Source organism: Streptomyces sp. NBC_00461 (genome assembly GCF_036013935.1).
GTDB lineage: Bacteria > Actinomycetota > Actinomycetes > Streptomycetales > Streptomycetaceae > Streptomyces.
Genome location: NZ_CP107902.1, coordinates 3,531,461 through 3,587,074 on the forward strand (window position 1 = coordinate 3,531,461; position 55,614 = coordinate 3,587,074).

Genomic DNA, 55,614 nt, shown 5'->3' on the forward strand with positions numbered 1-55,614 from the left:
CGTACGACCTCACGGCCGGCACTCTCGTCATCCTCCCTGAGGGAGGGCCGCACGCCGGGGCGGGCGTCGTGAACCGCATGGCCGAGATCGGCATCACCGTCGGACACGCCGTGGAGCAGCCGGAGCCGAGGCAGGCGACCGCCGAGGAGGCGTCGCTACTCGGCATCCAGAAAGCCGCGCTTGTCACGCACATCCGGCGGACCTACTACAGCGACGAGGGGCGGCCCGTGGAGACGGCGGACATCGTTGTGCCCGCCGCCCACTGCGAGATCGTCTATGAGATCCCGATCAACCGGTAGCCGACGCACGCATGACGACAGCTCGGCAGTTCGGCCAGCCGCCCCAGGGTCACGCAGCTGTCGCTCCGCTAGGGTCCGCCGCATGACCAACGACGCTCCCGCCTGTCCCGATTGCGGCCAGCCCACGGAGTTCGGTGGCCTCCTACTGTCCAGGCGGGAGGACGACGGCCGACGGGTCTGCCGGTCGCTGTGGAGATGTGCCGGTCCGCATGGCTGGTGGAACTGGGCCGACCGGCCGGAGGAACCATTGGAGGCCTGCCCAGTGCCGCAGCTGTTCCGCTGACATCCAAGTGCGCCCGGGATGCGTGGACGTAGCCGAAGCGCGTTCGTATCCTCGTCGGTCGAATGCGTGTCGAAGTCGCCGAACGTCCGGAGTCGATGCCCGGAAAGCGCCAGGTCAGACCCGCTCACCCAGTGGTCCGCTCAAGCGCCTTCTAAGCGCTTGGCCGCAGGTTCGAGTCCTGCCGGGGGCGCACGTCTCCGCCCTCCCGCCGGGAGGGCGTTCTTACTGTTCAGGTCCGCGCCGATCCAGACCAATCCAGCAGGGACTGTCCGGGGCCGCGCAGCGTGCCGTCAAGCTCCGATCCGTCCTCCGTCTCGTCCCGCAGACGCGATCACGGCCGAAACAACGGCGGTCGCGACGAAGCTCCCCATCATGACCAACCCCACGCCGACCACGAAGAGGCCGCTGGAGTCGTCCGACCAATCGGCATAGGCGGCAACGGTGAGGCCGGCCGTGGTGCCGAGCACAGCGCCCGCGATGTGGCGTCGGTATGCCGCCCAGCACACCGGTGCCAGCAGAGTCAGCACCAGCCCGATCACCTGCCACGCCTCGTACGGTCCGGTCGTCGAGCCATCGGGTTGCACGTCGCGATGCTGGTCCCAGCCCAGCCAGGCGGCCCAACCCGCCAGCGACACCCCGGCCAGCACGAGGATCGACAGCAGTTGGGGAACAGGTTTCAGTAGTCCTTGACGCATGACCCAAGCGTTGCCGCTCACCCCGTCACCGACCAGAGCGCACGTACTCAACTCGGCCCGAGTACATCAGTCCTGGGCGGAGTTGAGTACGACACGGCTGGGCCCGGCACAAGCCGGCTCCTACGGCGCCGAGTCCCTCTTCCCCGCTGCCGCCGCGTACGCCTGAGTCGGTGTCATTGCCACCCCGTTGATCTGGACCGTCTTGTAGGGGCTGACCTCCGCGCAGTTCTTGGCCTTGTCGGCGGTCTGGGCGTGGGCGTCGGCGACGGCGGCGTGGGTGTCGGCGGGGGCTGCGGAGCCGTACGACGTGCCGCTCGGCCAGTCGCTGCCGATGACGAGGACGATCCCGCTCGCGCTCCCCTGGGTGAGGTGCGAGGTGGGCAGTCCGAGGGCGGAGGCCGCCGTCCGGGCCTCGTCCTGCTGCCCGGGGCCGTAGGTGATCGTCGTCCTCGACGACTGCTCGGAGGCGTTGCCCGAGGTGGTGCCCGAGCCGAAGCCCTTGGCGAGGAGGCCGTCGGCGATCGCTGAGGCGCGTCCGCCGGTGGTGGTGCCGTTCTCGACCCGTACGGCCACCTGGGAGGCCGGGACGGTCGCCGACGCAGACGCAGACGCAGACGCGGACGGGGAGGCGGAGGCCTTCTTGTCGCCGCTCGCCTTCTTGCCGCTGCTCGACGTCAGCGACTGGTCGTCGGCGATGGTCGCGAACAGTGCCTTCGCGGCGGCCGCGGGCACGACGCGCTCCTTGTTGGTCGGGTCGGCCCCGGTCTGCATCGTGGTGAACGTCATCCGCTGCGAGGGCACCTTGTTCAGGTCCGTCGCCAGATCGACGAGCTTACCGACGCTGCCCAGACCGGTGTCCACGGTCAGCGCGTTGGTGGCCGCGTCGGCGAGCGAGTAGACCTTGGCCGGGTTCCCCAGCGTGCCCGCGCTCTTGAACTTGCGGATCATGGCGCCGAGGAAGAGATGTTGGGAGACCGTACGGCCCAGGTCGCTGCCGTCCCCGAAGCCGTGCCGGGAGCGGACGAACTCGAGCGCCGCCTCGCCCTGGAGGGTGTGCGTGCCCTTGGCGAGCTTCAGATGCGAGTAGGTGTCGTAGACGTTGTCGCTGACACACACCGACACGCCGCCCACCGCGTCGGACATCTTCACCACGCCGGAGAAGTCGAGCATCACGAAGTGGTCGATGGGGATGCCGGTGAGCTGGTGCACGGTCTTGACCTGGCAGGCCGCGCCGTACTGGAGGGCGCTGTTGATCTGCCCGTAGTAGCCGCCCGTCGACTGGCCGCTGCCGGGATCCTTGCAGGCGGGGACGTTGGTCATGGTGTCGCGCGGCACGCTCATCACGGTGGCGTTGGAGCGGTCGGCCGAGACGTGGACCACCATCTCCACGTCCGCGTTGTGCCCGGCGGTCGAACTCGCGGAGCCGCAGCCGCCGCCCAGTTTGCAGTCGGCCGCGTTGTTCCTGCCGTCCGAGCCGATCACCAGGAGGTTGATCGGGGTCCGGCCGAAGGCGTCCGCCTTCTCCTTGCCGTCGGCACCGTCGTCGATGGCGACGCTCTTGATGTTGCCGTTCAGATGCTCGTACAGCCAGGCGCCTGCTCCGGCGGTGACCAGGATCAGCACCGACACCGTGAACAGGGCTGTGCGGGCTATTCGTTTGCGCCGGGTGACGAGCTTGGCCCGGCGGCCCGAGCGGTGGCCCTTGGAGCGTGCCGCCTGCCGGGCGGCCGCCCGGCCGCCGTGCGACGGTCGAGGCGGTCCGTCGTCGGTCTCGCGCTGGCGGGGAACGCTCTTCGAGCGATCACGTGTGACGGAATGGCCGCGAGTTCTGCCCTCGCCCCAGGGATCGCTCAACTCCCACTCCCTACGCTGTGACCGACGCCGACGGATGCCAACCGACGGCGCTACGGCGCGCCCCTCGGATTGGATGATTGCGCAATATAGCAAGTGTTACTGCGGGCGCAGTTGCTGGGCCGCGCCCCGCCCCCGGGCTCCCGGCGACGCGTCGCGACCCTGGTCAAGGACCCCCTGGCCTCAGATCTCGGTCCGCCTCTGCGTCTGCGTCTACGTCTAGGCCCTCGACTGCATCGACTCCACCGACTCCACCGACTGCGTCTGCTGCGCCGGATCCTGCGAGCTGCCGCCCTCGTCCTTCATCGCCTTCGCCTCGCTCTTGAGGATGCGCATCGACTTGCCCAGCGCACGCGCCGTGTCCGGCAGCTTCTTCGATCCGAACAGCACGATGATGACGATCGCCACGATCAGCAGGTGCCAGGGTTCCAGTCCGTTGCGGAGCATCCCGCCCACCCCATTCTTCTTCGCATGACGGCCTGATGCGCGGGAGCGCGGGACACCGTCTTGATGGTCGCCACCTTGATGGTTGCTACATTGCGCAACTGTATAACCGAGAGCGCCCCCTGACGGCAAGCAACCCGATCGTGTACATGACGAGCACGGCGCCCAGCAGCAGGTAGTACAGAGGCGGCAACGGTGTGAAGCCAAGCAGCGAGCCGAACGGGGAGACCGGCAGCAGCAGTCCTACGGCGGCCAGCGCGCCCGCCGCCCAGCCGATCGGCCCCGGCCCGCGCCCGGCCGCAGCGCTCCCGGCGCGCAGCAACAGCATCACCAGGCCCTGGGTGAGCAGGTTCTCGGTGAACCAGCCGGAGTGGAACACGGCCGCGTCGTCGAGACCGTCGGACCCGTGCAGGGCGAGCGCCAGCACGCCGAAGGTGGCGAGGTCGGCGACCGCGTTGAGGAGGCCGAAGCCGGTGATGAAACGCAGCATGTCGCGCGGGCGCAGGACGATCGGGCGGCGCAGCACGGACGGATGCGGCCGGTCGTGGGCGAAGGCGAGCTGGGCGGCGTCGAAGCACAGGTTCTGCACCAGCACCTGGGCCGGGAGCATCGGCAGGAAGGGCAGCAGCAGGCCCGCGGCGAGCATCGCGATGACGTTGCCGACGTTCGAGGAGAGGCTGACGCGCAGATACGTGGCGATGTTGCCGCCCGAGTACCGTCCGGCCGCGATGCTGTGGTCGATCGCGGTGAGGTCCTTCTCGGCGAGGACCACGTCCGCGCTCTCCCGGGCGACGGCCACGGCGTCCCGGGGTGCGATACCGACGTCGGCGGCGCGCAGGGCGGGCAGGTCGTTGACCCCGTCGCCCAGGTAGCCGACGGTGTGCCCGCTCGTACGCAGGGCGGTGGCGATACGGGCCTTGTGCTCGGGGGCGCAGCGGGCGAAGACGACGGTGCGGGCGGCGGCCTCGGCGAGTTCGGGATCGGTGAGGCCGTCGATGCGGTCCGCGGTGAGGACGGCGTCCGCGGGCACGGGGACACCCAGGTCGCGGCAGGCGCGCACGGCGGTGCCCGGGTGGTCGCCGGTGAGGATCCGGACGGTGACGCCCCGCTCGGCGAGCGCCCTCAGCGCTTCGGCGGCGGTGGGGGCGAGGGCGTCCTTGAAGGTGACGAAACCCCGGAAGTCCAGGCCGCGTTCGTCGACGGGCGTGTAGTCGCGGGTGCGCGCGGGACGCTCGGCGGTGGCGACGGCCAGCACCCGCAGCCCCTCGTCCGCCTGTCGTGCCGCGAGCGCGAGCAGCTCCGCGCGCTCCTGGTCCGCCAGGACACAGCGTTCGAGTACGGCCTCGGCGGCTCCCTTGACGACCAGGGAGTGCGTGCCGAGCCGGCCCGGCGTGCGCACTACGGCGGTCGCGAGACGTCGTAGCGGATCGAACGGAAGGGCCGCCACCCCGTCGTACGCCATGACGTCGTCCTCGTCGGCCGCGTCCAGGACCGCGTCGTCGAGGGCGTCCGGGGCGGGCAGGTCGGCGAGCTGGAGGGTCCACCAGGCGTTGACCGCGGCCCAGCGCAGCACCTCGGGATCGTCGTGGCCGCCCGGGGCGAGGGCGCGGTCGAGGACCGGCCGGTCCTGGGTGAGGGTGCCGGTCTTGTCGAGGCACAGGACGTCGACGGCGCCGAGGTCGTGCAGCGAGGGCAGCCGCTTGACGATCACCCCGTGGCCGCGGGCCAGCAGCGAGGCGCCGCGCGCGAGGCACATGGTGACGATGACCGGCAGCATCTCCGGCGTCAGCCCGACCGCCACCGCCACGGCGAACGGCAGCGTCTCCAGGCCCCGGTCGCGCAGGGCGGCGCCCGCCATGAGGACCAGCGGCGGGGTCAGCAGCATGAACCGGATGAGGATCCAGGAGATGCCGTGCACGGACCGGTCGAAGGCGCTGGCCTCGGGCCGGGCGTCCTCCCCCGGCCCGTGCGCCGCCGCGAACCGCGTCCGCGCGCCGGTCGCCACGACGACCGCGGTGGCGCTGCCGGAGGCGACGCTGCTGCCCTGGAAGCACAGCTGGGACCGCTCGAAGTCTCCGCCGCCCGCCTCCGCCCCGTCAGCGGCGTCCTTGGCCACGGGCGCCGACTCGCCCGTGAGCACCGCCTGATGCACGGTCAGCCCCTGCGCCCGCAGCAGCCGTACGTCCGCCGCGACGAGATCGCCCGGCCCGAGCCGGATCACATCGCCCGGCACCAGCTCCTCCACCGGGATCTCCCGGACGTCCGGGGGCAGGTCCTCCTCGGGGCGGCGCAGGACGGTGGCCGTGCTGGCGACCAGGCCGCGCAGAGCGGCCATGGACCGGTTCGCCCGGTGCTCCCCCGACGTGCGCAGCACGCAGCTCACCACGACCAGCAGGAGGATCACGCAGGCGGTTCCCCAGGAGGCGACGGCCGCCGACACCAGCCCGAGGCAGAGCAGTACGGCGGTGAACGGGTCGCGCAGGCTGCGCAGCAGCGCCGTCGGCCAGGAGGCCTCCCGCCGGCTCGGCAGCGTGTTCGCCCCGAACCGCGCCTGGCGTTCCTCGGCCTCCGCCTCCGTCAGACCGCGAGGACCGCTGTCCAGGTGCCGCAGCGTCTGCAGCACGGTCAGCGCGTCGAGACCCGATCCGGACACGGGCACCGCTCCGGACTGCGCACCCACTCCGGACTCCGGATCCGCGCCGGGCTGCGTACCCGCGTCGGGGGGCCGTCCAGCGGCTGTTCCGGGGTCCGGTGCCGAGGCCGCGGCCCTGTCAGCCACCGGCCCCGCGCAGGCTGCGCACGGATACGGACGTCCCCTCGGCACGCGCGGCGAGCTGACCCACCATCACCCGGACCACGGTCACGACGTCGGGGTCGTCGACGAAGTAGATCTGGCGCCGCCCCTCCCGGCGGGACCGCACGAGCCCCGCGAGCTTCAGCTTCGCCAGATGCTGGCTGACCGCGGGCAGCGCCCCGCCGACCCGGTCCGCGAGGTGGGTGACGTCGCTCTCGCCCTGGGCCAGCGCCCACACGAGGTGCAGCCGGGCCGAGGACGCCAGCAGTCCGAAGGAGGCGGCCGCCTCCGCGAGCACCTCGGCGGACGGATCCTCGAAGCCACCGATGTCTGCCGCCACTGTCCTTCTCCTGTCCCACCCTGGTCCGCGCGCCGCACTCGCGCCGCCTCAGTCTAGGTGCCCGCCCGCGGCCGACTCCTCGTCCGGACCGGGCCGGTCGCGGGCCGCCAGGAGAAACCATCCGAGGTCCCCGACCGCCGCCCCCGCGGCCGCGGCCCCCGCGATCAGCCCCGCCGTGATCAGCCCCTGTCCGACGTAGGGCCGCCCGGCGTAGGCGCTCAGGCCGAAACCGAGGACCAGGAACAGGGCCGCGGCGACGGCCGGCACGCCCGTGAGGAGCAACGCCCGCGCGCACACGAACCCGCCGGCCCGGCGCGCACCTGCAGCCTGCTGAGGATCCGGCACGTGTCTCCCCCGATGGATGAAGCCGTCTGTGGATGAAGCCCGTATGGGGTGGCGAGTGTAATGGTTCTCGACTTGCGCAATCTTTAAAGGCTTGATGATCCGCCCTCATCCACCCTCATCCACACCAGAGGCTCACCTGATCTGCTCGGCCGCCCACTCGGCCCACTCCCGCCTCATGGCGTTGAACCGCAGCCCGTACTCCAACGCGATCCTTCCGTAGACCGACAGACTGCCGTCGTCCCAGTCGATGGACTCCGACAGCCGGCTCAGGCTCTCCACCCCTTGCTCGGACATCTCCATCAGCTCGGCCAGATAACCCCGCGCCTGCTCGGGCGTCAGCACTCCGAGGAAGAAGACCCGCAGCAGGATGTCGCTACGGGTGTTCCGCTGAGGCTTGGTCTCGGTCAGCCAGTGCCGCAGTTCGGCCAGCCCCTCGCCGGTGATGGCGTACTCCTTGCGGCCCCGTGGCCCCTCCGCGGCGACCGCGATGTGGCCGGAGTCCGCGAGCTTGGTCAGCTCGGTGTAGATCTGGCTCTGCGTCGCGGGCCAGACCGTGGCCAGCGACGTCTCGAAGAATTTCAGCAGGTCGTACCCGCTGGCGGTGCGTTCGGAGAGAAGCCCGAGCAGGGCGTGTCGAAGGCTCATGCCTCCCAGCCTACCTTCCACTATTGACATGTCACAGGGTGACCTTCTACTTTCGACATGTCAGAAGAGGAACTTAAAGAGCTCGAAGAGCTTGAAGACCCGGGGGTCCCCATGTCGTACCTGCGCACTTTCCTGCCGTGGATCGTCTTCGCCGTCATCCCCTCGGGTGACTGGCAGTGGGGAGCCCTGGCAGCCCTGGTGGTGGCGGTGGCGGTCATCATCGGGCAGAGGCGGTCTGGCGCCGGGTTCGACGCACTCATCATCGAAACGGGCTCGGCGGCCTTCTTCGCCGCACTGGCGGCCATCGCCTTCGCCGACCCGCACTCCGGCGTCCACGACTACTCGGCGGCGCTGTCCTCCGCAGTCCTCGCGGTCATCGCCGGGGCCTCGCTGGCCATCGGGCGGCCGTTCACACTGGGCATCGCCAAGCGCACCACGCCCCGTGAACTGTGGGAGCTCAAGCCGTTCATCCGCGTCAACGTCGTCATCACCGCCGTATGGACGGCCGCCTTCACCCTCACCGCCCTCGCACTCACCTACGAGGCCCACACCGGACACGGCCACTCCACCCCTGCCACTGTCATCCAGATCGCCGGTTTCGTGGTCCCGATGCTCTTCACGGTCCGCTACGTCGCCCACATGCAGGCCAAGGCAAGCCAGATCGCCTGATCGGTAGGGTGATCACGAGCGTCCTGACCGGACACGCCGAAGAAAGGGGACCGCCGTGCGGCTGCGCTGCGCTGTGCTCGACGACTTCCAGCAGGTGGCGACGGAAGTCGCCGACTGGTCACCCGTGGCCGACCGGGTGGAGACCGTCACCTTCTCCGAACACTTCGGCAGCGAGGACGAACTCGCCACGGCCCTCCTTGACTTCGACATCGTCGTCACCCTGCGCGAGCGCGTGCCCTTCCCGGGCTCCCTGCTCGCCCGCCTGCCCCGGCTGAAGCTGCTCGTCGCCTCCGGTATGCGCAACAGCGTCATCGACTACGCCGCCGCCGAGGCCCAGGGCGTCACCGTGTGCGGGACGGCGAGCACCTCGACGCCGCCCGTCGAACTGACCTGGGCCCTGCTGCTCGGCCTGGCCCGCGGCATCGTCGAGGAGAACAACTCCCTGCGTTCCGGCGGCCCTTGGCAGCAGACGGTCGGCGCCGACCTGCACGGCCGCCGCCTCGGACTGCTCGGCCTCGGCAAGATCGGCAGCCGGGTGGCACACGTGGGCCTCGCGTTCGGCCTGCACGTCAGCGCATGGAGCCAGAACCTCACCAAGGAGTACGCCGACGAGGTGGGCGTCGAACTCGCCGCATCCAAGGAGGAGTTGCTGTCCACCAGCGACTTCGTCTCCGTCCACCTGGCCCTCGGCGACCGCACCCGCGGACTGCTCGGCCCCGCCGAACTCGCCCTGCTCAAGCCCACCGCGTACCTGGTCAACACCTCCCGCGCCGCGATCGTCGACCAGGACGCCCTGCTCGCCGCGCTGCACGAGGGCCGCATCGCCGGCGCCGGCATCGACGTCTTCGACATCGAGCCCCTCCCTGCCGACCACCCGATGCGCACGGCTCCCCGCCTGCTCGCCACACCCCACCTCGGCTATGTGTCCCGGTCGAACTTCGAGACGTACTACCGGGAGGCCGTGGAGGACATCCGAGCGTTCCTGGACGGGACGCCCGTGCGGCGGCTGGGCTGAGGAGCCGTGCGTGAAGCCGGTCAGGCGTACCGGTAGATCCCGCTCACGTCGTCCATCTGCTCCGGCGTCACACCCCACGGCGGCATGGGCTCGTGCCGGGCGAGGATCCGCCCGCGCTGCTCGTTGCCGGGGCCGGGCGGGCTCGCCGGCAGATAGCGGGCGCCCTTCTTCTTGTGTCGGCGCTGCCATCGGGACCACTGCAGGTCGACGAAGGCGTGGTGCAGCCAGAAGACGGGGTCGTTGACGGAGGCGCCGCCGAGCATGGCGCCGCCGACCCAGCGGTGGACGCGGTTGTGATTGCGCCAGGCGACCTTGTCCTTCCCGGTCCCCCACCCCTCCAGTTTGTTGCGGAACCCCTTGGTGCAGGTGGAGTCCCAGGGCGAGGTGTCGTAGACCGGTTCGGCGAGCGCCGACTCCAGCTCCTTCTTCGTCGGCAGGGCGATGGGGTTCGAGGCGCGTCCGAGGTCACGGGTGAGGAACCCGCCGTCGGTGATGCCCTGCCTGATGGGCCAGTAGCCCTGCGCGTAGGCGAACGGCCCAGTGACGACCTGGCGGTCGGGGCTGCGCCCGTTGCCGCCCAGAAGGTCGTCGGTCCAGGGCACGGCCGTCGTCGAACGGTCCCGCGTCCAGTCCCAGTACGGCACCGTCACCGACGGGTCGACCCGTTGCAACGCCCACTCCAGGTCCAGCAGGAAGCGGCGGTGCCAGGGCAGGAAGGAGGGGCCCATGTGGGCCGCCCGCAGGCCGTTCTCGCCGTCGGAGGTGTAGTACGCGATGTGCAGCCGCACGAACTCGTCGTACACACCCCGCCATTTGATCTCCAGCAGCGCGTTGACGAACCGCCGCCGCTCGTCGCGCGTCAACTTGCTGACGTCCTTACGCACGTACACCATGCTGCTCCCCCATGTGCGCGTATCCCTCGCCGAGCGGGCCGGGTGCCAGGTCGCGCAGCCGCTGGCCGGGGCCGAGTTCGTCGACCGCCGCCCGGGTCGCCGCCAGCGAGGTCCGGTACGAGCTGTAGTGGTCGACCATGGTCAGCCAGGTGCCGTCGGCGCGGCGCATCAGATGCAGCGGGTGGCCGTCCACGGTGACCTGCCAGGCACAGCCGTCGTCGCCGCAGCCGTCGGCGCGGAGCAGGGTTCCCCGGATGCGGCGCCCGCGGTAGATCTCGTCGAAGGCCGGCTCCTTGGTGTCCGCGGGGCTCACGGCGTCGTCCCCGCTCCGCCGCGGGCGCGAGGCCCCGACCAGAGGGGTGAGCGCCAGACCCACGGCGGAGGCGAGCAGCCCGCGCCTTATCACCCACCAGGTCCGCCGCTCGGACCCGCTTCCCGCCCGGCCCTCGGCATTCGGCTCCGCGACCGTCGGCGCCCCGTCAGCACTGATCACCATGCTTCACTCCCTGGGGACAGACTCGTATGACCGCAGCGTCAACTCCGGTCGCGCCGTACGGTCACGACCGATTCGGCCGTACGGACCTGTGTTCCCACTCGGGAGAGTCAGCCCGGGAGAGCCGGCCCGGGAGTCAGTTGGTCCAGAAGTCCCACCAACGCGTCAGGACCAGCATGCCCACGACGCCGATGTGCAGCAGCGGCAGCACCCAGGTGAACTCCGCGAAGAAGGACTTCACCGGAGTCGGCACGGGCAGGAAGCCGCCCCGTACGTTGAAGGAGGTGACGTACCAGAACAGCAGGATCGTCGCGACCCAGGCCAGACAGCACCACAGGCACAGCGCGTTGATCCGGTACAGCGACTCGTACTGCAGCCAGGACACGAACCCGATCCCGAACAGACAGCCCGCCTCGAAGACGAGCCAGTACCAGCCGGGGAACGTCGCCCCGGCCAGCACGCTCATCCCGACGCAGACCACGACGCCGTAGGCCACCAGGCCCAGCATCGGGTTGGGGAAGCCGAAGACCGAGGCCTGGGCGCTCTTCATCACGCTGCCGCAGGACACCACCGGGTTCAGGCTGCTTCCCGGGACGAAGCCGGGGTCCTTGAGCAGCTTGAACTCGTCGATGGTGATGACCCAGGAGGCCAGCAGCCCGGCCGCGCCCGTGATCACCAGCAGCAGGGCGTAGGCGGGGCCGCCCCCGGCCCTGCGCATCAGCCGCGCGGGCGCTGGGCCGGCAGGACGACGTGCGCGGCGGCGCTGAGGGTCTTTTCGGCGCCCACGAAGGCGGCCAGCGCGCCCGGCTCGATCGGTTGCCCCGGCCTGCCCTCGGGCCACGGACGGGTGGTGAACACCAGGTAGGCGTAGCCGCGTTCGTCGACCGCCGTCAGCCAGGCAGGCGGCGCGGTGCACTGGGCGCCCAGCTGCGGCATGCCGACGACAGCCTGATCCGCCTCGACATGCAGGGTGAGAGCCAGGTCGGCCCCGGTGGTGCCGTCGACGAGATCCGCGCCGACCGTCAGCCCGTTGCTCGCCAGCAGGCCCTCGACCGCGGCGGACGTCATCTCCGGGCCGCCCTCGGCATCCCCGAGGGAATAGGCCAGCAGATATGGCATGTCGGTGCCGTCGGGTGCCGCGCCGCTCCAGGGCAGCAAGACGAGCGTGCCGAGCTCGGCGACGCGGAAGGGGCTCGTTTCGCTTGAGGTCGAGGTCACGCCCCGCTCAACGAGCCCCGACCGGGGCGGAAACTCCGCGTCCGGAAGACATATGAGATCCCCGAAGGGTCCCGGACCGGAAAACTCCGTCGTCGGAACGGCCATGACGGCCGGTCCGACGGCGGAGTGCACGGTCCATGTCAGATCGTCACAAGGTCACCGCGGACTCACCGGAGGCTCACCCCACCGGCAGCGGCAGCGGCAGCGGCAGCGGCAGCGGCAGCGGCAGCGGCAGCGGCAGCGGCAGGGTGGGCAGGCCCGGCAGGTTGGCCGCGGGCAGCCCGCCGCCGAGCAGTGTCGCGGCGAGGAAGTTGACCAGGGCGGTCAGCACACCGGTGACCGCCGGGACGACCTGGCCCACGTCGCCGGAGGTGACGGCCGCGAGCAGGGCGTCGACCGCCTTCTGCAGGGCGGCGAGCGCATCGGCCTTGAGGTCCTTGGGCGCAGGCGTCTTGCTGTCACCCTGCTTCGCCGGCGAGGGCAGCTTGATCGGCGCGGCCGGCGAGACCACCGTGGAACCCGACGGCGCATTTCCGGCTCGGTCACGGCACCGGGGGTGAGTCCGGGCGTGGTCGGGGCCGCCGCGGTGATGTTGGCGATGGCGTTCTTCACGGCGGTGAATCTTGAGCCCACCGTGAAATCGCCTGTCGCCGTCTGCAACCGCTCGCACTCTCTCCGTCACCGCCCGGTTCCCGGGCAGGCAGCATCGTGCCTGGTGAGGCTGCCTGTTCTGACGCCCCGTCGGAGCCGGACGGTGACCCCGTCAGGGGGGAAAGGCCGTTGGGCCGACCGCTCAGCGGTAGACGCGGAGGTGGTGGGCGGCGAAGGTGACCGGCCCGTGGCCGGACGGGGCCGGGTGGTACTCCCCCGCGCACAGCGACAGGTTCAGGATCAGGTACGCCGACCAGTCGGCACCCACGCCGGTGCCGTCGCGGTAGACCCGCTCGCCGTCGACGTACCAGTCGACGGAGTCCTCGCCGCAGGAACTGCCGATGGTCACCCACCCGTCCGGGACGATCGCGTCGGCGTCGGTGTGGTAGGTGCAGGCGTCGTTGACGTGGTTGGACAGCTCCAGCAGGTTCGGGTTGTCCGGGTGGTACTCGAAGGTGTCGATCTCGTTCCCGCCGTCCTTCCAGGTCCACAGCGCCGGCCAGGCACCGGGCCGGGAGGGCAGTTTGACGCGCGCCTCGATGTAGTCGCCGGTCCTGACCTGGAAGCCCTCGGCGGAGTACTCGGTGGTGAGCAGCCCGGTGCGCCAGGCCTGCCGGCCGCCCCTGAGGATGTGGCCGGCCGGGGTGGCGGTGAAGGTGGCCACGCCGCCGGAGACGGTCACACAGCCCGGGTCGAGCCAGTCGAGCTTGTTGTCGTCCGGGTTGTGGTTGCCGTATCGGTAGGCGCTGGTTCTGTCGCCGACCCATTTGGCGCCCCAGGCGATCGGGGCGTTGAACTCCTCCGACCAGACGAGTGATTTGCCGGGGGCCGATCGGGTGGCACCGATGGCGAGGGCGGCGGATGCGGTCGGCGTGAACCTGGGGCTGTCGGCGGTCATGGCGGCGAGGGTAGGGCCGCACCGCACCGGCCCGGCCGAAGTACCGGCCGCCCGCCGGAATTCTCTTTCAGACAACCCGCTTGGCCGAATCCGGGCGCACCATACGATCAATTGATTCACCGACCATGCGAACTCCTCCGACGCGTCCGCACGCAAAGCATTGTTTCACCCCTCCGACTTTCACGCGTATGGCGTAACGCATCGCATTTGCATAGGGCATCGACTGCTATGTTCTCCAGCCGTCGGATCAGAGGTAACTTTCAACCGAGGTGATTCATGAAGAAGGCAGTTTTCACCACTGCGGCGTTGGCCATCGGCGCGAGTCTGGTAGGTGGCGCCGCCGCCGCTGCGTCGGCCGCGCCGGCGCCGGCACCGGCGCCCGCATCAGGTCTGCTCGGTGTCATGTCTCCGACCAAGGTGACCCCGGCGGTCGTGCCCGCGGCCGACGTCGTCACGCACCTGGCCCGCGACGGCAAGATCGCCAACGGCAGCGCGTTCGACCAGAAGCGCCCGGACGGCGGCTCCGGCGTTTACCTGGACGGCATGGACCCCAACTCCGCCAAGAAGCCCACGATCCCGGTGAAGAACCCGGCCGGCCGGGGTGACGTTCAGGTCCACCCGCTGCAGGCGCCGACCGCCGTCGGCCTCGGCAGCCTCCTGGGCAAGTGACACGACGGAAGCCGTAGGAGTCGGCCGCACCGACCCGCACCCGGTCTCGGCGCACCGAACACCGCGGAGACCCACGAAGCATCTCTCCGGCCCACCGGCCCTCCCTCTTCCGGTGGGCCGGACACGCGTCGGCCCTCGTTCCGTACGGGCCGATGCGGGCAGGCACGGCGGAATTTTCTCCGAGTTGCGGGCGGCCGCCGCCTTTCGGATTGTCGTTCATATGAGCCACAAGGATTCCACGCCCATTACAGATCGGCCTGCCGGGGCGCATCCCATTGCGCCATCCGATGGAATAATCCCTGTTTAGCCCCTCTTCCCGTGACTTATGCGCGCATATCAAGGTTTCCTGGTATGCAAGCGTGCGCAACCGTGAATTGAGGAAGGAACCGAGTTGCCCAGGAAGTTCGCGGTCATCACTGCCCTCACCCTCGGCGCTGTGGTCAGCAGTGTCGGCATTGCCTCGGCGAGTGACAACAACACCGAAATCAAGGGTGGCGGCGGCTTCTCGTCGTCCCCGGTCGTGGTGAACGCCCCGCAGCAGGGCGTTCTCATCGTCAACGGCACGGTCGTCGACGGCCGGTGCATCGCACCGTGGTCCAACGGAGCAGTCCTCGCCGGCGTCCTCGCGCCGAACTCGCACTACTCCGCGTGCAACACCGACAAGGTCGACCAGTCGCAGAACGCCGGTTACAAGGGCGGCCTGCTCTTCTGACCCCTTGCCCCGAGTAACTCGGAGCAGGTGCACCACCCCATTACAGCCCCGAAAGGCGCAACTCATGCGTAACAAGGTTACGGCCATCTCCGCCCTCGCCGCGGGCATCGTTCTCGCGGCGGCCGGCAGCGCCGCTGCCGACAACTGCACCACCGTCAAGGGTGGTGACGGCTTCTCGTCGTCCCCGGTCGTCGTGAACGCCCCCCAGCAGGGCGTCGCTGTCGTCAACGGCACGGTCGCCGACCTCCGTTGCGTCGCGCCGTGGTCCAACGGTGCCGTCCTCGGCGGTGTTCTCGCCACGAACTCGCACTACGCCGCGTGCAACACGGCGGACATCGACCAGTCGCAGAACGCCGGTTACAAGGGCGGCCTGCTCCTCTGACCTGCTCCGAGCAATTCGGAGCACGGAAATCCCCAACCGCCCCACCGAAAGGCGCATCACATGCGTAACAAGGTTACGGCCATTTCCGCCATCGCCGCGGGCATCGTTCTCGCGGCCGGCGGCGCCGCCGCGGCCGACGACAACAACACCACCGTCAATGGCGGTGGCGGCTTCTCGTCGTCCCCGGTCGTCGTCAACGCCCCCCAGCAGGGTGTCGCTGTCGTCAACGGCACGGTCGTCGACGGCCGTTGCATCGCCCCGTGGTCCAACGGTGCCGTTCTGGGTGTCATCCTCGCCCCGAACTCGCACTACGCCGCGTGCAACACCGACAAGGTCGACCAGTCGCAGAACGCCCCGACCGTGGGCGGCCTGCTCTTCTGAGTCACGCTTCTCTCCCGTTGGCGGCCCACCGGAACTCCGGTGGGCCGCCAACGGCATTTCCGCAGAGGGACGGGCCCCGAGGTCGTAAAAAGCCTCGGGGCCCGTCTGCGTCCCATGCAGACGGGCCCCGAGCTGAGGAGATGACCGACGAAAGCCGGCAGGAAGACCGCCGGTCGAGCAGAGCGCGCCAACAAGGAGGAAAGGCGCTCCGCCGCCTACGGAATTCCTGCCGGCGCGCCGTAATGCGAGCGACGCCGGGCTGTTCCAATGGGACCAACGGCATCGCGCCGCCGACGGTCACCCTGAATCGTTCGTTTGGCCCAGCGCACGTGGAGTGCGCTCCCCCTGCAGTGCATTGCGCTCCCCCCACATATGACGAAGGGCCGGCTCCCAGGAATGCGGAGCCGACCCGAATCGTCGAGTCATTGCCTACTTGCCGACGGGAAGGCCGCCGAGGAGCTGGCCGTCGACGGAGCCCGGCAGGGCGGACTTCGGCAGGGCGCCGCCGACGATCGGGGTCTTCACGACTCCCGTGTTCTTCACGCCGCCCTTCACGCTGTTGTTCACACTCTGCGCCATCTGCTCGACGTTGTTGCCCACGTAGCCCGCCGACACCTTGGCTGCCGTGGGGACACCGCCCGCGACCGTCTTTCCGCTGTCCACGAGGCCCTGCGCCGGCATGTCCGCCGCGATGGCGGGCACGGCGACGCCGGCGATGGCAAGGGAACCAGCGACGACGACGGCAGCCTTCAGAGTCTTCATGGTGTGCCTTTCTTTTGTAAGCCTGACTTCTCCCGGCCTAACGAGAGGGCGACCTCCTGGAAACCCTGTTGCCGCCAGTTCGGGGAACTCATACGAAAGGACCCGGGTCGATCAATGCTCCAAACGAGTGACTCAAGGTGACAAATAGCCCATGGAAACGCCACCATTCCGACACAGTTCACCGGTCCGCAGATAAATACGGCGGAGCAGCTAGAGTGGCTCACCTCGTGATTCCAGCGATGCCGCTTGAACAACGGACCTCACGCCCTCGAACGGGTGCGGGATCTTATATCAAGAACACGAGCCGCACGTCCTGGCCCCCGGCTCGCACTCTTTTGTTCGGAAGGGCAGCGTCGCTCATGCGTAATTCCCCATGCGTGCCGCACATTTTGCATGTCACCCAGCCCGTCGAGGGCGGTGTCGCGCGGGTCGTGACGGACCTGGTGGCGGCCCAACTCGCCGCGGGACTGCGGGTCACCGTCGCCTGTCCGCAGGACGGCATGCTGTCGGACGCGCTGCGCGCGCAGGGCTGCACGGTGCTGCGCTGGGACGCGACCCGCTCGCCGGGGCGTCGGCTTCCCGGCGAGGTACGGCAGTTGGCACGGATCGCACGCGACGTACAGCCGCACCTGGTGCACGCGCACAGTGCGAAGGCGGGACTCGCGGCCCGGCTCGCGGTACGCGGCCGTATCCCCACCGTCTTCCAGCCGCACGCCTGGTCGTTCGAGGCCGCGGACGGTGTCGTCGCACGCCTGGCACTGGGCTGGGAGCGGTTAGGGGCCCGGTGGGCGACGCGCATCGTGTGCGTGAGCGAGGCGGAGCGGCGTACCGGGGAGCGCTGCGGAATCAACGCCCTGTGGCGTGTCGTCCCCAACGGCGTCGACACGCTCAGGTTCCGGCCGGAGGGGCCGGAGGAGGACCACGGGTCCGGCACGGGCCCCCTCGTCGTGTGCGTCGGCCGGCTGTGCCGCCAGAAGGGGCAGGACGTGCTCCTCAGGGCCTGGCCCGAAGTGGAACGGCAGGTGCCCGGCGCACGGTTGGCGCTGGTCGGCGACGGCCCGGACGCGGAACGGCTGCGCTCAGGCGCGCCCGATTCGGTGCGGTTCACCGGCGCCGCGCCCGACGCCGCCCCCTGGTACCGGGCCGCCGACGTCATGGTCCTGCCGTCTCGCTGGGAAGGCATGGCGCTCGCTCCGCTGGAGGCCATGGCATGCGCCCGGCCGGTCGTGGTCACCGACGTGGACGGGGCGCGCGAGAGCCTGCCGCCGGAGCATCCGCCGTACTGCCTGGTGCCGCCGGAGGACTCCGACGCGCTGGCCCGGGCGCTGTCGGCGCTGTTGCGGGACGAGCAACTGCGCGCGGCGCTGGGCGCACAGGGTCGTAGGCACGTGCTCGCCGCTCACGATCTGCGGCACGCGGCGGACGCCGTGATCGACGTCTACCGCGAATTGCTCGGCGTCGTTGTCGCGCCGGTCGTCGTACTCAACCAGAGCAGGAAGTGCATCACCAGATGACTGCGGAAAGTACCGTTCCCCCTCCCGCGGGGCAGCAGCCGCGGGCGGCAGGGCGCGCTGTCTCCGTTCTCGCCCCTCGCCGCCCCGCAGCCGGACGCCGACTGCCCGCCGGACGGAGAGGCCGCCCTCCGCGGCGCGCCTCCCGGGTGCCCTTGCCCCTCGTCGACGCCGGCGCCACCGTGCTGGGCGCCCTGGTCGTGCCCCGGGCCGTCGCCTACCCGTTGGTCGTCGTTGTGCTGGCCCTCGGTGTGATGCTGCTGAACCGGCGCGCGGGCCTGTACGACGCCTCCGTCACGCGCGGCGCGCTGGACGAACTCCCCGCCGTCTGCGGCCGGATCGCCGTCGGCTGGGCGGCCGTGGCGGCGCTCTCCCCGCTGCGACCGCTGCCGCTGACCGTGCTGGTCACCGCGTTCGCCGTGCACTGTGCGGCGGGCTGCGCGGGTCGCGCGGCGGTGCACGGACACCGTGCGCGGCGGCGTCGGCCCAGTCCCGCGCTGGTGGTCGGGCCGGTCACGGCGGCCCGGCCGGTCGCGGCCGCGCTGCTGCGCCAACCCGGCTGCGGTGTGCGGCCGGTGGGCCTGGTCAGCGACTCCCTGGACGTGCTCACCGGTTCCGGTGACGGTCGCGGGTGTCCGGTGCTCACCACGGATCAGGAGACGCATCGGGCGGTCATCCAGAACGGTGTGGAGACGGTGCTGGTGGTGGGCGCCGCCACTCGGGTGGAGAAGGCCGCACTGCTGCGGGACCTCGCCGCGTACGGCTGCCTGGTGTGGGAGCTGGACACGGACCCGCCGTCGTACGGCTCCGGCGGGCTGCGTGAAGGAACCGGGCATCTGGCGGGCTACCCGCGCCGACTGCTGTCTCCGGGCGGCGGACGGCAGCGGGTCAGCGCGGGCAAGCGGGTGCTCGACATGGTGCTGTCCGGCTCGCTGCTGCTGCTGGCCTGCCCGGTGCTGCTGGTGTGCGCGGTCGTGCTGCGGGTCGTGGAAGGGCCCGGAGTGATGTTCCGGCAGGAGCGCATCGGCAAGGACGGGCGGCCGTTCACCCTGCTGAAGTTCCGCACCCACCGGCCCGCCAGCGCGCACGAGGCGGCGACCCGCTGGAGCGTGGCGAACGAGCACGAGATGAGCCGCTTCTGCCAGTTCCTGCGCCGCACCTCGCTGGACGAGCTGCCGCAGCTGTGGAACGTCTGCCGCGGCGACATGAGCCTGGTCGGTCCGCGACCCGAACGGCCCTACTTCGTGGCCGTGTTCAGCCAGACCCATCCGGGCTACCGGGAGCGTCACCGGATGCCTACCGGGATCACCGGGCTCGCCCAGGTCCACGGGCTGCGCGGCGACACCTCCATCGAGGACCGGTGCCGCTTCGACAACGCCTACATCGACAACTGGTCGCTGTGGCAGGACATCTGCATCCTGGTGCGTACGGCGGTGCTGTTCGTGCGCCCGACGGGGAGCTGAGCGCGGGTGAGCTCTCCCTCGGCGGCCTCCGTACCGCTCGTACCGCGGCCGGCGGCGCTGTCGGCCCTGCGCCGGGCGGCTCCCGTGCTGCCCGTCGTGGCGGTGATCGCCCTGCTGGGGCTGCCGGGCGCGCCGGACAGCGGTGCCTCGCCCGCCGACCTGGCCTGCGGGCTGGTCGTGCTCTGGGCCGCCGTGACCACCGTACGAGAGGCGCGGCGCCCGCTGACGCGGTCGGCGGCGGTCGTGCTCGGTCTGCCCGTGGTGGGCATCGCGGCCGCCGCGACCGGGGCGGTGACGCCCGGCGACGGGATCACCGGCCTTGCCCGCTACCTGCAGGTGTTCGTGCTGTTCCCGCTCGCGGTGGTGCTGCTGGTGCGCGACCGGCGCGACGCCCGGCTTGTGCTGTGGTCGCTGGCCGGCCTCGCGCTGTGGCAGGGGGCCGTCGGGGTGCACCAGTTCCTCACCGGAACCGGGGCCTCGTACCAGGGGGCGGACATCCGGGCGGTGGGCACGTTCGGGCCGTCCGACGTGATGGGGATGGCGAGCGTCGTCGCGTGCGGAGTGGTGGCCCTGACCGGTCTCGCCCTCGGGACGCGTGCGCGGCGCCGGCGGCTCGTGGCGGCCGGCTGTGCGCTGGCGCTGCTCGTGCCGCTCGCACTGTCCTTCAGCCGGGGTGCCTGGATCGCCACGGCCGTGGCCTGCGGGACGCAGCTGCTGCTGGCCGGGGTACGGCGGGCGGTGACGGTGTTCGCGGCGGCGGTCGCGGCCGCGGTGGTGCTGGTGGGCGGGCTCGGCGTGGGCGCCGCGGCGCTGCAGGAGCGGCTGACCAGCATCACCCAGGTCACCGACACCCCGGACCAGTCGGTCGTCGACCGCTACACGATGTGGGCGGCGGCCACCGACATGTGGCACGAGCATCCGGTGACGGGCGTCGGCCTGAAGGCCTTCCCCGCCTACCGGGACGCCCATGCCTCGCTCGCGCTGTCGTCGGGCAGCGACACCGGAGGAGCGGGCCAGGCCTACCGGCGCCAGCCGCTGCTCTCCCCGCACAACATGTACCTGCTGCTCCTCAGCGAGCAGGGCCTGCTGGGTCTGCTGACGGTGGCGGGCAGCTGGCTGGCGCTGCTGGTCTGCGCGCTGCGCGGGCTGCGGCGGGCGGGACGCGCCCGGGACTGCGCGCTCGCGGCCCTCGGTCTGCTGCTGTGGCAGCTCGTGAACTTCCTGTACTCCGACATCGGCGGACCCTCCACCACGCTGACGGCCGTCTGCTTCGGCCTCGTCGCCTGGTGGTCGCTGGCAGGCGGGGCGCCGACCGGCCCGGGCGCCGAATCGGGCACGTGGTGAGGCCCGGCCCCGCGAGGACGGCGGGCGCCACTCGCCACGCGACCGGCATCTACCGCGCCCGCCCGGCGAGTGCGGGGCGGCCGGCCACCCGGCCGGCGGGCAGCTCACCCTCGCGCCGCTTCATCGCCCGGGCGACGCTGCTCTCCGCCGCCCTGTCCATCGCCGGGGCGGTCCTCGGCCTCGGACGCGACCAGGCACTCGCCCACCTCTTCGGTGCCGGCGCGGAGACCGACGCGTTCCTGGTGGCCTGGACCGTGCCCGAACTCGCGGCGACCCTGCTGATCGAGGACGGCCTGGCGTTCGTGCTCGTGCCCGCGTTCAGCGCGGCGCTGGCCCGGCGGGCGCTCGGGAAGGACACTCCCGACCCGGTGCGCGCCCTGGTCGCCGCTTCGTTGCCACGGCTGTGCCTCGCCTTCGCCGCCACGGCCGCCGTCCTGGTGGCCGGGGCGCCGCTGCTGGTCTCCGCCCTCGCGCCCGGTCTGTCCGACCCGTCCCTGGCCGTCTCCTGCACACGGCTGACCGCGACCTGCGTACTGAGTTTCGGGCTGGCCGGGTACTGCAGCGCGGCGCTGCGCGCCCACCGCTCCTATCTCGCCCCCGGCGCGATCTACATCGCCTACAACGTCGCGATCATCGCCACGATGTTCGTCCTGGGTGAGCACTGGGGCGTGCGCTCGGCCGCGCTCGGGGTCGCCCTCGGCGGGTGCCTCATGGTCGCCGTACAGGCTCCGTCCCTGGGCCGGCGCATCGCCAGGCGGCCCGGCCGCAACGCCTTCGCCTACGACGGGGACGGCGGCCGCCCCCTTGCGCCCGCCCTCGTCTGCGCGGTCCTGCTGTTCGCCCTGTGCCGGCAGTCGCAGGTCCTCATCGAGCGCTACCTCGCCTCCACGCTGCCCGCCGGCGCCATCTCGCACCTCAACTACGCGCAGAAGATCGCCCAGTTGCCGATGTCGCTGTCCACGATGGTGTGCGTCGTCACCTTCCCGGTGGTGGCGCAGGCCGTCGCCGAGGGCGACACCCGGCGAGCCAGGGACCGGGTCGAGCGGGACGTGGCGCTGATGGCCGGCCTCGTGCTGCTCGGCGCCGCGGTGGTCGTCGCCGGAGCGCCGCAGATCGTCGAACTCCTCTTCCAGCGCGGGGCGTTCACGGCGCAGGACACCGCCGCCACCGCCGCCGTGATGCGGGTGTACGCGACCGGACTGCTCGGGCAGACCCTGGTCGGGGCGCTCGCACGGTCGTACTTCGCGGGTGGCCGTGCCACCTGGTTCCCGCTGGGGGCGATGGGCGTGGGCGCTCTCGCCACCGTCAGCATCGGCGCCCTGGCCGTCGGCCCCTGGGGGGCGTGCGGCATCGCCGCCGCCAACGCGGCCGGCATCACCGTCACCGCTCTGCTCCTGCTGCACGGCCTGGGGCCGGGCAGCGTACCCGTGCGCGTGCGCCGGGTGCTCGCCGAACTGGCCCGACCGGTGTGCGCGGCCGTGTGCGCCACCGCAGCCGGGCTCCTGTGTGCGGGGCTGTTCGCCTCGCCCGCGGCCTCCGTGGCCGCCTGCTGCACCGGCGTGACCGTCGTCTTCCTGCTCCTGGCCTGGATCCTCGACGCAGCGAACGCCCGGTCCCTCGTGCTTCCCGCCGTGCAGTTCCTCCGCCACTCCGTCACACGAAAGCTGGGCCATGGTCGCTGACGTCTCCGCTGCATCGCGTACGGCCGAACCCGTCCCCGGACCGCCCGCGCGAAGACTCGCGGCGCGGGGGCCGGCCGCCTGGGTCGCCATGTACCACTCCGTCTCGGACTGCCCTGACGACCCCTACAACGTCACCGTCACTCCCGCACGTCTCGACCGGCAGTTCGCCTGGATGTCCGCGCGCGGCCTGCGCGGGGTGAGCATGCGGGAGCTGCTCACGGCCCGCGCCCGCGGCGCGGAGCGCGGCCTGGTGGGGCTCACCTTCGACGACGGGTACGCCGACTTCGCGAGCACCGCGCTGCCCGTGCTGCACCGCTGGGGATTCACCTCGACCGTGTTCGTGCTGCCGGGGCGCCTCGGCGGCGACAACGGCTGGGAGCCGCAGGGGCCGCGCAAGCCGCTGCTCGACGTGGACGGCATCCGCCGGGTCCTGGCCGCGGGCATGGAGGTCGCCTCGCACGGACTGACCCATGTCGATCTGACCAAGGCCACCGACCAGGAGCTGCACACCGAGGTCGACGACAGCCGTCACCGTCTCGCCGGGATCACCGGCGGCGACATCGAGGGCTTCTGCTACCCGTACGGGTACATCGACGAGCGCGCCGCCGCCGCAGTGCGCTCCGCCGGTTACCGCTACGCCTGCTCGATCTGGCCCGGCCCGGCCGGCTGCGGCGACTTCGCGCTGCCCCGCATCCACGTCGGGCAGAGCGACACCGCGCCCCGCTTCGAGCTGAAGAGACGTCTGGCCCGGGTCTACGGCCGCGCTGTGGGGGCCGCGTGAGGGCCCTGCACGTCATCACCGGCCTCGGCGTCGGTGGAGCGGAACAGCAGCTGCGCCTGTTGCTGCGTCACCTTCCCGCGCAGTGCGACGTGGTGGCCCTGACCAACCCCGGCCCGGTCGCCGCGGGCCTGACCGCCGACGGCGTCCGGGTCACCCACCTCGGGATGGGCGGCAACCGCGACCTGGGCGCGCTGCCCCGGCTGACCGGGCTGATCCGCGCCGGCGGCTACGACGTCGTACACACCCATCTGTACCGGGCCTGTCTCTACGGCCGGATCGCCGCGCGGCTCGCGGGCGTGCGGGCGGTCGTGGCCACCGAGCACTCGATCGGTGAGACCCGGCTGGAGGGGCGGCCGCTGACCGCGGGCGTCCGCGCGCTGTACCTGGCCGGCGAGCGCCTCGGCCGCGCCACCGTCGCCGTCTCACCGGCGGTGGCCGAGCGGCTGCGGCACTGGGGTGTCCCCGGGCCACGCATCCGCGTCATCCCGAACGGCATCGACGCGCACCGTTTCCGCTTCGACGAGGTGGGCCGCAAGGAGGCCCGGAACCACTACGGGCTGCCGGAGGACGCGTACGTCGTCGGCGGGGTGGGCCGTCTCGCCCCGGGCAAGCGGTTCGACCTGCTGCTGCGCGCGCTGTCCCGGCTGCCCGGCGACGTACGGCTGCTGCTGGTCGGTGGCGGGCCCGAGGAGGCGGCGCTGCGGCAGACCGCCCGCGGGCTGGGGATCGCGGACCGGGTGGTGCTGACGGGCGAGCGGCCGTATCTCCCGGAGGCCGTCGACGCCGCACCCGGCCTGGTCGACCTGCTGTCCGCGATGGACGTGCTCGTCTCACCGTCGGCGGAGGAGGCCTTCGGGCTGGCCGTGGTGGAGGCGCTGGCGGCCGGGCTGCCCGTGCTGTACGCGAGCTGCCCCGCCGTCGAGGACCTGCCGCCGGACGCGGCACCCGGCGCCCTGCGTGTCACCGGCGGCGCCGGGGCGTACGTACGGGAGCTGCTGCGGCTGCGGGCGGTGGGACCGGGTGAGCGGACCGCCCCGGAAGCCGTGCGCCGCTACGACATCGCGTGCAGCGCCCGGCAGTTGATGGATGTGTACACGGCCGCTGTGACCGGCTCGACCCTGGAAGTGAGTTCTCCATGACCGACACCCCCACTCGGCGTGACCGGCAGTCAGGCCGTTCGCGCCCACGCGCGAGGCGGCTGCCCTCCTGGTGGCTGCTGCCGGCCGGCGCGCTGCTCGGTGCCGTGGCCGGCGGCGCGTACGGAGTGGCGAAGCCGCCGCAGTACACGGCGACCAGCTCCGTCGTCGCCGTGGCGGCCGGCCGGTCCGACGTCGACTGCGCCGACGCGCTCGGCTTCGCGCAGGCGTACGGGAGGGTGGCCCCGCAGCTCGCGGTGCTCGGGGACGCGCAGGTGACGGCGGGTGTGCCGGTCGCGCAGCTGCGTGACAGCGTGCAGGTCGCGACCTCGCCGGACGCGCCGATGGTCGCGGTCTCGGCGACCTCGTCGAACCCTGCCCAGGCCGTCGAGATCGCCAACGCCGTGTCCGGCGCGCTGGTCACCCAGGCGGATCACACCAAGGCCGGCACGGGCATCCGGCTGGAGCGTCTGTCCCGGGCTCTGCGGCCCACCGAGCCGTCGTCCCCGTCGTGGAAGCTGACCTCGCTCGTGGGCGCGAGTGCCGGCGGGCTGCTGGGCGGCCTCGCGCTGCTGGCACGTCCGCGGCGGGCGAGGCAGGACGACGACGGGCCCGGCCAGGCGACGGTGCCCGCCCCGACCCACGCCGTCGACGCCCACGGGGCGCTCGGATGACCGCGCCCGGCCGTGCCCTGGCGGTGGAGCTGTGCACCGACGAGCGGACCTTCGCCGCGCTGGCCGAGGAGTGGGGACGGCTGCACGCGTCCTGCCCGTCGGCGACACCGTTCCAGACCCATGCCTGGCTGCACTCGTGGTGGCTGTCGTACGGCACGCCCGACGGGCTGCGGCTCTTCCTGGTGCGCCGGGGCGGTGAACTGGTGGGCGCCGCACCGCTGATGCGCGTGCGGCGCCCACTGCCCAAGCTGGTGCCGATCGGCGGCGCCATCTCCGACTTCCGTGACGTGCTCCTCGACGCGGAGGTGACCGAGGAGGGCAGCCTGGTCCTGGCGGACGCGCTGTACGACGCGGCCCGTACCGCTCTGATCGACTTCCGGGACGTCCGGCCGGGCAGCGCCGTGGAACAGATCTACCGGCACTGGCAGGGCCCGCGCTGCCGGCTGCGCGACTCGACCTGCCTGGAGCTGCCCGCGCTGCCCATGACCGAGCTGGTCAAACGGCTGCCGACGGCGCGCGCCCAGCGGGTGCGCAACAAGGTCAACAGGCTGGGCCGACTCGGTGTCGAGTGGCGTGTCGTGAACCACGACGAGACCGAGACGGCGCTGCGTCGGATGCTTGAGCTGCACCAACTGCAGTGGCAGGACAAGAAGGTGACGCCCGAACACATCCGGCCGCGGTTTCTGGAGCACCTGGTCCGGTCGGTGGGCCCGATGGCCCGCTCCGGACAGGCCGCGGTGACGGAGTTCCTGTACGAGGGCACGGTGGTCGCGGTCAATCTGCTGCTGCTGTCGGGAGGGCTGACGGGCGAGTACCTGTACGGCTTCCACCCGCGGCTGCGGGAGAGCAAGCTGGACGTGGCGACGATGCTGCTGCGGGCGTCCAGCGAGGTCGCGTCCGGTCGTGAGGGCGGGATCCTGAGCCTGCTGCGCGGCGACGAGCCGTACAAGTACCGCTGGTGCCCCGAGACGGTCCACAACCAGCGTTTCCTGCTGGCCGGTCGACGCACGGTGCCGCTCCTTGCGGCCAGCGCCTGCCACTCCGGGGCCCGGCACGGGGCCAAGAAGGTCCTGCGCAGGAAGGCCGCGGCACAGGACCACGGGTAGCGGTCCGGCGGTCCCCTCAGTGCGCGCAGCCGGCGCGTCGACCCTCCGCCGGTTGCGCCGCCCCGTTCGCCGCGCCGGCCGGCGTGCACTCGGGCGGCCGGGCGGGCGTGGCCGGTTGCGCCGGCGGCAGTGGCACGGGCGGCGGCACCGGTGTCGGCAACGGCACGGCGGGCGGCGTGGGCGCGGCCGGGATCGGCATCGGGACCGGAATCGACGGTTCCGGTGTCGGCGGCGGCGCGGGGGCGCTGGACAGCACCTCGCGGTACAGGGCCGAGGAGCGGGGGTTGGTGGCGCACTGCCACACCCCGTGCGGGCAGTAGTCGGTGATCGTGTTGTACAGCGGCTTGTGCTCCTCCATCCAGGCGAGCATGCGCAGCATGTACGTGGGGTTGTCGCCGTTGCGGAACAGACCCCACTCGGGATACGAGATCGGCTTGCCGTGGGCCTGCGCGAAGTCGACGTGGAACTGCAGTCCGTAGGGCTCGGACACCTCCCCGTCGAACGACATTCCGTGCGGCTGGTCGTAGGAGTCCATGCCGACGATGTCGACCACGTCGTCGCCGGGATAGCACTCCGGCCACGGAATCGCGTCCGCGCCCCTGTTCGGGGCGAAGTCGAACTGGAACTTCTGGCCGGGGACCGAGCGCATGACGGTGACGATGCGCCTCCAGTACTCCTTCCAGTCCTCCGGGTCGGGGGCGCAGCGGTGGGTGTACGTGCTGCCGTTCATCTCCCAGCCGAGCACGAGGACCGTGTCCGTCGCGCCCAGGTCGACCAGTCGCTGCGCCAGCACCCGGAAGTGCTCGTCGAACGCGCCTGCCGCGGCGTGCCGCAGGAGCCTTCTGACGGCCGTGTCGGAGACCTCCGCCTCGTTGTGCTCCATCAGCGGGACGTTGAGCACGAACATCCGGTCCTTCTCGGCCCGCCGCCACTCGGCCCAGCTGTCGAGGAAGCCGTTCCCGCCCTCGATGTTGCTCCACACGTCCCCCGGCAGATACGTGTGCCCGACGCGCAGTTCGGTGCCGTCCAGCCAGCCGCTGAACCTCTTCAGGAGCGCGAGGCCTTCGGGTTCGGAGTCGAGGAAGGCACCGAAGGCGTCCCGCTGTCCGTCCGCTCCCGCGGGGGGCCCGCCCTCCGGGGGCGAGGGGGTGGGGCCGGGTGCGGTGGGCACCACGAGCGGGGGGCGCGGCGGGTCGGGATGCCGTGCGTCGTCGACCGGGGAGGGGGTCGGCGCACAGGCGAGCAGGGCCGCCGAGAGGAGTCCCGCAGTCACGAGCGCCAGTCGCACGAGGGCGGAACGGCGGCGATGAGGGGCCACTCGTCCTCCTTCGCCGCAGCTCCACTAAGTGACATATAGTCATATATCACTCAAATCTAACATTCCGGACAGGCAGCTCGCCGTCGTACAGCGCCTCTATCTCCTTCGAGTACGCCGTCGTCACCGCGTGCCGCTTGATTTTCAACGACGGAGTGAGCAGTCCGTTGTCCTCTGGCACCTTCTCGGCCTTGAAGGCGCGGATCGACTCGGCCCGGGAGACGGCCTCGTCGGCGTGGTCCACGGCCCGCTGGACGTCTTCGCACATCCGGGGGTCCCGTACGACCTCTGACATGGGAGTGTCGGCCGGCAGCCCGCGGACCGTCAGCCAGTGGGCGACGGCCTCCGGTTCGAGGGTGATCAGGGCGCCGACGAAGGGGCGGTTGCCGCCGACGAACTTACTCACAGGTAAGGAAAGGTCAATGGGGCCGGCGATGTCGGGACTGGTGTTCTAGTCCTGGCCCCGGTTTCTAGTCCTGGCCGCGGTTTCTAGTCTTGGCCGCGGTCGGCCTGTTCGATCGCGGCGGCGAGCTGCCGTACGTCCTTGTCCTCGGTCTTCCTCGCCAACTCGTGGGCGCGGTCGCCGAGTTCACCGAGGCCCGGGTCGCCGGGGAGGCTGCTCCAGCGGTGGTCGCCCTGGCGCAGGGAGTCGGCGAAGTAGGCGGCCACGGCCGTGACCTGGAAGCGGGGGCTCGCGTCCCAGAGGGAGTCGTGGAGGGCTCCGGTCTCCAGTTCGCCCGACTGCTCGTGCGGGTCGCGGGTGTCGGGGTCGAGCCAGCGGACGGTCGCCGTGGCGAGGTGGCCGTCGGCGCCGGGCTTGGTGCGCACGGCGTACAGGGCGGTGACGGTGTGGCCGGGGCCGACCTCGCCGCCGTCGACGCGGTCGTTGCGGAAGTCGTCGTCGGCGACCCGGCGGTCGTCGTAGCCGACGAGGCGGAACTCGGCGACCGTCCCGGGATCGAAGGCGACCTGGGCCTTGGCGTCACGGGCGGTCAGGTCGATGTTCTGCGGGAGCTGGTCGCAGAAGACCTTGCGGGCGTCGTCCTCCCGCGACACGTACACGGTGTGGCCGTCGCCCTTGTCGGCGAGGCGTTCCATGAGTGCGTCGCCGTAGTCACTGCCGACGCCGACGCCGAAGAGGGTGATGCCGTACTCGCGGCGGGCCGTGGAGATGCGGTCGAGGATGGAGTCGGGGTCGGTGTCGCCGTCGTTGGCGAGGGCGTCCGAGATGAGGACGACACGGTTGGTGGCGTTCTCGCGGCGGCCCTCGACGGCGGTGGCGTAGCCGGTCTCGACACCCGCGCCGAGGTTGGTGGAGTAGGTCGGCTCCAGGCTGTCGATCGCGTCATGGATCTTGGCCCGGTGGCTGCCGAGGCGGGTCATCGGCAGGACCGTCTCGGCCTTGTCGCTGAAGGTGACGATGGCGACCGAGTCGTCCTCGCGGAGCCGGTCCGTCATCGTGTCGAGGGACTGCTGGGCGAGGTCGAGACGGCCGGGCTCGGACATCGAGCCGGAGATGTCGATGACGAAGGTGAGCGCGGCCGGCGGGCGTTCGCCGGACTGGTGGGCGGGGCGGGTGGCCAGGCCGACGCGGACCAGCGACCAGTTCTTCCGGTCGGTGCGGGCGCCGTCGACGGTGACCGTGAAGCCGTTGCCGTCGGGGCGTTCGTAGTCCTGGCGGAAGCTGTTGACGAACTCCTCGGGGCGGATGGTCGAGGGGTCGGGGCGCCGTCCCTCGGCGAGAGTGCGGCGGGCGTAGCCGTACGAGGCCGTGTCCACGTCGAGGGCGAAGGTGGAGAGGTAGTCGGGGGACGGGCTCTCGAACGACTCGTCACCCTTGTTCTCACCGGCCGTCGGGGCGGCCGGCGCCGGGAAGCCGGTCCTGTCCCGGCCGTCCGAGGCCTTGCTGCTGCTGTTGTCGGAGCCGCCGCCCGCGCTGCAGGCCGTGAGCAGCAGGCCGCTCGCCGCCGTGAGGGCGAGAAGGCCGGCGCGCAGCCGTCGTGTGCGGCGCTGCGATGTGCCCGGCCGTGGTGTTCGGTACCGCTCCATCTTCCGTGCCCCCTCGGTGCGTTGACGTCGACGTCTGTGACTGTGACGGCGCGGGGGGCCGGAACGTGCGGCACGGGGTGTTGCGGATGAGTCTCAAGACGGCCACGATCATGGCCGGTCGAGACCGGTAGGTGATCCTCCGTTGACCTAGGACACCACGTCCTTGCGGGCGAAACCGCGGAAGGCCAGGGCGAACAGCACGAGCGCGTACGTTATGGAAATCGCCGTGCCCTGGATCATGCCGGACCATTCGAGGTTCGGCTGGACGGCGTCAGCCCAGGCGAACTGCCAGTGCGCGGGAAGGAAGTCGCGCCAGTGGCCGAGGGCGGTCACGGCGTCCAGGACATTGCCGACGATGGTGAGGCCGACCGCGCCGCCGACCGCGCCCAGGGGTGCGTCGGTCTTCGTCGACAGCCAGAACGCCAGGCCCGCGGTGACCAGTTGGGACACGAAGATGAACGCCACGACCACCAGCAGGCGCTGGGCCGCCGTCCCCGAGTCCAGCGACCCGCCGGTGGGGATCTGCAGCGGCCCCCAGCCGTACGCCGCCGTGCCGACGGCGAGCGCCACCACCGGCAGCAGGATCATCGCGGCCAGGCTCATTCCCAGTCCGACGACGAGCTTGGACCACAGCAGGCGCGCCCGCGGCACGGGTGCGGCCAGCAGATAGCGCAGGGAGGACCAGCCGGCCTCCGAGGCGACCGTGTCCCCGCAGAACAGGGCGACCGGGATGACGAGCAGGAAGCCCGCGGAGACGAAGAGGTTGACGGCGGCGAAGTTCGCCCCGGAGGCGGTGGCCGTGTCCATCAACGTCACCGTGTTGTTGCGGCCGTCCGGAGTGCCGCCGATCGCGAACGCGATGAGCAGCACGAACGGCAGGGCGGCGAGAATGCCGCCCATGACCAGCGTGCGGCGCCGCTTCACCTGCCGGGCCAGTTCCACCCGCAGGGGCAGGGTGTGGCCCGCCTTGTACCCGGAGGCGGTCTCGGTGCGCTCGACGAGCGTGCTCATGCGGAACCTCCGATCAGGGTGAGGAAGGCGTCTTCCAGGCGGCGGTGGGGGCCGAGCGAGGCGACCGGGACTTCGAGGCGCACCAGCTCGACCAGGAGGTGGGCGGCGGCGCTGCCCGTGCGGGCGGCCGCGGGGGGTTCGGCGGGGAGTGCCACGGTTTGCAGCATTTCGTCCGCGGCAGCGTCGTGGCTGGTCGCGCCCCGCGGCGGAGCCGCCGATGGAGGCAGCCCCGCGCCCCTGAGGGACGTTGGTGCCAGCCGGACCAGCAAGCCGCCGTCGGTTCGGGTCGCCGACTCGACGCCCGGTAGGGACGCCACCTTCTCCACCATCGGGTCCGGGATGTTGGCGGCCAGGCCGACGAGCAAGGTGTCACCGGAGCCGATGATCTCGGCGACCGGGCCCGCCTGGACGAGGCGGCCGCGGTCCATGACGACCAGGTGGGTGCAGGACTGCTCGACCTCCGCCAGGAGGTGGCTGGAGACGATCACCGTGCGGCCGGCCGCCGCGTACCGGATCAGCACCTCGCGCATCTCGCGGATCTGCGGCGGGTCGAGGCCGTTGGTCGGTTCGTCGAGGATGAGCAGGTCCGGGAGGCCGAGCATGGCCTGGGCGATGGCGAGGCGCTGGCGCATGCCCTGGGAGTAGGTGCGCACGGCCCGGGCGAGTGCGTCGCCGAGGCCCGCGATCTCCAGGGCCTCCTCCAGGTGCGCGTCCTCGGGCGGGCGGCCCGTCGCCTGCCAGTACAGCTCCAGGTTGTCGCGGCCCGAGAGGTGCGGGAGGAAGCCCGCGCCCTCCACGAACGCGCCGACCCGGGACAGCACCGGGGCGCCGGGGCGGATGGCGTGCCCGAAGACGCGGATCTCGCCTTCGTCCGGCTTGATCAGGCCCATCAGCATGCGCAGGGTGGTGGTCTTGCCCGCGCCGTTCGGTCCGAGGAGGCCCAGGACCTGGCCCTTGGCCACGCGGAAGGACAGGTCCCGTACCGCGTAACGGTCCGTCGACCTGGCGTACCGCTTGCTCAGGTCCGTGATCTGGAGGGGGACTTCGGTGAGCGCCGGGTCCGGTGGCACAGCGGTCGTGCGACGGCGGCCGCTCAGCAGCAGGGCCAGGGCGATCACCGCTCCGGCCAGCGGGAGCCACCACACCCAGGACGGCAGCGGGGCGGCAGCGGTGGTCACGCCGGGTGCCGTCGGCACCTTCAGGTCGCCCTTGAGGGAGACGGTGTACGTCGCCGGGGTGGCCGGGGAGGCGTAGCCCAGGTCGGTGGAGGCGAGGACCAGGCGCAGGCGGTGCCCCGGCTCGACCTCGTGGTCGACGGCCGGCAGCGTGATCGTCACGTCCTTGCCCGCCTTCGCGCCCTCGACGCGGACGGGCGTCACCAGCTGCGAGGGCAGCACGGGCGTCCCGCCGCCGGGAGAGACGTCGTACACCTTCCCGAACAGCACGGCGTCGTCGCTCGTGGACTTGACGTGGACGGTGACCGTCGGCGATCCGGTGATCCGCACATGGCCGGACATCGGCGCCGACTCGAACCGCGCGTACTGGCCGGGGAAGTCCAGCGACACCCCGACGCCGAGCGAGGACAGCTGGGCGAGTCCGCCGGAGCCGCCGAGGCCGGGCAGGGCGGAGACGGCGGGCGGGGTGGCGCCCGCCGGGTTGTCGAAGGTCTGCCGCGTGCCCCTCAGCGGCACGGAGCGCTGCCCGCTCTCCAGGCCCGGGTAGGTGTCGTCGCTCGCTCCTCGCAGCAGGGCCGAGCCGGTCGTGGAGTCGACTCCTCCGGTGCGGCTGACGCGGAAGGCCGGGCCCGTGTCCGTGGTCTTCTCGTCCTTGAGGTAGCGGTCGAACCAGGCACGCACGCGTGTCTGTACGCGGCTCGTCTCCATGTCGCCGCCGTCGTGCCCCCCGGCGATCCAGTCGACGTCCACGGGGGCTCCGTTCGCCCGGATGGCTTTCGCCGCCGCGTCCGCCTGGCCGAGCGGGAAGAGGGAGTCCGTCTGGCCCTGCAGCAGGAGGGTGGGCACCTTGATGCGGTCGGCGACGGCGGACGGGGAGCGGGCGGACAGCAGCTCACGCGCCTGCGCGTCCGGCCTGCCCGACTCCGCGACCCGCTGGTACATCCGGCACAGCTCGGTCTGGAAGCTGTCGCATCCGCCGCCGGAGTTGACGAAGATGCCCGCCCACAGCTTCTTGAAGACGTCGTTCGGGAAGAGGGCGTCCGCCAGGTTCCAGTACGTGATCGCCGGGGCGATGGCGTCCACGCGGTGGTCGTATCCCGCCGCGAGCAGCGAGATCGCGCCGCCGTACGAGGCGCCCGCGACGCCCACGCGCGGGTCGCCGGGCTTGTCGAGCCGGACCTGGGGCTGCTTCGCCAGCCAGTCGATCAGCTGGGAGACGTCGGCGACCTCGCCCTTGGGGTCGTTCAGTCCGATCTTGCCGGTGGACCTGCCGAATCCGCGTGCCGACCAGGTCAGGACCGCGTAGCCGTCCCTGGCCAGGTCCTGCGCCTGCTGCCGTACGTCGTCCTTGTTCCCGCCGAAGCCGTGGGCAAGCAGGACGGCGGGGCGGCGTGCGGCGCTTGAGCCGGACGTGAAGAACGAGGTGTCGATACGGACGCCGTCCACGGCCATGACCCGGTTGGTCCGGTGCACCGCGGGTGCGTCGTCGGAGGCGGCGGCCGTCCATGTCCCGGCACCGGCGAGCACGACGACGGCGGCCCCGGCGGCCAGCAGGCGCCGGGGCCTCCGAAGCAGCCCTCGCAGGCGGGGCATTCGAAGATCCATGCCTCAACGGTACGGGGCGTCTCTGACAGTTGGAGCAGCCTCGGGGGTGAGGGGGGCGCCCTCCCGCGGGAGTACCGGGCGATCAGCGTGTACCGCGGTTGCTGTACGGCTACTGGCTCGGTCTGTCCTGTGCTTTGCCGGGTGCGGGTTCGTCGAGGCTTGTCGTGCGGTTCCCCGCGCCCCCAGGGCGCCCCTGCGGGGCGATCAAGGCTGGGCGTCCTCCGGGACGGAGACCAGCCACCGCGTGTCCTTGCGCGGCCGAAGGTAGAAGGCCCAGTACAAGGTGGCCACTGCCGTGATGCCGCCTGTCCAGAGCAGGTAGCTCGTCTCCTGCTGGCTGAGGATGTACGCCAGTACCGCGATCAGCAGGACCGGCATCGCGGGCCACAGGGGCATGCGCCAGGCCGGGGTGTGCTTGTGGGAGGCGCGGCGGGAGAGGAGGGCGGCCACGGCGACCAGGAGGTACATGCCGGTCACCGAGACGCCCGTGACGCCGTACAGGGTGTCGAGGTTCACGAAGCAGAGCACGGCGCCGGGGATGCCGACGGCGAGGGTGGCGACCCAGGGGGAACCGAAGCGGCCGAGCTTGGCGAAGACGTGGTTGACCGGCTCGGGCCAGGCCTTGTCGCGCGCCGAGGCGAACAGGACGCGGGAGTTCTGGATGACCATCACGATGCCGGCGTTGATGATCGCGAGGGCCACGCAGAGGCTGACGAAGGTGCCGACCGCCGAGTTGGACCAGGCGGTGACCATGGAGCTGATGTCGCCGCCGGTCAGCTCCGTGAGGTCGGAGGCGCCCAGGGTGATGGCGACGACCGGGACCAGGATGATCACGGTGGAGATGGCGAGGGTGGCCAGGACGGTGCGGGCGACGTTGCGGCGCGGGTGCTCCAGCTCCTCGGAGAGGTAGACGGCGGTCGAGAAGCCCTGGGTGACGAAGAGGGCGATCGCCAGGCCGGAGACGACCAGCATCGCCGTCACCGTGTCCGTGTGGCCGCCGGTACCGGCCACCTGCATGGCCACCAGGCTGCCCGCGCCCCGCTCGCTGTGTGCGAAGCCCAGGACGGCCACGACGGCTGCGGCGATGACCTCCAGGACCAGGAAGATGCCGGTGATCCAGGCGTTGGCGCGCAGGTCGAGCAGGCCGGCCAGGGTGGCGAGCAGCATCACGCCGGCGCCGGCGATCGACGGGTCGAGATGCACGACCGGTGCCAGGTAGTCCGCCGTGCCCATCGCGATCACCGGCGGGACGATCATGACGACCAGGAGAGAGAGGACGAAGACCAGCCAGCCCGCGAGGCGGCCCGCCAGCGTCGAGACCATGGCGTACTCGCCACCCGCGCTGGGGATGAGGGTGCCCAGCTCCGAGTAGCAGAAAGCCACGGCGATACAGAGCAGGGAGCCGATGGCGATCGTCAGGGCGGTGGCGGTGCCGAGCGAGCCGAACAGGTCCGGGACGACCACGAACAGCGTGGAGGCGGGGGTCACGCAGGAGAGGGTCAGCAGTGTCCCGCCGACCACTCCGATGGAGCGCTTGAGCGTCCGGGGACTGCTGTCCGCTGACTCTGCGACGTCGGTGGCGACAGGGCGGAGCGTGTCGGTCATACGGCGGGTTCCGATCGACTCGTGCGGATGCCTCCGGCGGCTGCGGCGGTGCTGCATCGAACCCCGACGAAAACCGGCGCGTCAATAGGTGTTTACCTACGGAATCCGTAGATCGAAAGGCTTTCTGGGCGCGTTTACGGCAGTGGGGTGTGGACTGTTCGGCTCTGTTCGGTCGTACGGGAACCGCAGCACGAGCTCGCAAAAAAATGGGGCCGTCCGTATGACGGACGGCCCCATCAGGGGATCAGGTCACCCTCAGTGGTTGCGCGGGAAGCCGAGGTCGACGCCGGAGGGGGCGTCGGCCGGGTCGGGCCAGCGGGTGGTGACGACCTTGCCGCGGGTGTAGAAGTGCGTGCCGTCGTTGCCGTAGACGTGGTGGTCGCCGAAGAGGCTGTCCTTCCAGCCACCGAAGGAGTGGTAGCCGACGGGGACCGGGATCGGGACGTTCACGCCGACCATGCCGGCCTCGATCTCCAGCTGGAAGCGGCGGGCGGCGCCGCCGTCCCGGGTGAAGATCGCGGTGCCGTTGCCGAACGGCGAGCTGTTGATCAGCTCCACGCCCTCGTCGTAGGTGTCCACGCGCAGCACGCACAGCACCGGGCCGAAGATCTCGTCCTGGTAGGCCTTCGCGGACGTGGGCACCTTGTCGAGCAGCGAGATGCCGATCCAGTGGCCGTCCTCGAAGCCCTCGACCGTGTAGCCGGTGCCGTCGAGCACGACCTCGGCGCCCTCGGCCGCCGCGCCCGAGACGTACGACGCCACCTTGTCGCGGTGGACCCTGGTGATGAGCGGGCCCATCTCGGAGGTGGGGTCGTTGCCGGGACCGATCTTGATCTTCTCGGCGCGCTCGCGGATCTTCTCCACCAGTTCGTCGCCGATGGAGCCGACCGCGACGACCGCGGAGATGGCCATGCAGCGCTCGCCCGCGGAGCCGTAGGCGGCCGAGACGGCGGCGTCGGCGGCCGCGTCCAGGTCGGCGTCGGGCAGGACCAGCATGTGGTTCTTGGCGCCGCCCAGGGCCTGCACGCGCTTGTGGTTCGCGGCGGCGGTGGTGTGGATGTAGCGGGCGATCGGGGTCGAGCCGACGAAGGAGACGGCCTTGACGTCCGGGTGCTCCAGCAGGCGGTCGACGGCCACCTTGTCGCCGTGCACGACGTTGAAGACGCCGTCGGGCAGACCGGCCTCGGCCAGCAGTTCGGCGATCTTGATCGACGCCGACGGATCCTTCTCGGACGGCTTCAGGACGAAGGTGTTGCCGGTCGCGATGGCCATCGGGAACATCCACATCGGGACCATCGCCGGGAAGTTGAACGGCGTGATGCCCGCGACGACGCCCAGCGGCTGGCGGATGGAGGAGACGTCGACGCGGCTGGCGACCTGCGTGGACAGCTCGCCCTTGAGCTGCACGTTGATGCCGCAGGCGAGGTCGACGATCTCCAGACCGCGGGCCACCTCACCGAGTGCGTCGGAGTGCACCTTGCCGTGCTCGGCGGTGATCAGCTCGGCGATCGCGTCCCGGTTGGCGTCCAGCAGCGCCCGGAACCGGAAGAGGATCTCCGTGCGCTTGGCCAGCGAGGACTGGCCCCAGGTGACGTACGCGTCCTTGGCGGCGGCGACCGCGGCGTCGACCTCGTCGACCGACGCGAAGGCGACGTTCGTGGTGACGGCGCCGGTCGCAGGGTCGGTGACCGGCCCGTACGTACCCGACGCGCCTTCGACGGTCTTGCCGCCGATCCAGTGGTTGACGATCTTCGTCATGCCCAGATACTCCTTCACAGATGGCGGCGTCGGGTGGAGACGTGCCGTTCGTACAGCTCTCGGGCCTTCACCGCTGACGGTCGGGTCGCGGTCTCGGCCACAGGTACATCCCACCAGGCCTGCGCCGGTGGCGGGCCCGACACAGTGTCGGCCGTTTCGGTCTCGACGTAGACACATGTGGGCGTGTCGGCGGCGCGGGCCTCGGCGAGCGCCTCCCGAAGATCGGCCACGGTCTTCGCCCGCAGGACGCGCATGCCCAGGCTGGCGGCGTTCGCGGCGAGATCCACGGGCAGCGGCGCCCCCGTGTACGTGCCGTCGTGCGACGGGAAGCGGTACGCGGTGCCGAACCGCTCGCCGCCCACCGACTCGGACAGGCCGCCGATGGACGCGTACCCGTGGTTCTGCACGAGCAGCACCTTGATCGCGATGCCCTCCTGTACGGCGGTCACGATCTCCGTCGGCATCATCAGGTACGTGCCGTCGCCGACCAGCGCCCACACGGGCCGGTCCGGGGCGGCCATCTTCACGCCGATGGAGGCCGGGATCTCGTAGCCCATGCAGGAGTAGCCGTACTCCAGGTGGTACTGGTCCCGCGAGCGCGCCCGCCACAGTTTGTGCAGGTCGCCGGGGAGGGAGCCGGCCGCATTGATGATCACGTCCGTCTCGTCGACGATCGCGTCCAGCGCGCCGAGCACCTGCGGCTGCGTCGGCCGTACGTCCGGCTCGTCGGCCTCGTAGCAGGCGTCGACGCGCTGCTCCCAGCGCTCCTTGTCCTCGGTGTACTCCGTGACGTAGGGCGACTCGACCCGGTGCGCGTGCGTGTCCAGGGCCGCCGTCAGTTCCTGCAGGCCGCTGCGGGCGTCCGCGATCAGCGGCTGACCGGCGAGCTTGTGGCCGTCGAAGGGCGCGATGTTGAGGTTGAGGAAGCGCACGCCCTGGCCGGAGAAGAGGGTGCCGGAGGCGGTGGTGAAGTCGGTGTAGCGGGTGCCGACGCCGATCACCAGGTCGGCGGTGCGGGCGAGTTCGTTCGCGGTCGCCGTGCCGGTGTGGCCGATCCCGCCGACGTCCTGCGGGTGGTCGTGACGCAGGGAGCCCTTGCCGGCCTGGGTGGAGGCGACCGGTATGCCGGTGGTCTCCGCGAACTCGGCGAGAGCCTCCTCGGCGCGGCCGTGGTGGACGCCGCCGCCCGCGACGACGAGCGGCCTGCGCGCGGCCCTGATCACCCGTACGGCCTCGGCGAGTTCGGCCGGATCGGCACCCGGACGCCGTACGGCCCAGGTGCGCTCGGCGAAGAACTCGTCCGGCCAGTCGTACGCCTCGGCCTGCACGTCCTGCGGGAGAGCGAGCGTCACGGCGCCGGTCTCGACGGGGTCGGTGAGCACGCGCACGGCGTTGAGGGCGGACGGGATCAGGGCTTCCGGGCGTGTGATCCGGTCGAAGTACTTCGACACCGGGCGCAGGCTGTCGTTGACCGACACATCGCAGGCGTACGGGACTTCGAGCTGCTGGAGGACCGGGTCGGCGGGGCGGCCGGCGAAGACGTCGCCGGGCAGCAGCAGAACGGGCAGGTGGTTGACGGTGGCGAGGGCGGCGCCCGTGACGAGGTTGGTGGCGCCGGGGCCGATGGAGGTCGTCACGGCGTGCGTGGACAGGCGGCCCGACTGCCGGGCGTAGCCGACCGCCGCGTGCACCATGGCCTGTTCGTTGCGGCCCTGGTGGAAGGGCATGTCGGCGGAGTACTCGACGAGCGCCTGACCGATTCCGGCCACGTTGCCGTGGCCGAAGATGCCCCAGGTCGCGCCGATCAGCCGCTGCCGTACGCCGTCGCGCTCGGTGTACTGGACCGACAGGAAGCGGACGAGTGCCTGCGCGACCGTGAGCCTCGTCGTTGAGGACGTCATCGGTAACCCTCCGTATGGTGCGGATGGAAGCAGATCCGCCACTCCCGCGTCTCGCCCGGCCCCGCCATGACATTGAGGTAGTACATGTCGTGGCCGGGCTGGGCGATGGACGGGCCGTGCCATCCGTCGGGGACGAGGACGGCGTCGCCGGAGCGGACCTCGGCGAGGACGTCGGATCCGCCCTCACGGGAGGGAGATACGCGCTGATAGCCGAACCCGTTCGGTCCGTCGATCTCGAAGTAGTAGATCTCCTCCAGCTCCGCTTCCACACCGGGCCGGTGCTCGTCGTGCTTGTGCGGCGGGTACGAGGACCAGTTGCCGCCAGGGGTGATCACCTCGACGGCGATGAGCCTGTCGCAGTCGAAGGCGTCGGCCGAGGCGAAGTTGCGGACATGCCGCAACTGGGCGCCGCTGCCACGCTCTTCGACGGGGACCTCCGGCGCGGGGCCGTAGCGGGCGGGGAGTCGTCGCTCGCACTTCGCTCCTGCCAGGGCGAAGCGGCCTCCCGCGCCGGAGGCGATCTGGACCCGGGCGTCCAGGGGCACGTACGCGAAGTCGGAGACCGACGCGAACACGCTTTCCCTGCCCAGGAGTTGGAACTCTTGGTCCGTCTTGTCGTCGGCTGTCCGCACGGTACATGCGCCCTGCAGCGGAAGCACGATCCATTCGCTGTCACCGGTGGTGAAGGTGTGTGTGCCACCCGGCTCCAGCTCCACGACCCGCAGACTGCTGTACTCCCAGCCGGCCCTTTTGGGGTCGATGTCCAGCACATAGTTGCCGTTCGCGGTGGTGCCGCGCTCGACGTGCAGCTCGCCCACGGTCATCAGGTCCTCACAACAGTCCGACGGCGGTGTCCACTGCGGCGGCCACGTCGCCGTCCGCCGGGTACAGCAGCGAACGCCCGACCACCAGGCCGCGCACGGTGGGGAGTTGGAGGGCGCCGCGCCACTTCTCGTACGCGCCGTCCTGATCGTCGCCGACCTCGCCGCCCAGTAGCACGGCGGGCAGCGTCGACGTCGCCATGACCTCGGCCATGTCGTCGGGGTTCTCGGTGACCGGGAGCTTGAGCCAGGTGTAGGCGGAGGTGCCGCCGAGGCCCGAGGCGATCGCGATGGACTTGGTGACGGCCTCGGCGGACAGGTCGTTGCGCAGCCTGCCCTCGTCGGTACGGCGGCTGATGAACGGCTCCACGAAGACCGGAAGCCGGCGCGCCGCCATGTCGTCGACGGCGCGGGCGGTCGACTCCAGCGTGGTGAGGGAACCGGGGTCGTCGTAGTCGATGCGCAGGAGCAGCTTGCCGGCGTCGAAGCCGAGGCGCTGGATGTCCTCGGGGCGGTGGCCGGTGAACCGGTCGTCGAGTTCGAACCGGGCGCCCTGGAGGCCTCCGCGGTTCATCGAGCCCATGACGACCTTGCCGTCGAGGGCGCCGAGGAGGAGCAGGTCGTCGAGGATGTCGGCGGTGGCGAGGACACCGTCGACGCCGGGGCGGGAGAGGGCGAGGCAGAGGCGTTCGAGCAGGTCGGCACGGTTGGCCATGGCGAGTGGGCGGTCGCCGACGCCGAGCGCGCCGCGGGCCGGGTGGTCGGCGGCGACGATCATCAGCCGGCCGGAGTCGCTCAGCTGCAGCCTGCGGGTGCGGCGGGCCGCGGCCTCGGCGATCGCCTCGGGGCGGTGGGCGCGGATGCGGACGAGTTCGGTGACGTCCACGCTCCGGCTCTTCGCGGACGCCGGCGTCACGGTCACGCCCAGGCAGCCCGTGTCGCCCGTCTCGTCCACGCCCTTGCGGCGCCGGCGCGTACTCACAGCACCGCTCCGGCCTTGAGGGCGACGTCGATCTCGTCGGTGGTCGGCATGGCGGAGGAGCACTCCAGGCGGGAGGCGACGATCGCGCCGGCCGCGTTGGCGTGCCGCATGATCGTCTCCAGGTCGTGGCCCTCCAGCAGTCCGTGGCAGAGGGAGCCACCGAAGGCGTCACCGGCGCCGAGACCGTTGAGGACGTTGACCGGCAGGGGCGGGACCTCGGCCGACTCGCCCTTGCTGTTGACGGCGAGGACGCCCTTGGGGCCCTGCTTGACGACGGCGAGTTCGACGCCCGCGTCCAGCAACGCCTCGGCGGCGGCCCGCGGTTCACGCACTCCGGTCGCGACCTCCACCTCGTCGAGGTTGCCGACCGCGACGGTGGTGTGGCGCAGGGCCTCCTGGTAGAAGGGGCGGGCGGAGGCGGCCGGACCGCGCCCGGCTGTGCCCTTCCAGAACATGGGGCGCCAGTCGAGGTCGAAGACCGTCGTACCGGCCTTGGCGCGGTGGGCGAGGGCCGCGAGCGTCGCCGTGCGGCTGGGCTCCTCGCTCAGGCCGGTGCCGGTGACCCAGAAGACACGGGTGTCGTGGATGGCGTCGAGGTCCAGCTCGTGGGCGTCGATCTCCAGGTCGGGGGCCTTGGGCAGGCGGTAGAAGTAGAGCGGGAAGTCGTCCGGCGGGAAGACCTCGCAGAAGGTGACCGGGGTGGGCAGGCCCGGGACCGGGGTCACCCAGCGGTCGTCGACGCCGAAGCCCCGGAGTGCCTCGTGGAGGTAGGTGCCGAAGGGGTCATCGCCGGTGCGCGTGATCACCGCCGTACGGCGTCCGAGGCGGGCCGCGGCGACCGCCACGTTCGTCGCCGAGCCGCCGAGGAACTTGCCGAAGCTCGTCACCTGCGGCAGCGGGACGCCGGTCTGGAGCGGATACAGGTCCACTCCGATCCGCCCCATGGTGATCAGGTCGTACGCCATCGACTTCCCTTCGTCACAGCTCTCTCCGCGTTTTTAAACCCCCGCACCGAGCCCTGTCAATGTTTTGTCCAGACATACGGACGACAGCTTGACAGCGCTTGCTGTCGCCCGGAAGCTGACCGCCATGACGTCCTTGCCGCCTCAGTCCTCACTGTCCCGCATCCGCGTCGGATCGGCGCCCGACTCCTGGGGCGTCTGGTTCCCGGACGACCCGCGGCAGGTCCCCTGGCAGCGCTTCCTCGACGAGGTCTCGCAGTCCGGCTACGAGTGGATCGAGCTGGGTCCGTACGGGTACCTGCCGACCGACCCCGCCGTGCTCACCGAGGAGACGGCCCGCCGTGGCCTGAAGGTGTCGGCCGGCACGGTGTTCACGGGCCTGCACCACGGCGAGGCGGTGTGGGAGAAGACCTGGGCCCACGTGGCCGACAACGCGGTGCTCGCACAGGCCATGGGTGCGTCTCACCTGGTGGTCATCCCGTCCTTCTGGCGGGACGACAAGACCGGCGAGGTGCTGGAGCCGGACACGCTGACGCCCGAGCAGTGGCGCAACCTGACCTCGCTGACGGAACGGCTGGGGCGGGAGGTGCGGGAGCGGTACGGGCTGCAGATCGTCGTCCACCCGCATGCCGACACGCACGTCGACAGCGAGGAGAACGTCGTCCGGTTCCTGGACGGGACGGACTCCGACCTGGTCTCGCTGTGCCTGGACACGGGGCACTACGCGTACTGCGGCGGCGACAGCGTCAAGCTGATCGAGACCTACGGGGAGCGGATCGGGTATCTGCACCTCAAGCAGGTGGATCCGGAGATCCTGGCGGACGTGCGGGCCGATCAGGTTCCGTTCGGGCCGGCCGTCGCGCGCGGTGTGATGTGTGAACCGCCCGCCGGGGTGCCCGCGTTGGGCCCGGTGCTGGAGGCCGCGCAGAAGCTGGACGTGGATCTCTTCGCGATCGTGGAGCAGGACATGTACCCGTGCGAGCCGGACGTTCCGCTGCCCATCGCGCAGCGGACGCGGGCGTTCCTCCGGTCCTGCGGGGCGTAGCCGCCGACCGCGCCCGCGTGGCGGTGTCGCACGCGCCGTAGCACCGCCAAGGGGAGGCGGGGGAACCGGTGTCAACGCGCCGCGCCTTCGAGCCCGCGCACGCCTTTGCGGCACTCGTGTCACAAAACACCCCCTCCGTGTCACACATGTCCCGTGTACGCGGGAATTGCGTCACACCCGGCCCACAGGCCCTGACCTCCCCTCACGCTCCGTCGTTGACGGGGGCGCAGGATCTGTGATCGCCAGCGCAGCGCCCGGCTCCCCCGACGGCCGCCCCCGGCCGCCCCCGCGGCGCGCGCAGGGAGGTGCTACCCATGACCGACCGAAGGCTCTGGTCGTACAAGGAGATCGCGGCGCACATCAAGGTGCAGCCGGACACCGTGCGGTCCTACCGCAAGCACGGGCTGCTCCCGCCGCCCGACCACGTCGAGGGCGGAAAGCCCTTCTGGTACGCGGACACGGTCCGGGCGTGGGTCGCCTCCAGGCCCGGAAACCGCGGCCGAAGAGAGGACTGACCTGCCGCGGCCGTCCTCCCGAAAACCACCTGTGCCCCACCGTCCCCGTGGGGCACGGTTGTCCCATGAGCTTCTCCGTCAAGCCCGTTCTCACGGGTGCCAGGACCGAACTGCGGCCGTTCACCGAGGCCGACGCCGACGTCATGTGGGAGATCATGGAGGACCCGGACGTCCTCCGCTTCACCGGCGAACCCCCGCGTGAACTCACCTTGGAGCACCTACGGTCCTGGTACGGCTCCCGGGCCGCTCAGCCCGACCGCCTCGACCTCGCCGTCACCGACCGCGCCACCGGCGAACTCGTCGGCGAGGTCGTCCTGTACGAATGGGATCCGCAGGACCTCAGCTGTACGTTCCGCACCCTGATCGGCCCGCGCGGCCGCGACCGCGGTCTCGGAACCGAGGCCACCCGGCTCGTCGTCCGCCACGCCTTCGAGCAACTCGGCCTGCACCGGATCCAGTTGGAGGCGTACGGCCACAACCGCCGGGCCCTGCACGTGTACGAGAAGGCCGGGTTCGTGGTGGAGGGGATCCGGCGGGACGTCGAGTTGCGCGACGGCGAGTGGGTCGACGAGGTGATCATGGGCATCCTCGACCGTGACTGGGCCGCTCTCAGTTCCACGGCTCGATGACCGTCACCCCGGCTCCCGGCGCCGTCCCCATCGCCGCCAGCGCCGCCGGTGCGGCGTCCAGGGTGATGTGCGAGGTCACCAGGAGGTCGGGGCGCAGCACGCCGGCCCTCACCAGCTCCAGCATCGGCGGGTAGGTGTGCGCCGCCATGCCGTGGCTGCCGAGGAGTTCGAGCTCCAGGGCGATCGCGCGGGCCATCGGGACGGGGGTCGTGCCGGTGGGTGAGGGGAGCAGGCCCACCTGGACGTGGCGGCCACGGCGACGCAGGCCGTTCACGGAGGCGGCGCAGGTGAGGGGCGAGCCCAGGGCGTCGAGGGACAGCTGGGCGCCACCCCCGGTCAGCTCCCGGACCGCCGCGGCCGTGTCCGTCGTGTCCGACCCGTCCACGCACTCCGCCGCGCCGAACTTCCGCGCCAGGTCCAGGGCTCCGGGCGATACGTCGACCGCGATCACCCGCGCCCCCGAGGCCGCCGCGATCATCACCGCGGACAGGCCCACGCCTCCGCAGCCGTGCACCGCGACCCACTCCCCCGCCGCCACCCGGCCCTGCTGCACGACCGCGCGGAACGCGGTGGCGAACCGGCAGCCCAACCCCGCGGCCGTGGCGAACGACAGCTCCTCGGGTACGGCGACGAGGTTCACGTCGGCGTGGTCCAGCGCCACGTACTGCGCGAACGAACCCCAGTGCGTGAAGCCGGGCTGCGTCTGACGCTCGCACACCTGCTGGTCACCGGCCGCACATGCCGCGCAGCCGCCGCAGGCGCACACGAACGGGACGGTCACCCGGTCGCCGGGGTGCCAGTTGCCCACGCCGGGACCCACCGCCTCCACCACACCGGCGAGTTCGTGTCCGGGCACGTGCGGGAGGGCGATGTCCGGGTCGTGGCCCTGCCAGCCGTGCCAGTCGCTGCGGCAGAGGCCCGTGGCCTCGACCTTCACGACGACCCCGTGTCCGGCGGGCCGAGGGTCCGTCACGTCACGTACCTCGGCCGGCTCCCCGTACTGCTCGAACACCACTGCCCGCATGTGCGCTCCCATCACCGTCCGTGGCTACGGGTACATCGTGGCCGGTCCCGCCGTTCCGCGCGCCCGTGTCGGGGCGATCTCGGGGCGCTCATCGTCTGCGACGCGGACGTCACCACGACCCCGGACCTGATGGAAAAATACCCCCTAGGGGTATAGCCTTGGAGAGTGGAAGGCCCCCGTGGGCCCTTCAGCCCCACACACCTCGACGAGGAGAACGACATGACCACCCAGACCGACACCTCGGGCACCGTCACCGCCGTCTACAAGGTAAGCGGGATGAGCTGCGGACACTGCGAGGGTTCCGTCTCCGGTGAGATCCGGGAGCTTCCCGGCGTCAGCTCGGTGACGGCCGTCGCCGCGTCCGGTGAGGTCACCGTCGTCTCCACCGCCCCCCTCGACCAGGCCGCCGTGCGCGCGGCGGTGGACGAGGCGGGCTTCGAACTCGTCGGCCAGGTCTGACCGGAAGCCGGGTACCCGAGATGACCAGCACCACCACAGAGACACCGGCACCGATACGCACGGCAGCGGACGCCTCCGAGGTCGAGCTGCTCATCGGCGGGATGACCTGCGCCTCCTGCGCGGCGCGCGTCGAGAAGAAGCTCAACCGCATGGACGGCGTCACGGCCACGGTGAACTACGCGACGGAGAAGGCGAGGATCACCCACTCCGCGGACATCCAGGTCGCCGACCTGATCGCCACCGTGGTGAAGACGGGCTACACGGCCGAGGAGCCACCCCCGCCCCGGCCGGAGCCCGCCGAGCAGGACTCGCCGGAAGACCCCGAACTGACCTCCTACCGCCGCCGGTTCACCGTCTCCGCCCTGCTCGCGCTCCCCGTCGTACTGCTGTCGATGATCCCGGCCCTGCAGTTCGACGACTGGCAGTGGCTGGCGCTCACCCTCGCCGCGCCGGTCGTCGTGTGGGGCGGGCTGCCCTTCCACCGGGCGGCCCTGACGAACGCCCGGCACGGCGCGGCCACCATGGACACGCTGGTCTCGGTCGGCACGCTGGCCGCGTTCGGCTGGTCGCTGTGGGCACTGTTCCTCGGCGACGCGGGCACGCCCGGCATGCACGACGAGTTCAGGTTCACCGTCACCCGCACCGACGGCGCCTCCACGATCTATCTGGAGGTCGCCGCCGGTGTCGTCGCCTTCATCCTGCTGGGCCGCTATCTGGAGGCCCGCTCCAAGCGGCGTGCGGGAGCGGCTCTCAGGGCGCTGATGGAGCTGGGCGCCAAGGACGTGTCCGTACTCCGCGGGGGCCGTGAGATCCGTGTCCCCGTGTCCCGGCTGGCCGTCGGGGACCGCTTCGTCGTACGGCCCGGGGAGAAGATCGCGACCGACGGCACCGTCGTCGAGGGCGCGTCCGCCGTGGACGCCTCGATGCTGACCGGCGAGTCGGTGCCGGTGGACGTGGGCACGGGCGACGCCGTCACCGGGGCCACGGTCAACGCCGGGGGCCGGCTGGTCGTCGAGGCCACGCGCGTGGGCGCCGACACCCAGCTCGCGCGGATGGCGAAGCTGGTGGAGGACGCGCAGAACGGCAAGGCGGAGGTGCAGCGGCTCGCCGACCGCATCTCGGCGGTCTTCGTGCCCGTCGTCATGCTGATCGCCCTCGCCACGTTCGGCGTGTGGCTCGGCGTCACGGGCGACACGGTCGCCGCGTTCACCGCGGCCGTCGCGGTCCTGATCATCGCCTGCCCGTGCGCGCTGGGCCTGGCCACGCCGACCGCGCTGATGGTCGGCACGGGGCGCGGCGCGCAGCTCGGCATCCTCATCAAGGGCCCGGAGGTCCTGGAGTCCACGCGCCGCGTCGACACCGTCGTACTCGACAAGACCGGAACGGTCACCACCGGCCGGATGACCCTTCACGAGGTGTACGTCGCCGTCGGCGCCGACGAGACGGAGGTGCTGCGGCTCGCGGGCGCCGTCGAGCGCGCCTCCGAGCATCCCGTCGCCCGCGCGCTCGCCCTGGGCGCCGAGGAGCGGGTCGGACGGCTCCCGGAGGTCGAGGCCTTCGAGAACGTGCCCGGGCGTGGCGTACGCGGGCGGGTGGAGGGCCGCGAGGTGGCCGTGGGGCGGCTCTTCGAGCGGCTGCCGGAGGAGTTGGCCCGCGCGAAGGACGAGGCCGAGAAGGGCGGTCGTACGGCCGTCGTGGTCGGCTGGGACGGAGTGGCACGCGGTGTCGTCACCGTTGCCGACGCGATCAAGCAGACCAGTGCGGAGGCAGTGCGCGAGCTGCGCGCGCTGGGGCTCACGCCGGTGCTGCTGACCGGGGACAACCGCGCGGTCGCCGAAGCCGTGGCACACGCCGTCGGCATCGAGCAGGTGATCGCGGAGGTCCTGCCCGAGGAGAAGGTCGAAGCCGTACGACGGCTGCAGCGCGAGGGCCGCAGCGTCGCCATGGTCGGCGACGGCGTCAACGACGCGGCCGCGCTGGCCACCGCCGATCTGGGGCTGGCGATGGGCACGGGGACCGACGCGGCGATCGAGGCGGGCGATCTGACGCTGGTGCGCGGGGATCTGCGGGTGGCAGCGGACGCGATCCGGCTGTCCCGCAGGACGCTGTCCACGATCAAGGGCAACCTCGTGTGGGCCTTCGGATACAACGTGGCCGCGCTGCCGCTGGCCGCGGTCGGGCTGCTGAACCCGATGATCGCCGGGGCCGCGATGGCCTTCTCATCGGTGTTCGTGGTGACGAACAGCCTTCGGTTGCGGACGTTCCGCTGATCTGCGGCGAAGTTACCGACGGTTAGGCGAAGTCGAGGTGAGAGCACCCCTGGAGTCCGGAGCCAGGCTCACATAAGCTCTTCACAAGGCTCGCGCATCATCCTTACGCTTGGGTCCCGATCGGCATATTCGGGCTCTTGCGCATCTAACGGACATATGCAAGAGACGCAGATCACACTGATGTGAACGTAACCATCGAAGGGGTTCGAAGGTCTAAGTTGACGATGTCAGGCAGCGTCTTGGGGGGCGTTTCCTGGCATCTGAGGATGTCTTGGGGGACTTCCTCAGAGGTGTGTTGCCGGGGCACGTACACCGGAGAGCTTTGAGCGGCCCTCCCGAGCGTGCGTTGTCCCGGCAGACCGCACAACCATGAGTACGGCGAGTTTTGCTCATTCTGCTCAACGCTCGCCGTATTCGACAGCGATCAGGCGCTGTTCTCACAGACGCCCGGCCGGATCCCGTGGGGGGAATCCGCACCGGGACATGGGAAGGCGCCCTGGACGTCGGCCCGTGGGGGGACCGCCGCCAGGGCGCCTTTCTTCTTTCCCGGACCACCTGTTACCGGACCACCTGAGGGGCGCGGGGAACTGCGCACCCGGCCACGACGTGCCCGCACCCGCCCGGAACGGGAATCACCCCCCCCGACATGCGCAAAGCCCCTCCGCCCATGGGACGGAAGGGCTCTGAACTCACGGGCACCAGTGAACCGGCACCCCCACCGGAGGAATCAGCGCTCCTCGACCGGCACGAAGTCGCGCTCGACGACACCCGTGTAGATCTGGCGCGGGCGGCCGATGCGGGAGCCGGGCTCCTTGATCATTTCGTGCCACTGGGCGATCCAGCCCGGGAGGCGGCCGAGGGCGAACAGGACCGTGAACATCTCGGTCGGGAAGCCCATGGCGCGGTAGATCAGGCCGGTGTAGAAGTCGACGTTCGGGTAGAGGCTGCGCGAGACGAAGTAGTCGTCCGAGAGCGCGTGCTCCTCCAGCTTCAGCGCGATGTCCAGCAGCTCGTCGGACTTGCCGAGCGCCGAGAGGACGTCGTGCGCCGCAGCCTTGATGATCTTCGCGCGCGGGTCGAAGTTCTTGTAGACCCGGTGGCCGAAGCCCATCAGCCGGACGCCGTCCTCCTTGTTCTTCACCTTGCGGATGAAGGAGTCGACGTCACCACCGGAGGACTGGATGCCCTCCAGCATCTCCAGCACGGACTGGTTGGCGCCGCCGTGCAGCGGGCCCCACAGGGCGTTGATGCCGGCCGAGATCGACGCGAACATGTTCGCCTGCGAGGAGCCGACGAGACGGACCGTGGACGTCGAACAGTTCTGCTCGTGGTCCGCGTGCAGGATCAGCAGCTTGTCGAGGGCGGCGACCACGACCGGGTCGAGGTCGTACTCCTGCGCCGGGACCGAGAAGGTCATGCGCAGGAAGTTCTCGACGTAACCGAGGTCGTTGCGCGGGTAGACGAAGGGGTGGCCGATCGACTTCTTGTACGCGTACGCCGCGATCGTCGGAAGCTTGGCGAGCAGGCGGATCGTCGAGAGGTTGCGCTGCTTCTCGTCGAAGGGGTTGTGGCTGTCCTGGTAGAACGTGGACAGCGCCGAAACGACCGACGACAGCATGGCCATCGGGTGGGCGTCGCGCGGGAAGCCCTTGTAGAAGTTCTTGACGTCCTCGTGCAGCAGGGTGTGCTGCGTGATGTCGTTCTTGAACACGGAGAGCTCGTCGACGCTCGGAAGCTCGCCGTTGATCAGCAGGTAGGCGACCTCCAGGAAGGTGGAGCGCTCCGCCAGCTGCTCGATGGGGTAGCCGCGGTACCGGAGGATGCCCGCCTCGCCGTCGAGGTAGGTGACGGCGGATTTATAGGCGGCGGTGTTGCCGTAACCGCTGTCCAGCGTCACCAGACCGGTCTGGGCGCGGAGCTTCCCGATGTCGAAGCCCTTGTCGCCGACGGTGCTGTTGATCACCGGGTAGGTGTACTCGCCGTCGCCGTACCGCAGTACTACAGAGTTGTCGCTCACGTCTTCCCTCACCGACGTAGTGCCTCATCTTCGAGGTTGCCCTGACTGTCTCTACCATCCCCCAATTGGCTCAGGAGAGTGCACTCGGGGTCGACCATCGGGCCTATTGACGGCACTGAGTGCCGCCAACTTGCACATCCTGCCCCCTTGATTCCCCATCCGGAAGTGCTCTGTGACCTTCGCGACTCATTTGATCGATCATTTTTTGTGATGCCTGTCTCGAAGAGGCCCCACGGGGGGTGGCGAGGGCCCTCACGGCGGTCCGAGAGCCTCACAGACGTCCCAGAAGCCCTCACAGGGGTCTCACAGGGGTCTGGGTGAGAGCCGGAAGTCGAGTGCCGTGCAGCGCCGTCCCGCCGACACTGTGCGCACCGCCTGGCCAATCGCCTTGCGTGAACCGACCAGGACGACCAGCTTCTTGGCCCGGGTGACCGCCGTGTAGAGCAGGTTGCGCTGAAGCATCATCCAGGCGCTGGTGGTGACCGGGATCACCACGGCCGGATATTCACTCCCCTGCGAGCGGTGGATGGTCACCGCGTACGCGTGAGCCAGTTCGTCCAGCTCGTCGAATTCGTACACAACCTCCTCGTCCTCGTCGGTCAGCACCGTCAGGCGCTGGTCAACCGAGTCGAGCGAGGTGACGACGCCGACGGTGCCGTTGAAGACGCCGTTCTTGCCCTTCTCGTAATTGTTGCGAATCTGGGTGACCTTGTCGCCGACGCGGAAGACCCGGCCGCCGAACCGCTTCTCGGGCACATCGGGGCGGCCGGGGGTGATGGCCTGCTGGAGCAGGCCGTTGAGGTTGCCGGCGCCGGCCGGGCCGCGGTGCATGGGCGCGAGAACCTGGACGTCCCGGCGCGGATCGAGGCCGAACTTGGCCGGAATCCGACGGGCCGCCACGTCCACGGTGAGCCGCCCGGCCTCCTCCGTGTCGTCCTCGACGAAGAGGAAGAAGTCCTTCATGCCGTCGGTGACCGGCTGGTGCCCGGAGTTGATCCGGTGCGCGTTGGTGACCACGCCGGACTGCTGGGCCTGCCGGAACACGCGCGTCAGGCGCACGGCGGGGATCGGGCCGCCGTCCGCGAGGAGGTCCCTGAGCACTTCCCCCGCGCCGACGCTGGGCAGCTGGTCGACGTCGCCGACGAAGAGCAGGTGAGCGCCCGGCGGGACCGCCTTGACCAGCTTGTTGGCGAGCAGCAGGTCCAGCATGGAGGCCTCGTCGACCACCACCAGGTCGGCCTCCAGCGGGCGGTCCTTGTCGTAGGCCGCGTCGCCGCCGGGCTTCAGCTCCAGCAGGCGGTGGACGGTGGAGGCCTCGGCGCCGGTGAGTTCGGCCAGGCGCTTGGCCGCGCGGCCGGTGGGGGCGGCCAGTACCACCCGGGCCTTCTTCGCCCGCGCCAGCTCCACGATCGAGCGGACCGTGAAGGACTTGCCGCAGCCGGGGCCGCCGGTCAGCACGGCGACCTTCTTGGTCAACGCGAGCTTGACCGCGGCCTCCTGCTCGGCCGCGAGGTCCGCGCCCGTACGCCCCTTCAGCCAGGTGAGCGCCTTGTCCCAGGCCACGTCATGGAAGCCGGGCATCCGGTCCTCGTCCGTGCGCAGAAGGCGCAACAGCTGGGCGCAGAGGGACAGTTCGGCACGGTGGAAGGGCACGAGGTAGACGGCGGTGACGGGTGGGCCGCCGTCCGGGCCGGGCACCTTCTCCCGTACGACACCGGGGTCCTCGCCCTCCTCGGGCGGCTCGGCGAGCTCGGCGAGGCACTCGATGACGAGCCCGGTGTCGACCTGCAGCAGCTTCACCGCGTCCGCGATCAACCGCTCCTCGGGGAGATAGCAGTTGCCCTGGTCGGTGGCCTGCGACAGCGCGTACTGCAGGCCTGCCTTCACGCGCTCCGGGCTGTCGTGCGGGATGCCGACGGACTGGGCGATCTTGTCGGCGGTGAGGAAGCCGATGCCCCAGACGTCGGACGCGAGGCGGTACGGCTGATTCTTGACGACCGAGATCGAGGCGTCGCCGTACTTCTTGTAGATGCGCACCGCGATGGAGGTGGACACCTCGACGGTCTGGAGGAAGAGCATGACCTCCTTGATCGCCTTCTGCTCCTCCCAGGCATCGGCGATCTTCTTGGTGCGCTTGGGGCCGAGCCCGGGCACCTCGATGAGCCGCTTGGGCTCCTCCTCGATGATCTGCAGGGTGTCCAGACCGAAGTGCTGGGTGATGCGGTCGGCGAAGACGGGGCCGATGCCCTTGACCAGCCCCGAGCCGAGGTAGCGGCGAATGCCCTGGACGGTGGCCGGCAGCATGGTCGTGTAGTTCTCCACCGTGAACTGCTTGCCGTACTGCGGGTGGGACCCCCAGCGTCCCTCCATCCGCAGGGCCTCGCCGACCTGGGCGCCGAGCAGCGCGCCTACGACCGTGAGGAGGTCGCCGCCACCTCTGCCGGTGTCGACCCGGGCAACCGTGTAGCCGTTGTCCTCGTTGGCGTACGTGATGCGCTCCAGCACGCCTTCGAGCACGGCGAGCTGCCGTTCACCCGTGGGGTTCCCCGCCTGTTGAGCCATGATCCGACGGTACCGGTGACGACTGACAGTCAGCGCAGACGAGCGGTTTTCAGGGCTTCGAGGAACGTGGTGAAGGTGGGGGTGGGGAAGGTGAGGGTGGCTCGGGTGGGGGTTTTCGAGTCACGGACGGCAACGTGGGTGGGAGTGGTCGCCATCTCCACACAGTCGTCACCGTCGCCCCCGGCCGAATAGGACGACTTTCGCCAGTTGTCGTGGAGAGCCATGGGTTGCCTCACAGTTCTTTCGCCAGCCTCTGGATGAACTCACGCGACCGATCCGGGTCGAGAGCCCTGGCTCTCACTTCCTGGAAACGGGCTCGATACGTTCTCAGTTGTTCTTCAGCGTCCGCATAGAACGCACCGGTGGGTACGTCGCGGATCACTGTGTCCAGTTTGGTCACTCCGCCGCCCACGTAGGCCATTGTGCTGCTGCCCCAAGGGAAGCCCTCCAGGTCGAAGGGGACGACACGCACAGTGATGTGATCCGGTTCAGAAAGTTCCAGGATGCGGGTGAGCTGGGCTCGTGCCATGGCCCGGTTGCCGACCCTGCTCGCCACCGAGCTGGTCGCCAACGCCGTGCGGCACACCAAGGGGCCGGCCGCCCTGCGGTTGCGCTGGGCGCCGCCGGGCACGTTGCGGATCGGGGCGTGGGACGCGGACCCCGAACCGCCCGAGCCACCCGTGGCGTTGGCGCGGCTCGCCGAGGCGGAGCAAGGGCGGGGACTGGCGCTGGTGCGGGCCTGTTCCGACGTGTGGGGCTGGCATCCGCTGTCGAGACACGGCAACCGGGGAAAGTACGTGTGGTGCGAACTTGCGGCGGCGTAGCTCGTTGATCAGCGCGATGGAAAGGAGAGCTGATGGTCGGCTCGTCGCATGAGGCCTTGCACCGGATCTTCCAGAAGGATCCGACACTGCTGACGAAGGCGTTACAGAAGGTGCTGCACGTGCCCTTCCCCGAGACCCGCGAGATCGCCGCGCTCAACGTGGACCTCACCGAGATCGAACCGGTCGAGCGCCGCGTAGACACCCTGCTGCGGGCGGAGACGGACGAGGGCACGTACCTGCTGGTGGTGGAGTCACAGGGGAAGGTGGACGAGCGCAAGCGGGGCAGTTGGCCGTACTACCTCTCCTACCTGTACGAGAAGTACCGCTGCGAGCCCGTCCTCATCGTCATCACCCAGAGCAGTACGACGGCCAAGTGGGCGTCCCGGCCGATCCGGTTCGGCTTCCGGGACTGGCACTCGTTGACGGTACGGCCCCTGGTGCTCGGTCCGGACAACGTGCCGGTGATCACGGACGAGCGGCAGGCCGAGAAGGACGTCCCCCTTGCGGTGCTCTCGGCCATGACACACGGCCGTGGACCGCAGGCTCCGGCCATACTGGAATCCCTGGCCGCCGCCCTGCGGACCATCGATCCGGAGAGCGCCGCAGTCTTCGTGCAGTTCGTCGACTCCTGCCTGGCCGACCCCCAGGCAAAGCAGATGTGGAGGGACCTGATGACGGCAATCCAGTACTTCTGGCGACACCCGCTCGCTGAACAGGTACGCGAGGAAGGACGGGAACAGGGCCTGGAACAGGGCCGGGCCGAGGGTCGAGAAGAGGGCCGGGCCGAGGCCAAGGCCGAGATGGTTCTCCACATCCTGGGATGGCGTGAGCTTCCCGTGCCCGATGCCGTGCGCGAACGTATCCAGTCCTGCACGGATCTGAACCAACTGGAGACCTGGGCGCAGCGGGCCATCCACGTCAAGGATCCGACGGAGCTGTTCGCCACGGAATGAGCAGGTCTGTCGACTCCTGCCTGGCCGACCCCCAGGCAAGCAGATGTGGAGGGACCTGATGACGGCAATCCAGTACTTCTGGCGACACCCGCTCGCGGAACAGGTACGCGAGGAAGGACGGGAACAGGGTCGGGCCGAGGCCAAGGCCGAGATGGTTCTCCACATCCTGGAGTGGCGCGAGCTTCCCGTGCCCGATGCCGTGCGCGAGCGTATCCAGTCCTGCACTGATCTGAATCAGCTGGAGGCCTGGGCGCAGCGGGCCATGCACGTCAAGGAACCGGCGGAGCTGTTCACCACGGAGTGAGCGGGGCCGGGGGTAAAACCGCAGGAGAGCAGCGCGGTGCCGTAAGCGCCAGATCCGGCCCCCCTTCCGCTTTCCGTGAGGCCCGGGATACCTCTGGAGCATGAGCGAAGTCATGGGAGCCGAACTGCCCACGCCCGCCTGGCACATCGACGGGCGCTGCACCAACTGCGATGTCGCCCGGCAGCTCGCCCCGGGCCTGATCGGTGAGGCCGACGGCCGTTCGGTCATCCTCCGCGAGCCGCAAGGCCCGGACGAGACAGGGCAGTTGTACGCCGCCGCGCACGCCTGCCCCACTCGGGCCGTCCGTCCGCCGACCGGACAGCTGGAGGCGGACCGGGACCCCTTCCCGCTGGCCCTCGACGACACCGTGCGGTTGTGCGGGCACAACTCCCGGCACACGGCGGGGGCCAACTCCTACCTGCTGCACCGCCCCGACGGCACCACGATGATGGTCGACACCCCGCGCTGGAGCCCGGCGCTGGCGGCCCGCCACGAGGCGCTGGGCCCCGTCACCGACGTCCTGCTCACCCACCGCGACCATGCCGCACACGGCCGCCGTTACGCCGACCGCTTCGGCGCCCGGCTCTGGATCCACGAGGGCGATCTCGACGCCGCCCCGGACGCCGACCGCGTGCTCCGCGGCACCGACCCGACGGTGATCTCCGACGGTGTGATCGCCTTCCCTCTGCCCGGCCACACCCGAGGCAGCGTGCTCTACCTGGCCGACGAGCGGTACTGCTTCAGCGGCGACAGCTTCTACTGGTCCCGAACGACGGCGGACATCGAGGTGGTCGACAGCGTCACCTGGTACTCGATCGAAGCACTCGCCGACTCCCTGACCCGGACCGTCGACCGACTGCGCTTCGAGTGGCTGCTGCCGGGCCACGGAGACCGGCGAAAGCTCCCCGGTGACGAGATGGCCCGGCGCATGCGCGAGCTGGCGTCCCGTACCCGTCGGCTTCGGCCCCGACCGGTGGACTTCAGCGCGGTGCGCTGGTGAGGCGTCGTTCTCGTCCTTGCGGAAACTCCGGCGCCCTCGCGGGCGGCTGACCATCCGCGCTGCCATGTGACCGCGGACCTCAGCGACCTCAGCGACCACGGCGACCACGGCGACCACGGCGACCACGGCGACCATTGATACGCCGACCCCTGATCGACGCCGACCCCCTCATCACGATCGCAGTCACGATCACCGTCACGATCACGATCTGATCTCGGGGGCTTGCGCAACATCCTTGTAATCGATTCCAATCCTCCTTACACGTCGATGTAATCGATTCCACAAGGAGGTGGAGCGGCGATGGCGAGCATCAAGAACGTCGCAGCCGAGGCGGGGGTCTCCGTCGCCACGGTGTCGCGCGTCCTGAACGACCATCCGTCGGTCAGCGCCGACGCACGCACGCGCGTGCTGGCCGCCGTCGAGGCGCTGGGCTACCGCCCGAACGCCGTCGCCCGTTCGCTGCGCACCGACCAGACCCACACCCTCGGCCTGGTCATCAGCGACGTGATGAACCCGTACTTCACCGAGCTGGCCCGCTCCGTCGAGGAAGAGGCCCGCGCGCTCGGCTACAGCGTCATCATCGGAAACGCCGACGAGCGGCCCGACCTCCAGGACCACCACGTACGGAACCTGCTGGACCGCCGTATCGACGGACTGCTGGTCTCCCCCACCGACGGCGGCTCGCCGCTGAT

53 protein-coding genes, 1 tRNA gene and 2 pseudogenes (2 of these 56 only partly in view) are annotated in these 55,614 nt (G+C 70.7%); 26 read left to right on the forward strand and 30 right to left on the reverse strand.

Features of this window, described 5'->3' with window-relative positions; all coding sequences use genetic code 11:
- A protein-coding gene (locus tag OG870_RS16590; protein WP_327691045.1) for a GntR family transcriptional regulator crosses the window boundary here: on the forward strand, nucleotides 1–299 show its 3' end. The gene continues 457 nt to the left of window position 1, outside the view; only the last 299 of its 756 coding nucleotides appear in the window; its start codon lies beyond the left edge, outside the window; its stop codon occupies nucleotides 297–299.
- Between the two features lie 399 nt (nucleotides 300–698).
- Nucleotides 699–769 (forward strand) — tRNA-Arg (locus tag OG870_RS16595).
- Nucleotides 770–872: 103 nt separating this feature from the next.
- Here OG870_RS16595 and OG870_RS16600 read toward each other — a convergent pair.
- The 7 genes from OG870_RS16600 to OG870_RS16630 all read right to left on the reverse strand — a co-directional run bounded on the left by OG870_RS16600 (nucleotide 873) and on the right by OG870_RS16630 (nucleotide 7,696).
- Nucleotides 873–1,277 carry a hypothetical protein gene (locus OG870_RS16600; protein WP_266588417.1) on the reverse strand — a complete coding sequence of 135 codons (405 nt, stop codon included), beginning with the start codon at nucleotides 1,275–1,277 and terminating at the stop codon, nucleotides 873–875.
- Nucleotides 1,278–1,397: 120 nt separating this feature from the next.
- Complete coding sequence (locus OG870_RS16605) at nucleotides 1,398–3,131, reverse strand: LCP family protein (protein WP_405624354.1); 1,734 nt, start codon at nucleotides 3,129–3,131, stop codon at nucleotides 1,398–1,400.
- Nucleotides 3,132–3,347: 216 nt separating this feature from the next.
- A complete protein-coding gene (gene tatA / locus OG870_RS16610; RefSeq protein ID WP_266924293.1) occupies nucleotides 3,348–3,575 on the reverse strand; it encodes a Sec-independent protein translocase subunit TatA in 228 nt (75 codons plus the stop codon).
- A gap of 85 nt (nucleotides 3,576–3,660) precedes the next feature.
- Nucleotides 3,661–6,351 (reverse strand): magnesium-translocating P-type ATPase, encoded by a 2,691-nt coding sequence (gene mgtA, locus OG870_RS16615; protein WP_443063432.1) that lies wholly within the window; start codon nucleotides 6,349–6,351, stop codon nucleotides 3,661–3,663.
- Nucleotides 6,344–6,706 carry an ArsR/SmtB family transcription factor gene (locus OG870_RS16620; protein WP_266514702.1) on the reverse strand — a complete coding sequence of 121 codons (363 nt, stop codon included), beginning with the start codon at nucleotides 6,704–6,706 and terminating at the stop codon, nucleotides 6,344–6,346. The genes mgtA and OG870_RS16620 overlap by 8 nt, the downstream gene beginning before the upstream one ends.
- 48 nt (nucleotides 6,707–6,754) lie before the next feature.
- A complete protein-coding gene (locus tag OG870_RS16625) occupies nucleotides 6,755–7,051 on the reverse strand; it encodes a hypothetical protein (RefSeq protein ID WP_327691047.1) in 297 nt (98 codons plus the stop codon).
- A gap of 132 nt (nucleotides 7,052–7,183) precedes the next feature.
- Nucleotides 7,184–7,696 (reverse strand): PadR family transcriptional regulator, encoded by a 513-nt coding sequence (locus OG870_RS16630; RefSeq protein WP_266514708.1) that lies wholly within the window; start codon nucleotides 7,694–7,696, stop codon nucleotides 7,184–7,186.
- 57 nt (nucleotides 7,697–7,753) lie between these two features.
- Between OG870_RS16630 and OG870_RS16635 the strand changes: the two genes are divergently transcribed.
- Together OG870_RS16635 and OG870_RS16640 are read left to right on the forward strand one after the other, a co-directional pair.
- Entirely contained in the window at nucleotides 7,754–8,365 is a 612-nt protein-coding gene (locus tag OG870_RS16635; RefSeq protein WP_327691048.1) for a hypothetical protein, read from the forward strand.
- 55 nt (nucleotides 8,366–8,420) lie between these two features.
- On the forward strand, nucleotides 8,421–9,380 hold the full coding sequence (locus OG870_RS16640; RefSeq protein WP_266514713.1) for a D-2-hydroxyacid dehydrogenase family protein: 960 nt from the start codon (nucleotides 8,421–8,423) through the stop codon (nucleotides 9,378–9,380).
- Nucleotides 9,381–9,400: 20 nt separating this feature from the next.
- Here OG870_RS16640 and OG870_RS16645 read toward each other — a convergent pair whose 3' ends face one another.
- From OG870_RS16645 to OG870_RS16670, 6 genes are all read right to left on the reverse strand, one after another.
- On the reverse strand, nucleotides 9,401–10,273 hold the full coding sequence (locus OG870_RS16645; RefSeq protein ID WP_266514715.1) for a tyrosinase family protein: 873 nt from the start codon (nucleotides 10,271–10,273) through the stop codon (nucleotides 9,401–9,403).
- Nucleotides 10,257–10,769 (reverse strand): tyrosinase family oxidase copper chaperone, encoded by a 513-nt coding sequence (locus OG870_RS16650; protein ID WP_266514718.1) that lies wholly within the window; start codon nucleotides 10,767–10,769, stop codon nucleotides 10,257–10,259. The genes OG870_RS16645 and OG870_RS16650 overlap by 17 nt, the downstream gene beginning before the upstream one ends.
- A 133-nt stretch (nucleotides 10,770–10,902) precedes the next feature.
- Nucleotides 10,903–11,484, reverse strand: a complete 582-nt coding sequence (locus OG870_RS16655; RefSeq protein WP_327691049.1) for a vitamin K epoxide reductase family protein — start codon at nucleotides 11,482–11,484, stop codon at nucleotides 10,903–10,905.
- Entirely contained in the window at nucleotides 11,484–11,984 is a 501-nt protein-coding gene (locus OG870_RS16660; protein WP_327691050.1) for a DUF5949 family protein, read from the reverse strand. Before OG870_RS16660 ends, OG870_RS16655 begins: the two co-directional genes overlap by 1 nt.
- A 178-nt stretch (nucleotides 11,985–12,162) precedes the next feature.
- Nucleotides 12,163–12,495 carry a hypothetical protein gene (locus OG870_RS16665; protein WP_327691051.1) on the reverse strand — a complete coding sequence of 111 codons (333 nt, stop codon included), beginning with the start codon at nucleotides 12,493–12,495 and terminating at the stop codon, nucleotides 12,163–12,165.
- Between the two features lie 282 nt (nucleotides 12,496–12,777).
- Nucleotides 12,778–13,533, reverse strand: coding sequence for a glycoside hydrolase family 16 protein (locus tag OG870_RS16670; RefSeq protein ID WP_266584435.1), 756 nt, complete (start codon nucleotides 13,531–13,533; stop codon nucleotides 12,778–12,780).
- A gap of 276 nt (nucleotides 13,534–13,809) precedes the next feature.
- Between OG870_RS16670 and OG870_RS16675 the strand changes: the two genes are divergently transcribed.
- From OG870_RS16675 to OG870_RS16690, 4 genes are all read left to right on the forward strand, one after another.
- On the forward strand, nucleotides 13,810–14,202 hold the full coding sequence (locus OG870_RS16675; RefSeq protein WP_266514733.1) for a hypothetical protein: 393 nt from the start codon (nucleotides 13,810–13,812) through the stop codon (nucleotides 14,200–14,202).
- A 391-nt stretch (nucleotides 14,203–14,593) separates the two neighbouring features.
- Nucleotides 14,594–14,914, forward strand: coding sequence for a hypothetical protein (locus tag OG870_RS16680; RefSeq protein WP_266514736.1), 321 nt, complete (start codon nucleotides 14,594–14,596; stop codon nucleotides 14,912–14,914).
- Nucleotides 14,915–14,978: 64 nt separating this feature from the next.
- Complete coding sequence (locus OG870_RS16685) at nucleotides 14,979–15,296, forward strand: hypothetical protein (RefSeq protein WP_266514739.1); 318 nt, start codon at nucleotides 14,979–14,981, stop codon at nucleotides 15,294–15,296.
- Nucleotides 15,297–15,356: 60 nt separating this feature from the next.
- Nucleotides 15,357–15,677 (forward strand): hypothetical protein, encoded by a 321-nt coding sequence (locus tag OG870_RS16690; protein ID WP_266514742.1) that lies wholly within the window; start codon nucleotides 15,357–15,359, stop codon nucleotides 15,675–15,677.
- 429 nt (nucleotides 15,678–16,106) lie between these two features.
- On the opposite strand, the gene OG870_RS16695 is transcribed toward OG870_RS16690, so the two are convergent.
- Nucleotides 16,107–16,439, reverse strand: coding sequence for a hypothetical protein (locus tag OG870_RS16695; protein WP_266584433.1), 333 nt, complete (start codon nucleotides 16,437–16,439; stop codon nucleotides 16,107–16,109).
- 359 nt (nucleotides 16,440–16,798) lie between these two features.
- Between OG870_RS16695 and OG870_RS16700 the strand changes: the two genes are divergently transcribed.
- From OG870_RS16700 to OG870_RS16735, 8 genes are read left to right on the forward strand one after another with little or no spacing between them, the layout of a single operon-like run.
- Complete coding sequence (locus OG870_RS16700) at nucleotides 16,799–17,953, forward strand: glycosyltransferase family 4 protein (protein WP_327666926.1); 1,155 nt, start codon at nucleotides 16,799–16,801, stop codon at nucleotides 17,951–17,953.
- Nucleotides 17,950–19,413: an exopolysaccharide biosynthesis polyprenyl glycosylphosphotransferase gene (locus tag OG870_RS16705; protein ID WP_266584429.1), complete on the forward strand. Its 1,464-nt coding sequence runs from the start codon at nucleotides 17,950–17,952 to the stop codon at nucleotides 19,411–19,413. The genes OG870_RS16700 and OG870_RS16705 overlap by 4 nt, the downstream gene beginning before the upstream one ends.
- 6 nt (nucleotides 19,414–19,419) lie before the next feature.
- Nucleotides 19,420–20,757 carry an O-antigen ligase family protein gene (locus tag OG870_RS16710; protein WP_266584427.1) on the forward strand — a complete coding sequence of 446 codons (1,338 nt, stop codon included), beginning with the start codon at nucleotides 19,420–19,422 and terminating at the stop codon, nucleotides 20,755–20,757.
- Entirely contained in the window at nucleotides 20,754–22,439 is a 1,686-nt protein-coding gene (gene murJ, locus OG870_RS16715; RefSeq protein WP_266588415.1) for a murein biosynthesis integral membrane protein MurJ, read from the forward strand. Before OG870_RS16710 ends, murJ begins: the two co-directional genes overlap by 4 nt.
- Nucleotides 22,429–23,220 (forward strand): polysaccharide deacetylase family protein, encoded by a 792-nt coding sequence (locus tag OG870_RS16720; protein WP_266584425.1) that lies wholly within the window; start codon nucleotides 22,429–22,431, stop codon nucleotides 23,218–23,220. Before murJ ends, OG870_RS16720 begins: the two co-directional genes overlap by 11 nt.
- Nucleotides 23,217–24,359 carry a glycosyltransferase gene (locus tag OG870_RS16725; protein ID WP_266840308.1) on the forward strand — a complete coding sequence of 381 codons (1,143 nt, stop codon included), beginning with the start codon at nucleotides 23,217–23,219 and terminating at the stop codon, nucleotides 24,357–24,359. The genes OG870_RS16720 and OG870_RS16725 overlap by 4 nt, the downstream gene beginning before the upstream one ends.
- Nucleotides 24,356–25,030 carry a lipopolysaccharide biosynthesis protein gene (locus OG870_RS16730; RefSeq protein WP_266514766.1) on the forward strand — a complete coding sequence of 225 codons (675 nt, stop codon included), beginning with the start codon at nucleotides 24,356–24,358 and terminating at the stop codon, nucleotides 25,028–25,030. Before OG870_RS16725 ends, OG870_RS16730 begins: the two co-directional genes overlap by 4 nt.
- Nucleotides 25,027–26,136, forward strand: coding sequence for a GNAT family N-acetyltransferase (locus tag OG870_RS16735; protein WP_266840307.1), 1,110 nt, complete (start codon nucleotides 25,027–25,029; stop codon nucleotides 26,134–26,136). Before OG870_RS16730 ends, OG870_RS16735 begins: the two co-directional genes overlap by 4 nt.
- Before the next feature lie 16 nt (nucleotides 26,137–26,152).
- On the opposite strand, the gene OG870_RS16740 is transcribed toward OG870_RS16735, so the two are convergent.
- From OG870_RS16740 to iolC, 11 genes and pseudogenes are all read right to left on the reverse strand, one after another.
- Entirely contained in the window at nucleotides 26,153–27,454 is a 1,302-nt protein-coding gene (locus tag OG870_RS16740) for a glycoside hydrolase family 26 protein (RefSeq protein WP_266840305.1), read from the reverse strand.
- 46 nt (nucleotides 27,455–27,500) lie between these two features.
- Nucleotides 27,501–27,845: pseudogene (locus tag OG870_RS16745) on the reverse strand (long-chain fatty acid--CoA ligase); the annotation flags it as partial.
- Between the two features lie 95 nt (nucleotides 27,846–27,940).
- Nucleotides 27,941–29,500, reverse strand: a complete 1,560-nt coding sequence (locus OG870_RS16750; protein ID WP_266840303.1) for a vWA domain-containing protein — start codon at nucleotides 29,498–29,500, stop codon at nucleotides 27,941–27,943.
- Between the two features lie 147 nt (nucleotides 29,501–29,647).
- The gene (locus tag OG870_RS16755) at nucleotides 29,648–30,511 is read right to left on the reverse strand and encodes an ABC transporter permease (RefSeq protein ID WP_266840301.1); all 864 of its coding nucleotides are present in this window, start codon (nucleotides 30,509–30,511) and stop codon (nucleotides 29,648–29,650) included.
- Nucleotides 30,508–33,291: an alpha/beta fold hydrolase gene (locus tag OG870_RS16760; protein ID WP_266584419.1), complete on the reverse strand. Its 2,784-nt coding sequence runs from the start codon at nucleotides 33,289–33,291 to the stop codon at nucleotides 30,508–30,510. Before OG870_RS16760 ends, OG870_RS16755 begins: the two co-directional genes overlap by 4 nt.
- A gap of 204 nt (nucleotides 33,292–33,495) precedes the next feature.
- The gene (locus OG870_RS16765; protein WP_266584418.1) at nucleotides 33,496–34,896 is read right to left on the reverse strand and encodes an APC family permease; all 1,401 of its coding nucleotides are present in this window, start codon (nucleotides 34,894–34,896) and stop codon (nucleotides 33,496–33,498) included.
- Nucleotides 34,897–35,151: 255 nt separating this feature from the next.
- Nucleotides 35,152–36,654, reverse strand: coding sequence for a CoA-acylating methylmalonate-semialdehyde dehydrogenase (gene mmsA / locus OG870_RS16770; RefSeq protein ID WP_266514786.1), 1,503 nt, complete (start codon nucleotides 36,652–36,654; stop codon nucleotides 35,152–35,154).
- 14 nt (nucleotides 36,655–36,668) lie between these two features.
- Nucleotides 36,669–38,555: a 3D-(3,5/4)-trihydroxycyclohexane-1,2-dione acylhydrolase (decyclizing) gene (gene iolD, locus OG870_RS16775; RefSeq protein WP_266584416.1), complete on the reverse strand. Its 1,887-nt coding sequence runs from the start codon at nucleotides 38,553–38,555 to the stop codon at nucleotides 36,669–36,671.
- Entirely contained in the window at nucleotides 38,552–39,379 is an 828-nt protein-coding gene (iolB, locus tag OG870_RS16780) for a 5-deoxy-glucuronate isomerase (protein ID WP_266584414.1), read from the reverse strand. The genes iolD and iolB overlap by 4 nt, the downstream gene beginning before the upstream one ends.
- Before the next feature lie 7 nt (nucleotides 39,380–39,386).
- Nucleotides 39,387–40,262, reverse strand: coding sequence for a Cgl0159 family (beta/alpha)8-fold protein (locus OG870_RS16785; RefSeq protein WP_443063462.1), 876 nt, complete (start codon nucleotides 40,260–40,262; stop codon nucleotides 39,387–39,389).
- Between the two features lie 92 nt (nucleotides 40,263–40,354).
- Nucleotides 40,355–41,323, reverse strand: coding sequence for a 5-dehydro-2-deoxygluconokinase (gene iolC, locus OG870_RS16790; protein ID WP_266584412.1), 969 nt, complete (start codon nucleotides 41,321–41,323; stop codon nucleotides 40,355–40,357).
- 124 nt (nucleotides 41,324–41,447) lie between these two features.
- On the opposite strand from iolC, the gene OG870_RS16795 reads away from it, so the two are divergent.
- From OG870_RS16795 to OG870_RS16805, 3 genes are all read left to right on the forward strand, one after another.
- The gene (locus tag OG870_RS16795; protein WP_266588411.1) at nucleotides 41,448–42,365 is read left to right on the forward strand and encodes a sugar phosphate isomerase/epimerase family protein; all 918 of its coding nucleotides are present in this window, start codon (nucleotides 41,448–41,450) and stop codon (nucleotides 42,363–42,365) included.
- Between the two features lie 314 nt (nucleotides 42,366–42,679).
- Entirely contained in the window at nucleotides 42,680–42,880 is a 201-nt protein-coding gene (locus OG870_RS16800; protein ID WP_266514799.1) for a helix-turn-helix transcriptional regulator, read from the forward strand.
- 65 nt (nucleotides 42,881–42,945) lie between these two features.
- Nucleotides 42,946–43,509, forward strand: a complete 564-nt coding sequence (locus tag OG870_RS16805) for a GNAT family N-acetyltransferase (RefSeq protein ID WP_266584410.1) — start codon at nucleotides 42,946–42,948, stop codon at nucleotides 43,507–43,509.
- Here OG870_RS16805 and OG870_RS16810 read toward each other — a convergent pair.
- Complete coding sequence (locus tag OG870_RS16810; RefSeq protein ID WP_266584408.1) at nucleotides 43,490–44,533, reverse strand: zinc-dependent alcohol dehydrogenase family protein; 1,044 nt, start codon at nucleotides 44,531–44,533, stop codon at nucleotides 43,490–43,492. The genes OG870_RS16805 and OG870_RS16810 overlap by 20 nt on opposite strands.
- 219 nt (nucleotides 44,534–44,752) lie before the next feature.
- Between OG870_RS16810 and OG870_RS16815 the strand changes: the two genes are divergently transcribed.
- Together OG870_RS16815 and OG870_RS16820 are read left to right on the forward strand one after the other, a co-directional pair.
- Nucleotides 44,753–44,992 carry a heavy-metal-associated domain-containing protein gene (locus OG870_RS16815; protein WP_266514807.1) on the forward strand — a complete coding sequence of 80 codons (240 nt, stop codon included), beginning with the start codon at nucleotides 44,753–44,755 and terminating at the stop codon, nucleotides 44,990–44,992.
- Nucleotides 44,993–45,012: 20 nt separating this feature from the next.
- Complete coding sequence (locus OG870_RS16820) at nucleotides 45,013–47,262, forward strand: heavy metal translocating P-type ATPase (RefSeq protein WP_266584406.1); 2,250 nt, start codon at nucleotides 45,013–45,015, stop codon at nucleotides 47,260–47,262.
- Nucleotides 47,263–47,989: 727 nt separating this feature from the next.
- Here OG870_RS16820 and OG870_RS16825 read toward each other — a convergent pair.
- The 4 genes from OG870_RS16825 to OG870_RS16840 all read right to left on the reverse strand — a co-directional run bounded on the left by OG870_RS16825 (nucleotide 47,990) and on the right by OG870_RS16840 (nucleotide 52,472).
- Complete coding sequence (locus tag OG870_RS16825; RefSeq protein ID WP_266514811.1) at nucleotides 47,990–49,279, reverse strand: citrate synthase; 1,290 nt, start codon at nucleotides 49,277–49,279, stop codon at nucleotides 47,990–47,992.
- A 303-nt stretch (nucleotides 49,280–49,582) separates the two neighbouring features.
- Nucleotides 49,583–51,841, reverse strand: coding sequence for an SF1B family DNA helicase RecD2 (gene recD2, locus OG870_RS16830; protein WP_266584404.1), 2,259 nt, complete (start codon nucleotides 51,839–51,841; stop codon nucleotides 49,583–49,585).
- Nucleotides 51,842–51,870: 29 nt separating this feature from the next.
- Entirely contained in the window at nucleotides 51,871–52,065 is a 195-nt protein-coding gene (locus OG870_RS16835) for a DUF397 domain-containing protein (protein ID WP_266514816.1), read from the reverse strand.
- Nucleotides 52,066–52,073: 8 nt separating this feature from the next.
- Entirely contained in the window at nucleotides 52,074–52,472 is a 399-nt protein-coding gene (locus OG870_RS16840; RefSeq protein ID WP_327691056.1) for a Scr1 family TA system antitoxin-like transcriptional regulator, read from the reverse strand.
- On the opposite strand from OG870_RS16840, the pseudogene OG870_RS16845 reads away from it, so the two are divergent.
- The 5 genes and pseudogenes from OG870_RS16845 to OG870_RS16865 form a co-directional block, all read left to right on the forward strand.
- Nucleotides 52,387–52,665: pseudogene (locus OG870_RS16845) on the forward strand (ATP-binding protein); the annotation flags it as partial. The gene OG870_RS16840 and the pseudogene OG870_RS16845 overlap by 86 nt on opposite strands.
- Before the next feature lie 32 nt (nucleotides 52,666–52,697).
- Entirely contained in the window at nucleotides 52,698–53,618 is a 921-nt protein-coding gene (locus tag OG870_RS16850; RefSeq protein ID WP_266840293.1) for a hypothetical protein, read from the forward strand.
- Nucleotides 53,619–53,676: 58 nt separating this feature from the next.
- Entirely contained in the window at nucleotides 53,677–53,922 is a 246-nt protein-coding gene (locus OG870_RS16855; RefSeq protein WP_405624372.1) for a hypothetical protein, read from the forward strand.
- A 100-nt stretch (nucleotides 53,923–54,022) separates the two neighbouring features.
- Nucleotides 54,023–54,922: an MBL fold metallo-hydrolase gene (locus tag OG870_RS16860; protein ID WP_266514826.1), complete on the forward strand. Its 900-nt coding sequence runs from the start codon at nucleotides 54,023–54,025 to the stop codon at nucleotides 54,920–54,922.
- A gap of 300 nt (nucleotides 54,923–55,222) precedes the next feature.
- On the forward strand, nucleotides 55,223–55,614 hold the 5' end (the start) of the coding sequence (locus tag OG870_RS16865; protein ID WP_266584400.1) for a LacI family DNA-binding transcriptional regulator. Its footprint extends 664 nt past the window's final position; the window shows 392 of its 1,056 coding nt (coding positions 1–392); it begins with the start codon at nucleotides 55,223–55,225; its stop codon lies off the right edge, out of view.

Excerpts from the sequence above, each read along its gene's own strand:
- OG870_RS16600 (WP_266588417.1), bottom strand. The coding sequence starts at position 1,277 with ATGCGTCAAGGACTACTGAAACCTGTTCCCCAACTGCTGTCGATCCTC.
- tatA (WP_266924293.1), bottom strand. The coding sequence starts at position 3,575 with ATGCTCCGCAACGGACTGGAACCCTGGCACCTGCTGATCGTGGCGATC.
- OG870_RS16630 (WP_266514708.1), bottom strand. The coding sequence starts at position 7,696 with ATGAGCCTTCGACACGCCCTGCTCGGGCTTCTCTCCGAACGCACCGCC.
- OG870_RS16635 (WP_327691048.1), top strand. The coding sequence starts at position 7,754 with ATGTCAGAAGAGGAACTTAAAGAGCTCGAAGAGCTTGAAGACCCGGGG.
- OG870_RS16645 (WP_266514715.1), bottom strand. The coding sequence starts at position 10,273 with ATGGTGTACGTGCGTAAGGACGTCAGCAAGTTGACGCGCGACGAGCGG.
- OG870_RS16650 (WP_266514718.1), bottom strand. The coding sequence starts at position 10,769 with ATGGTGATCAGTGCTGACGGGGCGCCGACGGTCGCGGAGCCGAATGCC.
- OG870_RS16655 (WP_327691049.1), bottom strand. The coding sequence starts at position 11,484 with ATGCGCAGGGCCGGGGGCGGCCCCGCCTACGCCCTGCTGCTGGTGATC.
- OG870_RS16670 (WP_266584435.1), bottom strand. The coding sequence starts at position 13,533 with ATGACCGCCGACAGCCCCAGGTTCACGCCGACCGCATCCGCCGCCCTC.
- OG870_RS16675 (WP_266514733.1), top strand. The coding sequence starts at position 13,810 with ATGAAGAAGGCAGTTTTCACCACTGCGGCGTTGGCCATCGGCGCGAGT.
- OG870_RS16685 (WP_266514739.1), top strand. The coding sequence starts at position 14,979 with ATGCGTAACAAGGTTACGGCCATCTCCGCCCTCGCCGCGGGCATCGTT.
- OG870_RS16690 (WP_266514742.1), top strand. The coding sequence starts at position 15,357 with ATGCGTAACAAGGTTACGGCCATTTCCGCCATCGCCGCGGGCATCGTT.
- OG870_RS16695 (WP_266584433.1), bottom strand. The coding sequence starts at position 16,439 with ATGAAGACTCTGAAGGCTGCCGTCGTCGTCGCTGGTTCCCTTGCCATC.
- OG870_RS16700 (WP_327666926.1), top strand. The coding sequence starts at position 16,799 with ATGCGTAATTCCCCATGCGTGCCGCACATTTTGCATGTCACCCAGCCC.
- OG870_RS16705 (WP_266584429.1), top strand. The coding sequence starts at position 17,950 with ATGACTGCGGAAAGTACCGTTCCCCCTCCCGCGGGGCAGCAGCCGCGG.
- OG870_RS16720 (WP_266584425.1), top strand. The coding sequence starts at position 22,429 with ATGGTCGCTGACGTCTCCGCTGCATCGCGTACGGCCGAACCCGTCCCC.
- OG870_RS16730 (WP_266514766.1), top strand. The coding sequence starts at position 24,356 with ATGACCGACACCCCCACTCGGCGTGACCGGCAGTCAGGCCGTTCGCGC.
- OG870_RS16735 (WP_266840307.1), top strand. The coding sequence starts at position 25,027 with ATGACCGCGCCCGGCCGTGCCCTGGCGGTGGAGCTGTGCACCGACGAG.
- OG870_RS16750 (WP_266840303.1), bottom strand. The coding sequence starts at position 29,500 with ATGGAGCGGTACCGAACACCACGGCCGGGCACATCGCAGCGCCGCACA.
- OG870_RS16755 (WP_266840301.1), bottom strand. The coding sequence starts at position 30,511 with ATGAGCACGCTCGTCGAGCGCACCGAGACCGCCTCCGGGTACAAGGCG.
- OG870_RS16760 (WP_266584419.1), bottom strand. The coding sequence starts at position 33,291 with ATGGATCTTCGAATGCCCCGCCTGCGAGGGCTGCTTCGGAGGCCCCGG.
- OG870_RS16765 (WP_266584418.1), bottom strand. The coding sequence starts at position 34,896 with ATGACCGACACGCTCCGCCCTGTCGCCACCGACGTCGCAGAGTCAGCG.
- mmsA (WP_266514786.1), bottom strand. The coding sequence starts at position 36,654 with ATGACGAAGATCGTCAACCACTGGATCGGCGGCAAGACCGTCGAAGGC.
- iolD (WP_266584416.1), bottom strand. The coding sequence starts at position 38,555 with ATGACGTCCTCAACGACGAGGCTCACGGTCGCGCAGGCACTCGTCCGC.
- iolB (WP_266584414.1), bottom strand. The coding sequence starts at position 39,379 with ATGACCGTGGGCGAGCTGCACGTCGAGCGCGGCACCACCGCGAACGGC.
- iolC (WP_266584412.1), bottom strand. The coding sequence starts at position 41,323 with ATGGCGTACGACCTGATCACCATGGGGCGGATCGGAGTGGACCTGTAT.
- OG870_RS16795 (WP_266588411.1), top strand. The coding sequence starts at position 41,448 with ATGACGTCCTTGCCGCCTCAGTCCTCACTGTCCCGCATCCGCGTCGGA.
- OG870_RS16800 (WP_266514799.1), top strand. The coding sequence starts at position 42,680 with ATGACCGACCGAAGGCTCTGGTCGTACAAGGAGATCGCGGCGCACATC.
- OG870_RS16805 (WP_266584410.1), top strand. The coding sequence starts at position 42,946 with ATGAGCTTCTCCGTCAAGCCCGTTCTCACGGGTGCCAGGACCGAACTG.
- OG870_RS16810 (WP_266584408.1), bottom strand. The coding sequence starts at position 44,533 with ATGCGGGCAGTGGTGTTCGAGCAGTACGGGGAGCCGGCCGAGGTACGT.
- OG870_RS16815 (WP_266514807.1), top strand. The coding sequence starts at position 44,753 with ATGACCACCCAGACCGACACCTCGGGCACCGTCACCGCCGTCTACAAG.
- OG870_RS16820 (WP_266584406.1), top strand. The coding sequence starts at position 45,013 with ATGACCAGCACCACCACAGAGACACCGGCACCGATACGCACGGCAGCG.
- recD2 (WP_266584404.1), bottom strand. The coding sequence starts at position 51,841 with ATGGCTCAACAGGCGGGGAACCCCACGGGTGAACGGCAGCTCGCCGTG.
- OG870_RS16835 (WP_266514816.1), bottom strand. The coding sequence starts at position 52,065 with ATGGCTCTCCACGACAACTGGCGAAAGTCGTCCTATTCGGCCGGGGGC.
- OG870_RS16850 (WP_266840293.1), top strand. The coding sequence starts at position 52,698 with ATGGTCGGCTCGTCGCATGAGGCCTTGCACCGGATCTTCCAGAAGGAT.
- OG870_RS16855 (WP_405624372.1), top strand. The coding sequence starts at position 53,677 with ATGACGGCAATCCAGTACTTCTGGCGACACCCGCTCGCGGAACAGGTA.
- OG870_RS16860 (WP_266514826.1), top strand. The coding sequence starts at position 54,023 with ATGAGCGAAGTCATGGGAGCCGAACTGCCCACGCCCGCCTGGCACATC.